Annotated in this window: 44 protein-coding genes, 1 tRNA gene and 3 pseudogenes; 11 read left to right on the top strand and 37 right to left on the bottom strand. The window is 54.0% G+C overall.

From position 1 onward, the window contains the following. Positions 1-84 precede the first annotated feature (84 nt). A complete protein-coding gene (locus tag EKL30_RS18070) occupies positions 85-384 on the top strand; it encodes a LuxR C-terminal-related transcriptional regulator (protein ID WP_126708650.1) in 300 nt (99 codons plus the stop codon). A 66-nt stretch (positions 385-450) separates the two neighbouring features. On the opposite strand, the gene EKL30_RS18065 is transcribed toward EKL30_RS18070, so the two are convergent. The 10 genes and pseudogenes from EKL30_RS18065 to EKL30_RS18020 form a co-directional block, all read right to left on the bottom strand. Next, the gene (locus EKL30_RS18065; RefSeq protein WP_126708645.1) at positions 451-876 is read right to left on the bottom strand and encodes an OsmC family protein; all 426 of its coding nucleotides are present in this window, start codon (positions 874-876) and stop codon (positions 451-453) included. A gap of 81 nt (positions 877-957) precedes the next feature. After that, the gene (gene sufT, locus EKL30_RS18060; RefSeq protein ID WP_126708644.1) at positions 958-1512 is read right to left on the bottom strand and encodes a putative Fe-S cluster assembly protein SufT; all 555 of its coding nucleotides are present in this window, start codon (positions 1510-1512) and stop codon (positions 958-960) included. Between the two features lie 10 nt (positions 1513-1522). Then, a complete protein-coding gene (gene sufU, locus EKL30_RS18055; RefSeq protein ID WP_126708643.1) occupies positions 1523-1978 on the bottom strand; it encodes a Fe-S cluster assembly sulfur transfer protein SufU in 456 nt (151 codons plus the stop codon). Continuing rightward, positions 1971-3233 (bottom strand): cysteine desulfurase, encoded by a 1263-nt coding sequence (locus tag EKL30_RS18050; protein WP_126708642.1) that lies wholly within the window; start codon positions 3231-3233, stop codon positions 1971-1973. Before EKL30_RS18050 ends, sufU begins: the two co-directional genes overlap by 8 nt. Continuing rightward, positions 3230-4537, bottom strand: coding sequence for a Fe-S cluster assembly protein SufD (sufD, locus tag EKL30_RS18045; RefSeq protein WP_126708641.1), 1308 nt, complete (start codon positions 4535-4537; stop codon positions 3230-3232). Before sufD ends, EKL30_RS18050 begins: the two co-directional genes overlap by 4 nt. Next, on the bottom strand, positions 4534-5304 hold the full coding sequence (gene sufC, locus EKL30_RS18040) for a Fe-S cluster assembly ATPase SufC (RefSeq protein ID WP_126708640.1): 771 nt from the start codon (positions 5302-5304) through the stop codon (positions 4534-4536). Before sufC ends, sufD begins: the two co-directional genes overlap by 4 nt. A gap of 12 nt (positions 5305-5316) precedes the next feature. Next, positions 5317-6762, bottom strand: coding sequence for a Fe-S cluster assembly protein SufB (sufB, locus tag EKL30_RS18035; RefSeq protein WP_126708639.1), 1446 nt, complete (start codon positions 6760-6762; stop codon positions 5317-5319). After that, complete coding sequence (locus EKL30_RS18030; RefSeq protein WP_126708638.1) at positions 6759-7256, bottom strand: SUF system Fe-S cluster assembly regulator; 498 nt, start codon at positions 7254-7256, stop codon at positions 6759-6761. The genes sufB and EKL30_RS18030 overlap by 4 nt, the downstream gene beginning before the upstream one ends. A 69-nt stretch (positions 7257-7325) precedes the next feature. Beyond that, positions 7326-9110, bottom strand: coding sequence for an ABC transporter ATP-binding protein/permease (locus EKL30_RS18025; RefSeq protein WP_126708637.1), 1785 nt, complete (start codon positions 9108-9110; stop codon positions 7326-7328). Positions 9111-9279: 169 nt separating this feature from the next. Then, positions 9280-10173: pseudogene (locus EKL30_RS18020) on the bottom strand (LysR family transcriptional regulator). Between the two features lie 91 nt (positions 10174-10264). Between EKL30_RS18020 and EKL30_RS18015 the strand changes: the two are divergent. The 5 genes from EKL30_RS18015 (at position 10265) to EKL30_RS17995 (ending at position 14738) form a co-directional block, all read left to right on the top strand. Further along, entirely contained in the window at positions 10265-11611 is a 1347-nt protein-coding gene (locus EKL30_RS18015; protein WP_126708636.1) for an acyclic terpene utilization AtuA family protein, read from the top strand. A gap of 5 nt (positions 11612-11616) precedes the next feature. After that, positions 11617-11997 carry a hypothetical protein gene (locus EKL30_RS18010; protein ID WP_126708635.1) on the top strand — a complete coding sequence of 127 codons (381 nt, stop codon included), beginning with the start codon at positions 11617-11619 and terminating at the stop codon, positions 11995-11997. 29 nt (positions 11998-12026) lie between these two features. Beyond that, the gene (locus EKL30_RS18005; RefSeq protein WP_126708634.1) at positions 12027-12995 is read left to right on the top strand and encodes a tripartite tricarboxylate transporter substrate binding protein; all 969 of its coding nucleotides are present in this window, start codon (positions 12027-12029) and stop codon (positions 12993-12995) included. Positions 12996-13209: 214 nt separating this feature from the next. Beyond that, entirely contained in the window at positions 13210-13746 is a 537-nt protein-coding gene (locus EKL30_RS18000; RefSeq protein ID WP_126708633.1) for a sigma-70 family RNA polymerase sigma factor, read from the top strand. Continuing rightward, on the top strand, positions 13743-14738 hold the full coding sequence (locus EKL30_RS17995; RefSeq protein WP_126708632.1) for an anti-sigma factor domain-containing protein: 996 nt from the start codon (positions 13743-13745) through the stop codon (positions 14736-14738). The genes EKL30_RS18000 and EKL30_RS17995 overlap by 4 nt, the downstream gene beginning before the upstream one ends. A 173-nt stretch (positions 14739-14911) precedes the next feature. Here the strand turns inward: EKL30_RS17995 and EKL30_RS18890 are convergent, their stop codons facing one another. From EKL30_RS18890 to EKL30_RS17945, 11 genes and pseudogenes are all read right to left on the bottom strand, one after another. Further along, positions 14912-15058, bottom strand: a complete 147-nt coding sequence (locus tag EKL30_RS18890; protein WP_158618441.1) for a hypothetical protein — start codon at positions 15056-15058, stop codon at positions 14912-14914. Positions 15059-15157: 99 nt separating this feature from the next. Continuing rightward, complete coding sequence (locus EKL30_RS17990; RefSeq protein ID WP_126708631.1) at positions 15158-15556, bottom strand: MerR family transcriptional regulator; 399 nt, start codon at positions 15554-15556, stop codon at positions 15158-15160. Between the two features lie 87 nt (positions 15557-15643). Further along, on the bottom strand, positions 15644-15964 hold the full coding sequence (locus tag EKL30_RS17985; RefSeq protein ID WP_126708630.1) for an integration host factor subunit alpha: 321 nt from the start codon (positions 15962-15964) through the stop codon (positions 15644-15646). 13 nt (positions 15965-15977) lie between these two features. Further along, positions 15978-18386, bottom strand: coding sequence for a phenylalanine--tRNA ligase subunit beta (pheT, locus tag EKL30_RS17980; protein ID WP_126708629.1), 2409 nt, complete (start codon positions 18384-18386; stop codon positions 15978-15980). A gap of 116 nt (positions 18387-18502) precedes the next feature. Further along, positions 18503-19525, bottom strand: a complete 1023-nt coding sequence (pheS, locus tag EKL30_RS17975) for a phenylalanine--tRNA ligase subunit alpha (protein WP_126708628.1) — start codon at positions 19523-19525, stop codon at positions 18503-18505. A 70-nt stretch (positions 19526-19595) separates the two neighbouring features. Then, entirely contained in the window at positions 19596-19955 is a 360-nt protein-coding gene (gene rplT, locus EKL30_RS17970; protein WP_073100808.1) for a 50S ribosomal protein L20, read from the bottom strand. Between the two features lie 19 nt (positions 19956-19974). Next, positions 19975-20172, bottom strand: coding sequence for a 50S ribosomal protein L35 (rpmI, locus tag EKL30_RS17965; protein WP_073101588.1), 198 nt, complete (start codon positions 20170-20172; stop codon positions 19975-19977). A 153-nt stretch (positions 20173-20325) separates the two neighbouring features. After that, positions 20326-20463, bottom strand: a pseudogene (locus EKL30_RS17960) (hypothetical protein); the annotation flags it as partial. Between the two features lie 66 nt (positions 20464-20529). Continuing rightward, a complete protein-coding gene (locus EKL30_RS17955; RefSeq protein ID WP_126708626.1) occupies positions 20530-21177 on the bottom strand; it encodes a DUF799 domain-containing protein in 648 nt (215 codons plus the stop codon). 5 nt (positions 21178-21182) lie between these two features. Continuing rightward, positions 21183-21704 carry a DUF4810 domain-containing protein gene (locus tag EKL30_RS17950; protein WP_233583240.1) on the bottom strand — a complete coding sequence of 174 codons (522 nt, stop codon included), beginning with the start codon at positions 21702-21704 and terminating at the stop codon, positions 21183-21185. 9 nt (positions 21705-21713) lie between these two features. Further along, a complete protein-coding gene (locus tag EKL30_RS17945) occupies positions 21714-22391 on the bottom strand; it encodes a CsgG/HfaB family protein (RefSeq protein ID WP_126708625.1) in 678 nt (225 codons plus the stop codon). A gap of 494 nt (positions 22392-22885) precedes the next feature. Here EKL30_RS17945 and EKL30_RS17940 point away from each other — a divergent pair, with 494 nt between their 5' ends. Beyond that, on the top strand, positions 22886-23104 hold the full coding sequence (locus tag EKL30_RS17940; RefSeq protein ID WP_126708624.1) for a DNA-binding protein: 219 nt from the start codon (positions 22886-22888) through the stop codon (positions 23102-23104). 57 nt (positions 23105-23161) lie between these two features. Here the strand turns inward: EKL30_RS17940 and EKL30_RS18885 are convergent, their stop codons facing one another. Both EKL30_RS18885 and EKL30_RS17935 read right to left on the bottom strand, forming a co-directional pair. After that, on the bottom strand, positions 23162-23335 hold the full coding sequence (locus EKL30_RS18885) for a hypothetical protein (protein ID WP_158618440.1): 174 nt from the start codon (positions 23333-23335) through the stop codon (positions 23162-23164). A gap of 223 nt (positions 23336-23558) precedes the next feature. Continuing rightward, positions 23559-25073, bottom strand: a complete 1515-nt coding sequence (locus tag EKL30_RS17935) for a YifB family Mg chelatase-like AAA ATPase (protein ID WP_126708623.1) — start codon at positions 25071-25073, stop codon at positions 23559-23561. A gap of 183 nt (positions 25074-25256) precedes the next feature. Here EKL30_RS17935 and EKL30_RS17930 point away from each other — a divergent pair, with 183 nt between their 5' ends. Then, entirely contained in the window at positions 25257-25856 is a 600-nt protein-coding gene (locus EKL30_RS17930; RefSeq protein ID WP_126708622.1) for a 2-hydroxychromene-2-carboxylate isomerase, read from the top strand. 7 nt (positions 25857-25863) lie between these two features. Here EKL30_RS17930 and EKL30_RS17925 read toward each other — a convergent pair whose 3' ends face one another. Both EKL30_RS17925 and EKL30_RS17920 read right to left on the bottom strand, forming a co-directional pair. Beyond that, a complete protein-coding gene (locus tag EKL30_RS17925) occupies positions 25864-26139 on the bottom strand; it encodes an accessory factor UbiK family protein (RefSeq protein WP_126708621.1) in 276 nt (91 codons plus the stop codon). A gap of 161 nt (positions 26140-26300) precedes the next feature. Continuing rightward, positions 26301-26750: a hypothetical protein gene (locus tag EKL30_RS17920; RefSeq protein WP_126708620.1), complete on the bottom strand. Its 450-nt coding sequence runs from the start codon at positions 26748-26750 to the stop codon at positions 26301-26303. 503 nt (positions 26751-27253) lie between these two features. Here EKL30_RS17920 and EKL30_RS17915 point away from each other — a divergent pair. Further along, positions 27254-27592: a P-II family nitrogen regulator gene (locus EKL30_RS17915; protein WP_126708619.1), complete on the top strand. Its 339-nt coding sequence runs from the start codon at positions 27254-27256 to the stop codon at positions 27590-27592. 89 nt (positions 27593-27681) lie between these two features. Next, a complete protein-coding gene (locus EKL30_RS17910) occupies positions 27682-28908 on the top strand; it encodes an ammonium transporter (protein ID WP_126708618.1) in 1227 nt (408 codons plus the stop codon). On the opposite strand, the gene ptsP is transcribed toward EKL30_RS17910, so the two are convergent. The 6 genes from ptsP to thrS form a co-directional block, all read right to left on the bottom strand. Continuing rightward, positions 28905-30596 carry a phosphoenolpyruvate--protein phosphotransferase gene (ptsP, locus tag EKL30_RS17905; RefSeq protein WP_126708648.1) on the bottom strand — a complete coding sequence of 564 codons (1692 nt, stop codon included), beginning with the start codon at positions 30594-30596 and terminating at the stop codon, positions 28905-28907. The two genes, EKL30_RS17910 and ptsP, sit on opposite strands and share 4 nt — an antisense overlap. A 97-nt stretch (positions 30597-30693) precedes the next feature. Continuing rightward, a complete protein-coding gene (locus tag EKL30_RS17900) occupies positions 30694-30963 on the bottom strand; it encodes an HPr family phosphocarrier protein (protein ID WP_126708617.1) in 270 nt (89 codons plus the stop codon). Between the two features lie 42 nt (positions 30964-31005). Then, positions 31006-31407, bottom strand: a complete 402-nt coding sequence (locus EKL30_RS17895) for a PTS sugar transporter subunit IIA (RefSeq protein WP_126708616.1) — start codon at positions 31405-31407, stop codon at positions 31006-31008. After that, on the bottom strand, positions 31408-32367 hold the full coding sequence (gene gshB / locus EKL30_RS17890; protein WP_126708615.1) for a glutathione synthase: 960 nt from the start codon (positions 32365-32367) through the stop codon (positions 31408-31410). It abuts the gene before it with no gap. A gap of 63 nt (positions 32368-32430) precedes the next feature. Then, the gene (gene infC, locus EKL30_RS17885; protein ID WP_233583243.1) at positions 32431-33012 is read right to left on the bottom strand and encodes a translation initiation factor IF-3; all 582 of its coding nucleotides are present in this window, start codon (positions 33010-33012) and stop codon (positions 32431-32433) included. A gap of 23 nt (positions 33013-33035) precedes the next feature. After that, entirely contained in the window at positions 33036-34958 is a 1923-nt protein-coding gene (gene thrS / locus EKL30_RS17880) for a threonine--tRNA ligase (protein WP_126708614.1), read from the bottom strand. Positions 34959-35319: 361 nt separating this feature from the next. On the opposite strand from thrS, the gene EKL30_RS17875 reads away from it, so the two are divergent. Further along, positions 35320-35396 (top strand) — tRNA-Val (locus EKL30_RS17875). Positions 35397-35530: 134 nt separating this feature from the next. On the opposite strand, the gene EKL30_RS17870 is transcribed toward EKL30_RS17875, so the two are convergent. From EKL30_RS17870 to EKL30_RS18880, 6 genes and pseudogenes are all read right to left on the bottom strand, one after another. Then, complete coding sequence (locus EKL30_RS17870) at positions 35531-35833, bottom strand: DUF6388 family protein (RefSeq protein ID WP_126708613.1); 303 nt, start codon at positions 35831-35833, stop codon at positions 35531-35533. 147 nt (positions 35834-35980) lie between these two features. Next, positions 35981-36649 (bottom strand): phosphoribosylanthranilate isomerase, encoded by a 669-nt coding sequence (locus tag EKL30_RS17865; protein WP_233583238.1) that lies wholly within the window; start codon positions 36647-36649, stop codon positions 35981-35983. Beyond that, the gene (locus tag EKL30_RS17860; RefSeq protein ID WP_126708612.1) at positions 36650-38338 is read right to left on the bottom strand and encodes a TRAP transporter large permease subunit; all 1689 of its coding nucleotides are present in this window, start codon (positions 38336-38338) and stop codon (positions 36650-36652) included. A gap of 2 nt (positions 38339-38340) precedes the next feature. Beyond that, positions 38341-38970 (bottom strand): TRAP transporter small permease subunit, encoded by a 630-nt coding sequence (locus EKL30_RS17855; RefSeq protein WP_126708611.1) that lies wholly within the window; start codon positions 38968-38970, stop codon positions 38341-38343. A gap of 161 nt (positions 38971-39131) precedes the next feature. Then, positions 39132-39935: a tRNA pseudouridine(38-40) synthase TruA gene (gene truA, locus EKL30_RS17850; RefSeq protein ID WP_126708610.1), complete on the bottom strand. Its 804-nt coding sequence runs from the start codon at positions 39933-39935 to the stop codon at positions 39132-39134. Positions 39936-39941: 6 nt separating this feature from the next. Continuing rightward, a pseudogene (locus EKL30_RS18880) lies at positions 39942-40660 on the bottom strand (hypothetical protein); the annotation flags it as partial.

The raw sequence follows: 40660 nt of genomic DNA, 5'->3' as shown, positions 1-40660 counted from the left end.
CTGCCCACACAACCGGCCAGCCGGATCAGCGAACTGCTGCCGCATAACTGGAAACCCTCTTGTTGAGTTAACAGTGTTAACTCCATCGATCCATCGAGACGGGTTGCCCGAACGCTTACGATGAAAACAGTGGGGCGCTATCTGAATATTTCGGTGGCTACAGCGAAGGCGCATACCGAGACGTTATATCAGCGTCTTGATGTTCACAATCGCAATGCAGCTGTTTATGCAGCGGTATCGCGCGGCGCCACATTAGGCTGGGCGTCAATCAGCGGAGCGCAAAAAGCATGCGAAGATATTCAAAAGCCGCAACCTGATGAGCCAGCAAGCGTAGATTCGCGACCCGCTACGCAGCCGCGGCAAAATACTGGAGCCCGGACTTGATATCGGCATGCCCAGCCTGTTATTTCTGGCAGGCTGGCACGCCGCTTTGACTTGAAGCCCGATGCATTAGGCTTTAAGTGTGGCATCCATGGTAATTTTGGCGTTAAGTAGTTTAGACACCGGACACCCCGCTTTAGCTAAATTGGCTATCTCGTCGAATTTTTCCTGACTAGCCCCGGGAATCTTCGCAACGACGGTCAAATGGCTCGAAGTAATGGCGAAACCGTCACCTACCTTTTCTAAGGTTACGGCGGCCTGCGTATCTATTTCGTCGGGCGTAAGGCCTGCCTCGCCTAACATCAGTGACAAAGCCATTGAAAAGCAGCCAGCGTGAGCAGCACCGATCAATTCTTCCGGGTTCGTTCCAGGGCCGCTTTCAAATCTACCCTTAGAGCCATAGCCGGCATTACTCAGGGCTCCTGTCTCGGTAGAAATGGTGCCCCCGCCTTCCTTGAAACTGCCTCTCCATACCGCCGATGCTTTCTTGATCATGACTGCTCCTTTGAGTAAAAAAACATTCCGCCTTCACGCGGAACCAATTCAACGGACGGGTAAAAGCAGGTCCGGTTAAGGTTAAAGCAAGCCCATTTGCAAACGCGCCGGTTCGCTGATCATTTCGCGGCTCCAGGGGGGATCCCACACCAAATCCACCTTCACTTCCTCGACGCCATGAATAGAGAGCAATTTACTGCGCGCTTCATCAGCGATCATGGTACCCATTCCACAGCCCGGCGCTGTAAGAGTCATTTGAACTTCGATGTTAAATCGATCGTCGCCCGCCGGAACAACCTTGCAGCTGTACACGAGCCCAAGATTAACGATATCGATGGGAATTTCCGGGTCATAGCACGTCGCCAGCAAACTCCATGCGGCATCTTCAATCGACTGCGCTGTGGCAGGCCCTTCGGGTACATGGGTTGTTTCCTCGATCGGATCAAAACCCAGCGCATCGCCGTCTGCCCCTTCAATTCGATATAAATTGCCCTCGACCACGACGGTGTAACTGCCGCCCAACTGTTGAGTGATCGTTGCCGAACAACCTTCTTCGATAGTTACGGGAGAACCATAGGGCACAGTGACTGCCGGGCAATCCCGGTTTACGATGACTTCTTGCCGTGCATAACTCATGTTGCGCCTCTTACTCGGTACGAGCGGTATCCCTTGCCTGGATAATCGCATTATGCAAAGTGTGCCAGGCCAGCGTGGCACACTTTACGCGGGCCGGAAACTCGCGGACCCCTGACAGCACTTCAAGCTTGCCAAAGTCACGCCCTTCCGGATGCGATTCGGTCAACATCACATGCATATCATGAAATAGCGACTCGACCTCGCTAATCGGTTTGCCTTTGACCGCCTCTGTCATGAGCGATGCGGAGGCTTTCGAAATGGCGCAGCCGTGGCCCACAAAACTTGCTTCTTCGACGATTCCATTGTGGATACGCGCGTAGATAGTCAGTTGATCGCCACACAAGGGGTTGTGTCCGTCGGCAGTGTGATTGGCGTCGGTCATGGCATGGAAATTTCGAGGATGCCGATTGTGATCGAAGATCACTTCCTGGTAAAGCTCACGTAAATCGCCGTACTGTTCAGTCATGCGTGTGCCCCGTTCCAAACATTTTTTGTGCCTTCTTCAAGCCGACGATAAGAGCCGCAATGTCTTCCTCGGTGTTATACAGCGCAAGCGAAGCACGCGCGGTACCCGGAATTCCAAAACGGGTCATCAATGGCATAGCGCAGTGGTGACCGGCCCGAACCGCAACGCCTTCCATATCGAGGATGGTGCCCAAGTCATGCGGGTGTATGCCGTCGACCAAAAATGACAGGATGCCGGCTTTATTTGGAGCCGTACCTACCATTTGAATGCCCGGCAATAATGTTAATTGCGCCGTGGCTGAATCAAGCAAATTCTGTTCATATGCGGCGATAGCCGTCAGGCCGATATCCTGCACGTACTTTATGGCCGCATCCAGCCCTACGACTCCAGCAATATTCGGAGTGCCGGCCTCAAAGCGCTGCGGCGCATCAGCGAAGGTGCTTCCATCAAAGCTTACGGTGTGGATCATGTCGCCACCGCCCTGCCAAGGGGGCATGTCCTTCAAGATATCGTGACGTGCGTACAAGGCGCCAATACCCGTCGGTCCATACAGCTTGTGACCTGAAAAGGCATAAAAATCACAACCAAGCTTCTGGACATCCACGATCTGGTGCGCCACTGCCTGAGCGCCGTCGACTAACACCAACGCACCGACTTCGTGCGCAAGATTCACCATCTGGACAATAGGATTGATCGTCCCGAGAGCGTTCGAAACATGGGTAACACCCACCAGCTTGGTGCGTGCGTTAAGCAGGGCACGGTAGGCATTCAAATCGAGTTCGCCGCTGTCGGTAACGGGTACCACCTTTATCACGGCACCAGTTTGCTGAGCCAGTAGTTGCCAAGGCACGATGTTGGAATGATGCTCCATGCCTGTCAGGAGGATTTCATCGCCCTCTTTCAGCACCGACCGACCCCAGCTGAAAGCCACCAGGTTAATGGCCTCAGTCGTGCCGCGTGTGAACACGATTTCGTCAAGGCGTGCAGCATTCAGCAAACTACGCACGCGTTCACGGCCTTGTTCATACAGGTCAGTCGCATGCTGAGACAGCCAATGTACGCCCCGATGAATATTCGCGTTCGAGAGCTCGTAGTAAGCGCGCTCAGCGTCGATGACCGCTGCCGGTTTCTGCGTAGTGGCCCCGTTATCCAGGTAGACAAGCCGCCTTCCATGCACCTGCCTTGATAGAATCGGAAAATCGGCTGTCCGATCGAGGATTCTGGCATTCCGGGGAGCTAGCAATGGTGCGTTCATGCAAGCTCTCCCAAACTAGTCCCACCCGGCAAGAGCGCCCGAATGGCGTGTGCGACACGCTGACGAAGCGATGGCAGCTCAATGCGCTCAAGTGCCTGAGCGGCGAATGCGTAGGTCAGAATATTACGCGCATGGACTTCGTCCAGGCCGCGGGCCCGCAAATAGAACAAGCTGTTTTCATCGATCTGGCCCACTGTCGCACCGTGTGCACACTTGACGTCGTCTGCGTAAATCTCCAGCTCGGGCCGTGCATCAGCTTTCGCCATACGCGACAGTAGCAAGCTGTCTGAACGCTGGACGGCATCGGTGCCATCGGCGCCGGGCGAAACAAGAATGCGGCCGCCGAATACGCCGCGCGCCATATCGGTAAGGATGCCGCGATAATACTCCCGGCTCACGCCATGCGGCTGCGCATGGCCAATTACCGTGTGGTGGTCAACATGTCGACGCCCGTCAACGTAATACAGGCCATTCAGCAAGGTCTCGCACCGTTGCCCATTGAACGTGGTGGCGATTTCATGGCGAGCCAGCCGGGCCCCAAACGACATCGAATGAGAGTTGAACACCGAGCTTTTGCCTTGCTCAACGTCGAGAGCACCCAGATGGAAAGCTTGTTCGCTTTCCTGCTGCAGCTTTACGTGCGTAATACGAGCGTCCGCTGCCAACTTTGCACGCGTAACAGTATTCGTCAGCGTCGCGCTGCTGCCCTGGCCTACATAATGTTCCACAATAGTGGCTTGGGAACCGGTGTCGGCACTGATTAGATTGCGAGAAAAACTTGCAGCTTGCGCACTGGCAGTGATAAATAGCAGATGCACTGGTTGTTCCAGTACGACGCCACGGGCCAGACGGATAACAGCCCCATCAGAAGCCAACGCAAGATTCAACGCAGCCGTGCTCGACCCGAGACTCTCCGTGCCAAAGCCGTCTTGCACTTCATCGGGGGAATCTACCAAAGCCTGAAGCAAAGTACCGATCTGCGCGCCCGCGGGCAATACGCCTATGTCAGAGAGCTCGGGTTTATATTTGCCATCTACAAACACCAGCCAATGGCCGGGTTCTCCCTTGCGGACCTCCTGGGCCAACGCCGCTGCATCAACCTCATTGGCTGGCAAGAACGCTTGTTGCTCAAGCGTAGCGAGCGAGGTGTGGCGCCAGCTTTCGATTTTCGGAGTGGGCCAGCCTTCTGCCGCGAAACGATCAATGGCTCGTCTACGCATGGCGGCGAGCCAGGGCACGTCTGCGCCGGCTAAACCGGGCTCGCGAGCCGCAAAATCGGCCACCCAGGTTTGTGCCGTGCTCATGCCGCAGCTCCTTTCTGGGTTGGCGGCAATTCACTAATCCAGCTGTATCCCCGCTCTTCCAGCTCGAGCGCCAGCTCCCGGCCACCCGAACGGACAATTTTTCCACCCGACAGAACATGCACGAAATCAGGGACAATGTAGTCGAGCAAACGCTGATAGTGGGTAATGACGACAAGCGCGCGATCAGGGGAACGAAGGCGATTAACGCCATCGGCAACGACTTTCAGTGCGTCGATATCGAGACCTGAATCGGTTTCATCAAGTATGGCCAGCTTGGGTTCAAGCAAGGTCATCTGCAAAATTTCATTGCGTTTTTTCTCTCCACCCGAGAAGCCCTCATTCACCGAGCGATACAAGAACTCTTCCTTCATGCCCACTGCCTTCATCTCGGCCTTGACGCGCTTAAGGAAATCCATTGCATCGAGCTCAGGCAAGCCTTGGTGGCGACGCACAGCATTGACTGCGGCTTTCAGAAAATACGCGTTCGAGACTCCGGGAATCTCAATCGGATACTGAAATGCCAAAAACAAGCCGGAACGAGCGCGCTCTTCGATGGGCATTGCCAGCAAATCCTGGCCCATGTATTCAACACTACCGCTTTCTACTGTGTAGCTTTCGCGTCCCGCCAATACTTGGGAGAGCGTGCTTTTCCCGGAGCCGTTAGGCCCCATAATGGCGTGAACTTCACCTGCATTCACCGTCAGATCAAGGCCGCGCAAAATAGCCTTGTTTTCAACCGACGCGTGTAAATCTTTGATATTCAGCATTACTACTTCTCCTTAACCTACGCTGCCTTCCAGACTTACGCCGAGCAGGTTCTGAGCCTCGACTGCAAATTCCATTGGCAATTCCTTGAAAACTTCCTTACAGAATCCATTCACTATCATGGAAACCGCATCCTCGGCCGAAAGGCCGCGCTGCATGGCATAAAACAATTGATCTTCGCCAATCCGTGAGGCCGTTGCTTCGTGCTCGACGCTGGCAGTCGGATTCTGGACTTCAATAGTGGGGAAAGTGTGAGCCGCACAACGCTTGCCGATCAGCAAGGAATCGCACTGCGTAAAATTGCGTGCGTTCTCTGCCTTGGGAGTCATGCGCACCAAACCGCGGAAGGTATTACTGCCATGGCCGGCCGATATACCCTTCGAAATGATGGTGCTGCGCGTATTACGGCCCATGTGTATCATCTTGGAACCCGTGTCGGCCTGTTGTCTGTGGTTGCTGAGCGCCACCGAATAAAATTCGCCCGTGGAATCGTCTCCGCGCAAGATGACACTAGGATACTTCCACGTGATGGCCGAGCCGGTTTCAACTTGAGTCCATGAAATCCGCGACCGCGCTCCGCGACAGTCGCCGCGCTTCGTAACGAAATTGTAGATGCCGCCCTTGCCGTCTTTATCGCCTGGATACCAGTTCTGTACAGTGGAATATTTAATGCGCGCATCGTCCAGCGCGACGAGCTCGACGACAGCGGCATGCAATTGGTTTTCGTCGCGCATTGGCGCCGTACAGCCCTCTAGATAGCTGACCGAAGCGCCCTCGTCGGCAATGATAAGGGTGCGTTCAAATTGGCCAGTATCCTGAGCGTTAATTCGGAAATAGGTCGACAGCTCCATGGGGCACCGGACGCCTTTTGGAATGTACACGAAGGACCCATCTGAAAATACGGCCGAATTTAGTGCAGCATAATAGTTATCGGCCGTTGGAACCACCGTTCCAAGATATTTGCGTACAAGCTCGGGATGCTCTCGGACTGCCTCGGAGAACGAACAGAAAATGACTCCAACTTCGGCGAGCTGTTTGCGAAAAGTGGTGGCAACTGACACGGAATCGAAAACGGCATCGACCGCCACACCCGCAAGGCGCGCACGCTCATGCAGGGGCACACCCAGTTTTTCATACGTACGCAACAGCTCGGGATCGACTTCATCAAGACTCTTAGGGCCATCTTTTTTCTTGGGCGCCGAATAGTAGCTAATGTCTTGAAAATCAATACGGGGAAAGCTGACCTGCGCCCACTCGGGCAAGGTCATCGTCAGCCAATGGCGGTATGCCGAAAGACGCCACTCGAGCATGAATTCTGGCTCGCCTTTTTTGGCCGACAGCAGACGTATGGTGTCCTCGGACAAGCCTTTAGGTATGGTGTCGGACTCTATGTCGGTGACAAATCCTGCCGAGTACTCGCGGTCCAGAAAAGAGTCAAGGTGGTCGGTTACGGTATTCATTCTGGAAAGCTCCATGTCGTTGACTGTACCGCTCGGGTGCGTACCTTTGATTCTGCCAAAGGCCGGGCAAGCAGCGGAAATTCGATTGGGGTTGGACTTAGCATATCGGCAACGCTGACGTCTTCAAGCGTACGGCGGATAGCCGAATTGATTCGTTGCCAGTTACTGCGGATGTGGCAGCCAGCCTCGACGCTGCATGACCCCGGCACCGAGGCGCATTCGGTCAGGCCAAATGGCTGTTCTTCCAAAGCGTCTATAATGTTGGCAATGCTGATTGCATGAGCGGGCCGCCCTAGCGCATATCCGCCTCGTGAGCCCCTACTGCTTATGACTAATCCGTGTTGGCCGAGCAACTTAAGCACTTTGCTTACCGTGGGCTGCCCTAGCCCAAGCGTTATAGCAAGATCAGCAGCACTGAACACGCGGTCGGGTGACCCCGCCATGTGGGTAAGCACCAACGTACCGTAATCGATGATTTTGCTGATACGCAGCATCCGTCGGATCTCCTGATTTGCTCGCTAAAGCATATAGTACTGTTTTGGTACTATATTTGTCAATTCAGGCTAATCTTCGTCCTGGGCAGCCTGTTGCAAGGCCCACATTTGGGTGTATCGCCCTCCTTGCAACAGTAAGTCCCGATGAGAGCCTTGCTCAAGCACCTTACCGTGATCCAAAACGATAATTTCGTCAGCCTCCACAATGGTGGAGAGCCGGTGCGCAATAATTAGCGTTGTGCGGTTTTTTGCGATTTGCCTAAGCTCTTCTTGAATGGCACGCTCGGTGCGAGTGTCCAAGGCGCTGGTCGCTTCGTCCAGAATCAAGATCGGCGGGTTTTTCAGTAGCGTGCGGGCGATGGCTACACGTTGTTTTTCTCCGCCCGAAAGCTTTAAGCCCCGCTCGCCCACTTGAGTTTGATACCCTTCCGGCAGACCCAATACAAACTCGTGGATGCTTGCAGCTTTGGCTGCCTGATAGATTTCTTCTTGTGTCGCACCGGGATTGCCGTAAGCGATGTTGTACAGAATACTATCGTTAAAAAGCACCGTATCCTGAGGAACAATGCCAATGTGCTGGCGCAAGCTTGCCTGGGTAAGGTCACGGATGTCGACACCATTGATCGTGACTTCTCCGCCGCTGACATCATAAAAACGAAATAACAAACGCGATAACGTCGACTTCCCAGCTCCTGATGAACCCACGACGGCAAGCGTCCGGCCGGCTGGTATCGTGAAATTTACATCGTACAAAATTTGGCGATTGGCTTCATAGCCGAAATCGACATGCCTAAACTGTATCGAAGCTTGCGACGTTTGAAGCGGCATGGCGCCTTTGCGATCAGCCACTTCCTGGCCCTGCTCCATCAAGCCGAACATGCGCTCCATATCCGCAAGTGCGTGCTTGATTTCGCGGTAGACAAACCCCAGAAAATTCAGCGGCGCATACAACTGCGTCAGGTAAGCCGACACGAGCACAACATCACCAACCGACATGGTTTTATTAACGACGCCATCGGCCGAGAGCCATAACAACAAGGTAATGCCTATGGTGATAATGACCCCCTGCCCCATATTCAGGAAGTTCAGCGATATCTGATTCTTAACCGCTGAATCGACCCATTTGCCCAAGTTGTTGTCGTATCGGTTCAGCTCGTATTTTTCATTACCGAAGTACTTTACGGTCTCGTAATTAATCAGTGCGTCGATAGCCTTACTATTCGCTTTGCTATCCAGATCGTTCATACTGCGGCGATAAACCATGCGTTTTTCTGTCACGAATAGCGTAAACAGAACATAGACCGCGATAGTTCCCAATGTAACTACCGCAAACGTCCAATCGTAGCGCCACAGCAAGATGGCGGTCACCATGCCGATTTCCAGCAGCGTAGGCAATATATTGAACACCATGAAGTTAAGCAGGAAGCCTATTCCCTTCGTGCCGCGTTCGATATCCCGGCTCAGGCCGCCCGTTTGACGTTGCATATGGAATCGCAAAGACAAGGCGAACAAGTGCTCAAAAAGCTGTGCAGCAATTCGACGAATCGACCCTTGAGTTACCCGTGCGAACAAGGCATCCCGCAGTTCTCCAAATACGCTGGAGGCGAGCCTCGCGAATCCATAGCCTAACAAAGCTGCCACCGGCAACACCATTAGAGTGGCCGGCAGGCTTAGCTTGTCTACGATGTCTTTCAGGAACAGCGGGAGGATAACGCTGGCTATCTTGGCTGCAATCAAACAAGACAGAGCGGCCAGCACGCGACCCTTGAATTGCCAGACATAAGGCAAAAGCGACTTCAGAGTCTGCATATCGTTTCGATTAGCAGGCGCGGGGCCGCGGTGGGTAAACTTCATGTAGCGGGTTCCTTAAGCGACGTGATCGGCCGATCAAACAGCCCGGGAATACGGTCGATGCTCCCGCGAGGCGGATCAAGCCTTCCCTGCGTTGCGAATCAACAAAGGGGCACAGTGTAGCAAGCAAAGACCGTCGGTGTGCTCCACACCACACGCTCGCTTTTATGGGCTAATCCAACTGCTTGCGCTGCTGCAACAGCACTTCATAGAACGCCAGCGCCGCACTGGAAAGACTTTTTTCCTCGCGACGAATCAAATATAAGGCACGTTTCACCTGGCTCTTGGGCGACAAGGGAATGATGATTAGCTCGGGATGCTGAAAATGAAAAAGAGTCATAGCTGGAACAAGGGTGATTCCCAGACCGGCCACCACCAAGCCCGTCACGGTCGCCAAGTGGTCTACTTCTAGAAAGTGCCCTAGAGCAGCCGCGGCCGCCTTATGTGCCAAGCTTTGATGGATGCTGCTGCCTTTGCCCAGCTGTATGATCGGACAATCTGACAGCTCACGCAAATGGACTGCGGGCCGGGACGCCAAAGGGTGATCTCGCCGACATACCATATAGAACTAGTCTTCGCACAACGGTTCAGCGATCAGGCCAGTCATATCACGGCCTTTGGCAGCCACCGCAATATCGGCCGTTCCGCGTCGCACCAGGTCCAGACAAGGCTCGAGCAAGGCATCATGCAGCTGAAGCTCAATACCCGGAAATTGGGCATGGAATTGGGCATATATGCCTGGAAGCCATCCTGCGGCCAACGAGGGCAGCGCTGCGATGGATACCCGACCCCTCCGTTTGGCAACGTGATCCTGCAAGTCGCCCATAACAGCATCGAGGTCATTCAGAAGCCGTAATGCCGACGCATTGAACAGTTTCCCTTCTGGCGTGAGTTCAACACGCCGCGTCGTCCTGTCGAACAACCGCACACCAGCGGAATCTTCAAGCGATTTGATGAGAGCACTGAACGCTGGCTGGGTTTGATGGCAGCGTTCGGCAGCTCTGGTGAAGTGACGCTCATCGGCCAAGGCTACAAACGCACGCAATTGGCGGGACGAAAGATTCATAAAAAAATTACATCAATAGATAATAAATTTCTATTTTACTTGTTAATTCCCCGGATCTATAGTGGCCCGACACTCCACACCAGGCGCAAACATGGGCATACCATCATTGAAAATAGGCTGCGCATCGGGCTTTTCCGGCGATCGTACTGACGGGGTCCTGCCCGTTGTAAACACGTTAGTTCAAACCGGTGGCCAAGCACTTATCTTCGAAACGCTAGCCGAACGAACGCTGGCATTATCCCAGCTTGCCAAAAACCAAAATCCAGAACTGGGGTACGAACCGCTGTTGGTCGAGCTGCTACGGCCTGCTCTGGGCCAGTGCCTGCAACATGGCATAAAAATCATAAGTAATTTCGGTGCCGCAAATCCTCCTGCTGCCGCTAAACGGATCCTCTTGCTTGCGAAAGAATTGGGCCTTCGGGCGCCGCGCGTCGCTGTGCTATCAGGCGACCAGTTAACGCAGCCGGAGCAGCTTGACTTTCTGCGTCAACGGATAGGCCCAGACTTCGAAGCGCTGGACATTGTCAGCATAAACGCTTATCAAGGTGCGGCCGAAATCGCAGAGGCGTTGCTTGCCGGAGCCGAAATCGTCGTGGCCGGTAGAGTGGCTGACCCGTCGCTGGTGGCTGGGCCTGCGCTCGCCCATTTTGGCTGGCAACCCAACGACTGGCATCGCCTAGGCTGCGCCACCATTGCCGGTCACTTGCTCGAATGTGGCACGCAGGTCACGGGCGGCTACTTCGCCGTTCCCGGATTCAAAGAGGTGCCTGGAATGGAAAACCTGGGTTTCCCCATCGCTGAAATCGAAGAGTCCGGAATTTTTACTATCGGCAAGGCCGCCAATACTGGTGGCATGGTGACAGAGCGGACGGTCAAGGAACAATTGCTCTACGAAGTCCACAACCCTGAAGCCTACCTGACACCGGATGTCACGGCCGACATTAGCCGGGTGTCACTTACCCCTATTGCCCGGGACCGTATTCGCGTAGACCATATCACAGGGCACGTCCGACCCGATGAACTCAAGGTCAATATCTGCTATCACGGCGGCTGGCTTGCAGAAGCCGAGATTTCTTATGCGGGAGTTCAAGCAGAAGCAAGAGCCAGACTGGCGGCCGACACGGTTCAGAAACGGATAGGAAACCAGCTAAACCTGCGCGTCGACTTGATCGGTTCGTGTAGCATTTTCGCAGATGATGGTGGATATTTACTGCGCCAGAGCCGCCCGAATCAAAGTCGCGACGTGCGACTACGTATCGCCGCGGCGCATCGTCACAAACCAACCGCCGAACTTGTATTGCGCGAAGTGACTGCCTTATACACCTGTGGGCCGGCCGGCGGAGGCGGTGTCAGAACATCGATACGACCGCGGCTCAATAGTATTTCAGATCTAATCCCGCGCGCTTTAGCCCCTGCCAGCTGGTCTTTTATGGAATAAATGCGATGCCCAACCGTTATATCGATGTTCCCTTATATCGGCTAGCCCATAGCCGGACCGGAGACAAAGGCAATATTTCGAATATCAGCGTGATCGCCTTTGAACCGGAATATTTCCGCATGCTTGCCAAGCAGCTGACTGAAGCGGCGGTGCAGGACTGGTTCGCCTTCCGACAACCCAAATCTGTACATAGATACCTAATCGAATCCATTTTTTCCATGAATTTCGTTCTTGATGGAATTCTGGATGGCGGCGTGAACGATGCACTGAATCTGGACGCGCACGGCAAGGCCCTATCGTTCTACCTGCTTGATTTTCCAATACGCGTCAGCAAAGAGCTGAGCGAAAAGCTGCCCGACTTGCACGACGAAGTAAACATTATTTAGAACTTGACCGAACACAAAGGAGACACACCATGCCTGACAACACAATTAGAAGAACCATCCTGGCGACCGCCATTGCACTATCCATGCCATTGGCGCACGCTCAGGAGTATCCCAGTCGCGCCATTACCTTCGTGGTGCCGTTTGGGCCCGGAAGCGCGACCGATCAATTAGCCCGTGCAATAGGTCAAGGGGTGACAGAGCAAACCGGCCAAGTTGTAGTCATCGAGAATAAGCCGGGCGCAAGCGCCATGATAGGCGCGAGCGATGTGGCTCGCGCGACGCCTGACGGCTATCGTGTATTGATTACGACCAACACCTCGCAATCGGCAAACCCTCATCTCTATACTAAGCTGAGTTATGACCCGGTCAAAGATTTCGAACCCGTCACCTTACTGGGTAGTGGTGGGCAAATCATGGTCGTAAACCCTTCGTCCTCCGTCAAAACCGTGAGCGACTTCATTAAGCTGGCGAAAGACAGCCCCGGTAAACTTACCTTTGGCAGTGGCAGCTCAAGCAGCCGCGTGGCGGGCGAATTATTCCAGCAAATGGCGGGCGTCCAGCTATTACACATTCCGTACAAAAGTAATCCGCTGGTCATTACCGATTTGCTCGGCGGCCAGATCGACATGATGATGGCTGATATGGCTACCGGATTGCCGCAAGTCAAAGCCGGCAAGCTACGGGCGTTGGGGGTTACGACCAGCAAACCGTCGCCCTTGTCGCCAGATGTCCCCACGATTGCGGCGGCCGGGGTCCCCGGCTATGAAATGGGATACTGGTTCGCCGCCTATGTTCCCGCAGGAACCCCTACTCCCACGGTTTCGAAACTTCACGACGTGCTGGTTGCTGCGACAACGCGCAACGCGGCAACGCAGTTCTACGCTCAGACAGGAACGCAAGCGGTAACGTCCACACCGGCCGAGCTCGCCGAGTTTCAGAAAGCAGAAACCGAAAAATGGGGCGCAATCATCAAGAAAGCCGGCATTCAGCCCTCGTAACGTTTCAGAAAACGTTGATAGACGACAGAGCCCAACCAAGAGGCTCCCGCAAAAAACCATGCCGGCGCAATTTATTGTTACGCCACGTCAAGCCATCCGCTCCGGTACCGGTCAAAACTCCTAATACAATCAGGGATAATGTGAACACGAATCGCAAGATCTTGCGAGGACGATTTACATTACCCCAAGTTGCCCTGGATAAACCGGAGACTGTATGGCTGTTTCACCCTTTGATTACGAAGCTGCGCTATTTGCGTGTGCCCATGGTGATCAAATTGCATTTCAAGACCTGTATTTGCACGAGTCTCCTCACATGTTGGCTTTGTGCTTGAAGATGCTTACGCAGCGTTCCACAGCCGAAGACCTTATGCGCGATACCTTTGTGACGATCTGGAAGAACGCTTCAAGCTACGACCCGGAATTAGGATCAGCGCGTGCCTGGATCTACAGCATCATGCGCTATAGAGTGTTGAATCACCTAAGACGATCGGGGTGCATGCAATCGTCGGAAACACAATGGAGCCTTGATGACACACGAGGCGTCGATGTTGCCGCGTCGAGCGCTTCCGGCAACCGCCTGGTAGAAATCATGTCGGAACTTGATGAACGTCAACGGCGTCCTATTCTCATGGCGTTCTACAACGGCTATACCTACGAGCAAATCGCAACACGCCTTCATACCCCGGCCGTACTAATCAAGGCGCAGGTCAAAGCGGGTTTGCAGCAAATCCAGGAGCATCAAGAAGCATGAGCAGTTTGCCGATCTCCGACCGCGATATCCTGATTGCAGAATACACCCTTGGCCTCTTGAATGACGAGGAAACCTCTAAAGCACAACGCATTCTTGGTGACGACCCCCATGCGGCGCTAACAGCTCTGCAATGGGAACACAATTTCCTGGCCCTTGTCGATCTATTGCCACCTGTCGTCCCGAAGCCGGAATCACTGGCCCGACTTAAGACAACATTGGGCCATCGTTCAAGCCCTCCCCTGGTATCGCCAGCCTTACCTACGCCTCAGAGCAGCAACAGCCCCGCCGAGCCGCCGGCTTCTCAACCCGCGCTTCAAGCAAAAAAAACGCAGGAAGAGTCGCTTACCGTGGCTGCGGCGCTGCGGAGGCCGGAAAATACGGTGAAACCATCCGGCCCCGAACCTGCTCCCCCAACGCAATCGCTAAAAACAGGCGACCCTACCGTCAAACCGCCCATCGTGAAAAGTCCCAACGCTCAGGCTCAATACGATAAAGGAAATATCTGGTTGTGGCGCGGGGCAAGCCTTGTTCTTGCGCTAATCGCCATCACGCTCGCCTTAATCCCGGCTAAACCCGTAGAGCCTGCAATTACGGTAGTACAAGTCGCGCCAACCAGGGCTGCTATCTTGCAAGCACCGGGACAAAGCTCGACGCCGGGCTGGGTAGTGACGATAGACCCACAAGGCAACGTCCTGATGGCGCCTCAAGTGCGCAGCGACATTCCGGCCAACTCCTCGGTTCAACTCTGGACAAGCAGCAGAAATTTACCGCAACCGCGCTCGTTGGGATTGATTGATCCTAATCAGCCCGTGACGGTTCCCGCGAGCCTGATGGGCGAAATAAGCGCTGATCAATTATTTGAAATGACACAAGAACCAGCGGGTGGATCACCTACCGCGAGCCCTTCCGGTCCAATCCTATTCATCGGTCGCATCGTCACCTTCGGCAAACCTCTGGCTACTCCAAACCCAAACACGACCACAGTGCCTTGACGCATTCCGCACATAGGTCAGGCCGGTAGCGTTAAATTCTCAATTAACGGGGGAGCTCCAACAGAGGGCTCCTTGCAGTCTGCTAAGTGAATCCAAAGGCGCGGTTCGCATGCGCTCCTGCGCAAGAATCCCGCTACCGTTATACCAAGGCGATGGCGAAAAACGTCAGAGATTCACCTTTTGCTTACCCCCATGGAATCCGCCAGCAGTTGAAGATGCAAGCGGTCCGACAGACGCAGCGACAGCTGATGCTTCACGGCCCTGATCAGTATTTGATCGCGGGATTCGTGGAGGCCAGCATTGTCGGCAAGAGCGGACATAAAGCATCGAATGATAAGCCAGGTCCGCGGGCAACTGCAGCGGACTGCGAATCATTACACCTTAATTACATCACTAAGAATTGTCCAACTATTTATGGATTATCCGTGGTGTGCACTTTTTGAAACCGCGTCGGCCAGCATTTCTTTTATAGCGTTCAAGTCATTACGCAGGCTTTGCAGTTCGGTACCGGACAGTCGTACAGCAGCATCCTGGTCATGAGGAACTTCGTGTGTGTCGCCCAGACGGTTGCGTGCCCCGCTGATGGTGAAACCTTGCTCGTAGAGAAGGTCACGAATCCGTCGAATCAGCAAGACCTCATGGTGCTGGTAATAACGGCGATTTCCCCGACGCTTTACTGGCTTGAGTTGCGTGAATTCTTGTTCCCAGTATCGCAGCACATGGGGTTTCACAAGACATAAATCGCTAACTTCGCCTATCGTGAAATAACGTTTGGCGGGAATCGGAGGCAATGTTACAGGATTTTCGCTAGAGCTCATGGGCGGATTGTAGGCCGATTATTAGACAAGACGTTGGAGAAAGGGGAAGGAAAATTACTAAAGCAATGCCGCGACGAATGGCAGGATTTACTTTTGCGCAGTAACGGCCTTCCCGCCTTGCTCGACGACGCCCTTAAGTTTCTGGCTGGCATGGAAAGTAACGACCCTGCGCGCCGCTATTGGGATAACCTCGCCGGTCTTCGGATTACGTCCTGGGCGTGGGGGTTTGTCGCGAACCTGGAAATTACCAAACCCAGACAACTTGACCTCGACACCACGCGCCAGCGATTCGCGGATTTCCTCGAAGAACGTGTCGACAATATCCTTGGCTTCACGTTTGTTCAGCCCGACACGGTCGAATAGAAGCTCGGCCAGCTCGGCCTTGGTGAGAGTACGTTCCGTATTCATTGTTTGTTACTCCTTACGCGCGCGCACGCACGCCATGCTCGCTAATCAGGGCCTGCAGCAGGCAGTTGATGCACTGTTCCACCGTACTATCGTCAAGCGACGATTCGCTGCCCTGCAGCCAGAATCGGAAGGCCATGCTTTTTTCCGACGTTTCGGCGGATTTATCTCGCCAAATGTCGAACAGCCTAATATCCTTGACGACGTCAAGAGTAGCATTAGATCGGACCGTCTGGGTAAGCGTATTCAACAAATCCTGATACGATTTATCGGCATCAGCCCACACCGCGAGATCACGAATTACCATAGGCTGGCGTGACAACTCGACGGGCGCAGGCATTGCGCCAGTCGATATCGCAGCAACGTCGATTTCAAATACGACAGGCGCGTGAGTCAAGTCGCTTTGCTGAGCCCAACGCGGGTGAAGTTCGCCGATCCAGCCAATCGCTTTGCCGTCAAGTTCAATACGCGCCGATCGGCCGGGGTGCAAGGCTGGATATGGCGCCGACACGCACGTCAATTTTGCCGCCAGTGAACCCAGCAGCGACTCCAGGTCTTTCTTCACATCGTAGAAGTCGACCTGACGGGTCGCAAGGCCCCACTGCTCGTCGTCAGCGGGACCCCATGCGGCACCCGCTAGATGTTGCGGCTGATGTATCCCTTTCACGGTCAAATCACCATCGACAACTTGCGCGTCGCGCATGAACACGCGACCTAATTCGAATACACGCACCCGGGCTTGCTTACGGTTAGCGTTATGAACGATATTGGCCAGCAATCCGCCGATAAGGCTGGATCTCATCACAGCGAGTTGGCTGGCAATCGGATTCAACAACCTAATGGGGTCGGAATTGCCCGCGTAATCGCGTTCCCATGCCTCTTCCACAAATGCAAAATTAATGACTTCTTGGTAATCCAGGCTCGCCATGCGGGCTCTCAGCGAGTGAGGTCCACGGACGATTTCCGGCGTAGTATGAATTTGAGCGCGGGCGATAGGCGGCAAGTCCGGAATTCGTTCAAAACCGTAGATCCGCGCTACTTCTTCTATCAGGTCTTCTTCAATAAATAAATCGAAACGATACGAAGGAGGAGTGACGACAAAAACGTCATCCTGAACCGTGAACAAAAGCCCCAGGCGGGTAAAGATTTGCTCAATCTCCTCACGCGATACCGGCACGCCCAACACACGATGACAGCGGTCCAGCCGCATCGAAACAGGCGCTCGCAAAGGCAAATTAATTTTCTGATCGTCGACCGGCCCCACTTGACCGCCACAAATATCGATCAGCAGGCGGGTCATAAATTCGAGATGCTCCACCACCGACTCGAAGTCGACACCACGTTCGAAGCGATGGCTGGCTTCTGAACTGAACTTGAAACGCCGGCTGCGGCCCATGATGGCTTCCGGCCACCAGAACGCTGCTTCAAGATAAATGTCCGTCGTATCCAAAGTGACTGCAGTGGCCTCGCCACCCATGATGCCGGCCAGACTTTCAACGACGGATCCAGCGGCAACAACGCCCACGTCTGAATCCAATTCAACGGTCTGGCCGTTCAACAATTCAAGCGTCTCGCCCGGCCTGCCCCAGCGTACCGTGAGGCCACCTTGAATACGTTCAAGATCGAAAACATGGGTTGGGCGACCCAGTTCAAGCATGACATAGTTCGAAATATCAACCAGAGCGGAAATGGACCTTTGGCCCGATCGCTCAAGGCGAGTTTTCATCCACGCTGGTGTTTCGGCTTTGGCGTTGACACCGCGTATTACGCGTCCGGCAAAGCGCCCACATAAATCGGGCGCTTCTACCGTAACCGAAAGACGATCGCTAAGGGTTGCGGCCACCGGTTCAAACGTCGGCAAGGTAAGCGGCGCACCGGTTAGCGCGGCAACTTCGCGGGCAACGCCAAGAATGGAAAGACAGTCGGCACGGTTCGGCGTCAGTTTCAGGGTAAAGAGGGTGTCATCAAGATCAAGGAAGTCACGCAACGATGCGCCAGCTTGTGCTTCCGAGTCGAGAATTAGTAAACCACCATGATCTTGCGACAAGCCAAGCTCGCGGGCCGAACACAACATGCCTGCGGATTGAACCCCGCGCATTTCTGCAGTGCCAATCTTCATGCCGCCTGGTAATTCAGCGCCGACGCGAGCCAGAGGCACCTTAATTCCTGCTGCGGCATTGGGTGCGCCGCAAACGATCTGGAGCAGTTGCCCCGATCCATCGTCGACCTGACAGACACGCAGCTTGTCGGCATTCGGATGAGGCGCGATTTCTTTGATATGCGCGACGACAATACCGCTGAACGGCGGCGCTGCCGTCGTCGTTTCCTCGACTTCCAGACCGGCCATGGTCAACTGATGCGACAGGGCATCCGTATCTAAGTCGGGGTTGACAAAGGCGCGCAGCCAGGACTCGGGGAATTGCATAGGATACTCGTTGGATTCGTTAAATTACGGCAAGGACTTTAATGCGAGACTTAGGGGTAGACACTACCATACAGATCAACGCGGAAATTGGATTTGACCGCTTTGGCGCCGACACCCTAGCGGTTGAACTGGCGCAGGAAGCGCAGATCACCTTCAAAGAACTGTCGTAAATCATTGACGCCATAACGCAACATGGTCAGGCGCTCCAGCCCTGAACCGAACGCAAATCCGATGTAACGTTCCGGGTCCAGCCCGTAGTTTCGTACAACCTGAGGGTGCACCTGTCCCGAGCCGGAGATCTCGAGCCATCTTCCCTGATTCGGTCCAGAAGTGAACATCATGTCGATTTCGGCAGAAGGTTCGGTAAACGGAAAAAATGAGGGCCGGAACCGAATCGACAAATCGTCGGTTTCGAAAAAAGCCTTCAGAAAATCGGTATAAACACCCTTCAGATCTGCAAAAGAGATGTCCTCGGCGATCCATAAGCCTTCGACCTGATGGAACATCGGCGAATGGGTGGCATCGCTGTCGACGCGATAGGTGCGCCCGGGCGCAATTACCTTAATCGGTGGTGTGTGCGTGCGCGCGTAGCGCACTTGCATGGGGCTAGTATGGGTGCGCAACAGCAAAGGCAAGCCTTGCGCATCTTGCATATCTATATAAAAAGTATCCTGCATGGAGCGCGCAGGATGATTTTCAGGATTATTCAGCGCTGTGAAATTGGTCCAGTCGTTCTCGATTTCAGGGCCGTCGGCAACATCGAATCCTATCGAGCGGAAAATGGCCTCGACACGCTGCCACGTCTGGATAACGGGGTGAATACCGCCGAATGCTCTGCCCCGACCCGGAAGGCTGACGTCAATCGTCTCGGACGCCAGACGTTTGTCGAGTTCGGCCTGCGCCATTGCGGCGCGGCGCGCATTCAGCATGCCTTCAATATGTTGCTTCAGTTGATTGATACGTGCACCTTCAGCTTTCTTCTGCTCAGGCTCAAGCTTGGCAAGCCCTTTAAGCATCGTCGTCAGTGCACCCTGTTTACCTAAAAACCTGGCTTTGGCATTTTCCAGCGCTGCAGCATCTGCTGCCTGGGAAAACTGTTCTTTCGCCTGATCAATCAGGTCATCAACCGGAGGAGTCATATTGTCGCTTTTCCAAATACAAACGGAGCCCACTTGAGCCCCGTTTGCAGCAATACAGAATCGAAATCGATTAGGCAGCCAAAGCAGATTGTGCTTGAGCAACCACAGCCGCAAAGCCGGCTTTATCGTTTACAGCCATATCGGCCAATACTTTACGATCCAGTTCAATCGAGGCTTTTTTCGTGCCTGCGATAAACACGCTGTACGATACGCCCAATTCACGGCAAGCCGCATTGATACGGGTAATCCAGAGAGCACGGAAAGTACGTTTCTTATTGCGACGATCGCGGTAGGCATATTGCCCCGCTTTCATTACCGCCTGTTTGGCGATACGGAATACATTACCGCGGCGACCGCGATAACCTTTAGCTGCTTTAATAACTTTTTTGTGACGAGCACGGGCAGTTACGCCGCGTTTTACGCGTGGCATGGTAGGAGATCTCCGTTAATCAAGCGAAAGGCAACATTGCCTTGACCGAGGCGACATCAGACTTGTGCACCGCGGTAGAGCCGCGCAACTGACGCTTGCTCTTGGTTGTTTTCTTGGTGAGGATGTGGCGCTTAAACGCCTGGCCCCGCTTGATAGACCCGCTACCACGAACCTTAAAGCGCTTCGCAGCGCCTTTCTTGGTTTTCATCTTAGGCATGATGTAACTCTGTTGTTTATGAACGCAGGTGATTGCCATACCAAACTGACAATTCTTGCATGACCGCGCGCCCACTTGTTGGGGTATTTTTTGATTCTTTTCCAAGACCAGCCGGAAAAGCCATTGATTATACGATGTTATATAAGAATGTGTCTAGCCGCAGCGCCAACTTTGGCAAGGCTGCCGATATTGTAGGGCCTCCGCCACATGAAGGCTTCCTATGACGTCGTGCTCGCCCAGGTCGGCCAGGGTGCGCGCCACAAGCAACACCCGATCAGATCCCCACCTCGACTGTCCTGATTGTTGACGATACCTGAGTCACTTCTCGCTAAGTGATTAAAGCAAGCAGCAACCAGGCTAGTTCAATTCGTACTTTTCGGATCGAGGACCATACAACAGTCCACCGGGTTGCCCGGCGGTCAGCAGGAATTGATTAGTTGCCCCTGCCACGCGATAGCTTCGATCAGAAAGCGTGTTGACAATTTGGCTCACCACGGCTTGAACCAACATGCCGATTAACCCGCCGCTGCTGCCACTGGTTTCTGCCACGGCCTTCTTGCCCTCCCATAGCTTATTTCCGGATCGCAAATCGACCAGGACGGCTTCGACCTCCACGACGACGGAGCTCGAAAAAACGACGTAGGAGGAGCCGTATCTCTTTACGTCGATATAGAGCGCCGCATCGGCGCCAAAAATTTCGCGCAGCTTGGACGGAGCCAAAGCATGAATATCACCCGCCGTATAGAGACCGTTTTGTTTGAAGGTTTCATCTACCACCGCTACAGGCAACACATAGTAGCCGGACTCAGCCAGCGGGAACGTTGACTGGGCCAATACGGCGGCAGACGCGCCGGCTTCGACTGAACTATTTAACGGCGGCAATACTAGAATCGATGCGGGTTTGCTTTCCCTGAATGCCGAGTAATCTACATTCTGGTTCTGGGCGGCGCAGCCCGCGAGCATTGCAACAACCATCACCGCGGCCATTCGAATTATCGTTTTCATGCTTGTTATGTGCCCTTCTTTGCTTCTTCAATAGCCCGCGACTTGATCGCTGTGGAGGAACTAGGTCCTGCCGTAGCGGCATCCGGTACCGACAAGGACTTTTGCCCCTTCGAGGCCGAGGACTCGGCATTGCGCAACAAAAAGTCCATAAATGGCGTGGCTTCCGGAAACGCCAGCTTCTCGCTGTGTAGTTGCTCCACGGCCTTGTCGGCTTTGCCTTGCTTTAGATAAAGCATGCCAAGATGGGCACGAAAACCGGGCGGCAACGCCTGGTCGGCGGATCTGGCTATCTCAACATTCTGCTCCAGAAGCGCAGCCTGGGCCGCATAATCCGAGTCGGCGTCTTTAAGATAGTCGTAGACCCCCGCTTGGTACGATTGCCAGTTGTACATCAGCTTTTGTGGCTGTACGCAGGCGGCCAGGCCGCCAGTCAAGATGACGGCTACGGATAGTCGAAATACCGTTTGCTTCGGTCTGCTAAGCATTGCGCGAGCGGCACCGTACTCAGCCATAAATGCCTTGAACATGATGTGGCCTTAAAGGTTAGCCGGCTGCCAGGAGCCTTGGTGAATGCCTTCGACTAAGCGATTGACCGCCTCGCGAATCGCTAAATCAAGCACTTTGCCGTTCAGCGTGGAGTCGTAGCCAGAAGTACCACCGAAACCGATGACTTCCCGGTTGGACAAGGTATATTCGCCGGCACCGGAGGTGGAATAGACGACCTCGGAGGTCGTGGCATCGACCACATTAATGTCGACTTTAGCGTAGGCCAATTGTTCTTTGCCCCGCCCTAGGATGCCGAATAACTGGTGATCGCCTGTTACCTTACGACCGAACGCTGTCACGTCGCCCGTAATGACGTAGCGTGCGCCCTTGATCGTGGCTGCCTTTTTATTGAAGCCCGCCTCTTGGGCGATTTCCGTGAGGTTTTCTCGGTCCATCACCTGGAAGCGACCCGTGCGCTGAAGATGGCTCACAAGAATCGTTTTCGCTTGGCCTCCAAGGCGATCGACGCCATCGGAAAAAATACCGCGCAGAAAGTCGCTTCGATTATCGAATTTTCCTACCGAAACCGGGCTACGCACCCCCTGATACGCCGTTCCCGCAGAGGCCACGGCTGGTACGGCCACCGCCTGTGAACGCTCTACCGCGCAACCCGCGACGAGCGCGGATAGCACTAAAACAGAACCCGTTGTTACGAACCTCTTAAACATAACTTCCCTTTATGTACGCTATTAAGCGACAGTCGCGTGCTGGAGCCAACCTACTGCCATTAAGATGCATTTTACACAAAAGGTTACTTTAGTAATAATATGTCATTAGAACGCCCCATCCTCGCATCTATATAAAGATGACGCCTTCTTGGTCATGGGACACGTCTCGATGTGGGGACGCCGGATTGCGCACAGGGGTCGCTGCACCTACTCAACAGCGCAGCTACATTCATCCCACTTACCTGGGCATCCCAAATACAAGTAGCGAAGTCCATGGAAAAGCCCGACCTCTTTCAACAAGGGATCGGGCTCGTTGGTCGCCTGCCTCGAACCCAATGCCAGCTCATGTAGCGCGAGGGTCTTCCGGCGAGGTCCTGTGCGATAAGCGTGAGTCAAGGCGATCTCGATGCTTAGTTGTCATAGGCGTCAACCACTTGGCATTGATCGCGCTCGGGGCTATAAAGGATCCTTACAGTCCGTTCCTGGAGGTTCCCATGGCCACCGATCTCGTTGTTCGAAATGTTGAAGCCGAAGTCGTTCGGGCGTTAAACGAATCGGCGGCTTTACACGGACGCAGTGTCGAAGCCGAGCACCATGAAATATTGCGCGCCGCACTGATCACACCAGTCCGCCGGCCAATAAAAGCTGTGGTAACGAACACGCCCGATGTTGGCGCCGATCAAGATGTCAGTTTTCGAAACTCCGGTCGCTGATGTCTTTGCTCGACACACTCGCCCGCTGCAGCCGTTCAGCACGCCTCAAGGCGTTGTCTATGCCTGGGGCGCCTTTCCCCCCGCCCCATCAACCAATGCCTCCAATGCGCGACACCGCTCTCTGAGTTCTACTACCTCAAGGCGCAGTTCGTCGTGCATGCGTTGGTGTCTCATCGATGCATAGAAATACCCTATGCACATACCGATAAAGACGATCACGATATACCCCATTACTTCACTCCTTGTTAAGGCCTATCTCTGGCTGCATGAGCCTACGGCGTGGGAATCTTAAGGGTTTATAGATTCCGAGGCTGTGAAGCTGGTGGGCCGGGGCGATGTAGAAAGAATCATACAAGTGCTGGAAAAACCAGAAGGCTGGCTATCCACGGAAGCACGCGATACGGTACCGGGTTGTTGAAACAGGCCGTTGCACAAAGCATCGACAGCCGCAGCGTCAACTCTGCCAAGGCTGCCGATATTGTATAGCCTCCGCCAAATGAAGGCTTCCTATGACGTCGTGCTCGCCCAAGTCGGCCAGGGTGCGCGCCACACGCAGCACCCGATGGATAACCCGGGCGGACCAATTCCAACGCTGTATGCCTTCCTGCAGAAGTTTTTTAGCAGAAGACTGCATAACGCAATATTGTTCGATGTGGGCCACATCGAGATGCGCATTGACCCGCGATTGACGGAGCTCTTGCCGTTCACGGCAACGCACCACCCTTTCGCGCACGCTATCGGACGACTCACCCGGCGCCGCGTCCAGCCAATTCGCATCGGTCGCTGGCAATGTAATCTGCAGATCAACACGGTCTAGCAAAGGGCCAGAAAGCTTGCTGCGATACTTCTGAATGCGTTCCACGCCACACGTACACTGCATTTTCTTGTGGCCCAGCCAGCCGCAGGGACAAGGGTTCATCGCGGCGACCAGCTGGAATCTGGCCGGGAAAGTAAGCGTACGCGACGATCGAGCTATCGATACGCAACCGGTTTCCAGAGGCTCTCGCAATGATTCCAGCACCCGCCGTTCGAACTCTGGAAGTTCGTCAAGAAACAGGACGCCTCTATGAGCCAGACTGATTTCCCCGGGACGAGGCGACGCCCCTCCTCCGACCAAAGCAGGCGCTGAGGCCGAATGGTGCGGAGCGCGAAAGGGCGGCAGGTCGCTGAAACCATGGTTCCGGCCCGAGATGCTGGCCAAAGCGGCGACTTCGAGCGCATGTTCGTGACTTAAGCGCGGCAACAAGCCCGGAAGACGATGAGCCAACATACTTTTTCCCGTGCCTGGCGGACCTGCCATAAGCAGACTATGGCCCCCGGCAGCGGCTATTTCCAGAGCGCGCCGCGCGGATGCCTGGCCCCGTACATCTGACAGACATGCAATCCCGGCATCAATCGGTGCCGACAGCAACGATTGCGGGACCATGAGTGGGGTTCGTCCGGCAAAATGTTCGACAACATCTACCAAGGTGCTAGCCGCCAAAACAGTCAAGCCGGGAACGCGCTTCGCCACTGCAGCGCCGTCGGGTGGCAAGATAAGCGTGCTGCTGGGTTCGCTACGTGCCACCGCCAGGGCGATGGCGAGGGGCGCACCAACTGAGACAATGGCTCCGGTGAGGGATAGTTCTCCGGCAAAGACGTAGCGCTGCAAGTCGGGTATTTCGGCTCCGGGGTCGGCCTGGACCTGACCAGACGCCAGCAATACACCCAGCGCAATTGGCAAATCGAACCGGCCCGACTCTTTTGGCAAGTCGGCCGGCGCAAGATTCGCCGTAATGCGCCCTGCAGGAAATTCGAACCCACTGCTGATAATCGCTGAGCGGACGCGTTCCCGGCTTTCGCGCACCCCAGTGTCAGGTAAACCGACCACGTGGAATGCGGGCAAACCGGGTCCCACATGGACCTCAACGCGTACAGAAAAGGCCTCGAGGCCGCAAAGGGCCCTGCTTGCCAAGATTGCTAAAGACATTCCATACCTCGCCAAATCCCTGAAAGCAGGGGTAATCGATGATGAAGTATGTGGGCATAGCATAGCTGACGCTACGCTACGGCCATCGATAGGCCATGAGGATTAATACGCATGACCCCAAAACAAAGGATCGGCAATAATGGGTGATATCCAGCCCACTTACGCAACGAGACCTCAGTCACTATGAAGACCATCCGTTATTATCTTTCCCCGAAATCCCCCTGGACTTACCTTGGGCACGAAAGGCTATTGGCCATAGCTGACCGACACGGGGCGGCGGTGGAGCCCCGGCCGATAGGGCTCGGCGAAAGCATTTTCCCGATTTCGGGTGGTCTGCCCTTAAATCAGCGACCACCGCAGCGGCAGGCCTATCGGATTATTGAACTGAAACGCTGGTCGGACTATCTCGGAATTCCTCTTAATATCCACCCACAATTCTTTCCTGTCGACGATCAGCAAGCGGCAAAACTGATAGCCAATGCGATAAAGGTGGCTGGACACGACGCGGCATTGCGGCTAACAGGCGCATTACTACGGGCAGTATGGGCCGAAGAACGGGACATTGCCGACTCCGAGACCCTTATTCAAATAGCCGAAGAGTGCCAGTTGGATGGGGCTGCCTTATACGCCGGACGAGAAGCTGGCACCGACCTTTACGAGCGCTACACAAAGGCGGCTATTGAGCTGCAGGTGTTCGGTGCACCCTGGTACGAATATCAGGGCGAGTCATTCTGGGGACAAGACAGACTCGATTTTCTGGATCGGGCGTTGGCCGCAGAATAACTTCACGTCAAACCACCCCGCTACTCGTTCCTGATTGCAGCGGTGTGTCCGGGCGTCCTTCTAAAGTCTGGACCTTGGACTCCAGAGCCGCAATACGAGCCATAGCCCTTTGCAGGAGTTCGACTTGCACCTCGAATTCGTCTCGGGTAACAAGATCAAGCCTGGCAAAGGTTTGGGCCATCATGGCTTTGACGTTGCGTTCGATATCGGCAGCGGGCGTCTTGGCTATCAGCTCGGACATGTTTTTTTGAAAGTCTTCGATCCAATCGCTTCGGTTGATCATGGCAATCTCCATAGGACAATGAGATAGTGTAATAAAAAACGCTTCCAGAATGCACTACACCCCTAACGTTGGAAATTTTTCCCAACCTTTGGGGCGTAGTTCATCAGAGCTTTTTATTAGGCGTCTCTCAGGCGCCCTCCATCCATATAGAAAGTCCTGATCTATTTTGCTTCTGTGCCTGAGCTTGCTACGGAATCCTGTATTGCCCTGTCAGCTTTGGCCGCGCCTTCCTTTATGGCGTCCCCCATTTGACCAGCCTTTTCGGCCGTTGCGTTTTTCAAATCAACTGCTTTTTCGCCAACGGTATTGGCAGCGTGCTTCGCCGACTCTTTGATGGTCTCTCCGGTGACTGTCGGCGATTGCGTTGCTGGCGCACCAGAAGAAGATGAAGGCGAAGATGACGGAGCCGGCGTGGGCGACGGTGTGGTCTCGGGCGCTGGAGCCGGGGATGGGGTCGGAGCGGGCATGGGCGCTGGGGTTGGTGCGGAACGTTCAGGTGCTGCACTGCCACCCGCCGGCGCAGAGGTATCTTCACCTTTCGAGCATGCGGCAAGCAGACCCATCGAGGCGACCATTGCAATGACGGCAAGATGTGTACGAGTCTTTTCCATAATATCCTCACTAATCCTAAGTCGCGGTACGTCTTACTGATCCGCTGCGACTAACGGTTCAGTAGCGAGCTTGTTACAACTGGCTTAGAAACAATTCTAGCCACAGAAAGAACGTGCACCGTAAAGCTAGTGTAAATACTGATTTCAAAGGATTGATTTATTCGCCTCAAATTTTCGAGAAATACCTTTAATCATCGGCATTTGGGAAGAACGGGCGTCCCTTCCCCTGCAACACATAACGATACAAATCCCGCGACAGCCGAAGCTTTCGTTACAGTTTTGTGCAAAAGCAACATCAAAGACGCACTGTTTCGGTGCACCGACCATGCACTGGAGCACCAATACAGCGAGCGGTGCTGCCTTCTAAAGCAATAGAAAGTGAAGCGTGCGCGAGTATCTTGCCTCAGGATTAGCGAATTTCCCGTTCCGAGCGTGCAAGCCGCCCTGATAAATATGGCACGACTTTTGCGTAAAGCTCATTGTCAATCTCACGAGGAATCGCAATGAAGCTCATTACCGCCATCATCAAACCCTTCAAACTGGATGAAGTACGGGAAGCACTTTCAGACATCGGCATACAAGGCATGACGGTCACCGAGGTCAAGGGCTTCGGTCGTCAGAAGGGGCATACAGAACTATATCGGGGCGCCGAATACACCGTAGACTTTCTTCCGAAGCTACGTCTTGAAATGGCAGTCTCCGATCATATGGTTGAGCAGGCCATCGAGAATCTTTGCTCCGCCGCCCACACCGGCAAAATCGGAGACGGCAAGATCTTCGTCACCCCTATTGAGCAAGTAATTCGGATTCGAACAGGCGAATACGGCGAGAGCGCGCTGTAAGTCGTCCGTGCCCAGATTTTTTCAAATAACCATCCAGCGCTTGTTCGACTATAGCGGCAAGGCCGGCGCTTGATACTCAGGAGTAGAAAATGGATAAAGCCGATTTAGCATGGGTAAGCATTTCAACCGTGCTGGTATTGCTGATGGTGGTACCCGGGCTTGCGCTTTTTTATGGCGGCCTAGTACGCGCCAAAAACGTATTGTCAGTATTGATCCAGGTAGTGTCGACATTCTCGTTGGCTATCGTGATCTGGTTTGTTTATGGCTATTCACTTGCTTTCACCAAAGGAAATGCCGTAATCGGCGGATTCACGCGTGTCCTATTCAGTGGAATGCTTGATTTGTCCAACGCTAAATATGAACTGGCTGGCACAATTCCAGAACTAAGCTTCGCCGCGTTCCAGGCGACCTTTGCCGGCATTACCTGCGCACTGATCGTGGGTGGATTCGCTGAGAGAGCGAAATACTCTGCTGTCATGCTTTTTACTGCCATCTGGCTTACCTTCGCCTACATCCCTATCGCCCACATGGTATGGTCGCCGGGCGGTTGGCTCTTTGTGCGCGGTGCACTGGACTTCGCTGGCGGCACGGTAGTTCATATCAATGCAGGGATCGCTGGTCTGGTAGGCGCCTACTTTATCGGCAAACGTGTGGGCTATGGACGCGAAGCCATGCAGCCCCACAATTTGCCCATGGCAATGATAGGCGCAGCATTGTTGTGGGTCGGCTGGTTTGGTTTCAATGCCGGATCCGCTTTGGGTGCCAACGAAACCGCAGCGCTCGCCTTTTTCAACACTATGGTTGCTACCGCTGGCGCAATACTGGCTTGGCTTTTAATCGAATGGAAGTACAAGGGGAAGCCGTCCCTTTTGGGCTCCATCTCGGGCGCAGTTGCTGGTCTCGTCGGCATTACGCCAGCAGCGGGTTTAGTAGGCCCCGGAGGGGCGTTACTTATTGGCTTGATTGCGGGCGCAGCATGCGTTTGGGGCGTGAATGGCTTGAAACGAATGCTGCGCGCAGATGATAGCCTTGATGTCTTTGGTATCCATGGCATAGGCGGTATTGTGGGCGCCTTGCTAACAGGCATCTTCAACGCCAAGCCGCTGGGGGGACCAGGCCTGGATACCGTGGGTGCGATTCCGCATCAATTATGGGTGCAGTTCGAAGGCGTGATGATTACGCTAGTGTGGTCTGCGGTCGTTGCATGGGTTGCCTACTTCGTGGCTGACAAAGTATGCGGCTTGCGTGTAAGTCCTGATGTCGAGCGCGAAGGACTGGATATCAATTCACACGGCGAAACCGCGTATCACTACTAATTGGATAACGACGCTAAATCGATTCGCTCTGCTCGGTTTAGCGCCGATGCCACCTTGACCCGTAGTGCGTTAGAGTGGGCCTGCCGAACCTCTTTCTTTACATCCAACAATTGCTGCGGATGCATGGAAAATTCGGTCAGACCCAGACCCAATAGCATCCGCGTCACTCGGGAATCTCCGGCAATCTCGCCACACACGGCAACCGGCTTCCCTGCCCGTTCAGCAGCATTGATGGTATGCGCAATCAACCGCAAGACGGCCGGATGCATGGGATCGTATAGGTCGGCGACCTCGCTATCACCCCGATCGATAGCCAACGTGTACTGAATTAGATCATTAGTACCTATCGACAGAAAATCAAGGGTCTCGACAAAAGGCTCAATAGCGATGGCGATGGCGGGAATTTCCACCATGGCTCCCAGGGAAATATTCCGGGCATAAGGAATTCCAGCTACCTCTAGTTCGGAGCATGCACGTTCTATTGCGAGCCGGGTTGCATGAACTTCATGCATGTGAGAGATCATGGGAATCAAAATCCGCACATGCCCGTGCAATGAAGCACGCAATAACGCGCGTAGCTGCGTTACAAATATTTCGGGATTAGCGAGGCAATATCGGATCGCGCGCAGGCCCAAGGCCGGATTGGTCGCCACCGTAATGTCGCCGTCGAGCGTTTTATCAGCGCCCAGGTCAAGCGTGCGTATCGTTACCGGGCGCCCCTCCATGGCTTTGACGACCGAAGAGTAGGCCTCGTACTGCTCTTCCTCGGTAGGCAGATCGCGCCGACCCATAAACAAGAATTCGCTTCGAAACAGCCCAATGCCATCCGCACCAGCTTGCATCGCAGCCAGAGCCTCTTCGGGAAGCTCGATATTGGCCTCGAGCCGAATATGGATACCATCCAATGTGACCGCGGGCGCGTCTCTTAACAGCGCAAGCTGTGCGCGTTCCTCAGCGTAAAGGGTCTGTCGGTCGCGATACTCTTGAAGGACTTGCTCGGACGGGTTAACCAGCACCACACCGGTGAAACCATCGACGATCAGTACGTCGCCATCGCGAACCAGCATGCGAATATGTCCCAAGCCAACAATCGCTGGCACATTCATGCTTCGCGCGACAATAGCGGTGTGGGAAGTTGGCCCGCCCAAATCGGTCAGAAACGCGGCAAAACGGGCACCTCGCAGGCGCAGCATATCCGCGGGTGAAATATCGCGCGCCACAACGATGAGGGGATCATTGGAGTCGCCAGCGTCGAGATCAGGCAGCAAGGCCGTAGAACCAGACAGTACGCGCAATACTCGTTCGATGACCTGTCGTATATCGGCGCCCCGTTCGCGCAAATACTCGTCTTCCATCATAGAAAACTGCTCTACCAGCAGCTGACCTTGAGTCGTTAGTGCCCATTCGGCGTTGTAATGGCGCTCGAGGATGAGGTCGCAGCTTTGCTCAGACAACATAGGGTCGTCAAGAAGCAAACTATGAACGGTGAGCAATGGACCGAGTTCCCGCGGTGCGTCGTCGGGCAGCGTGCTGGCCATTACCTTCAATTCGTCGCGCGCAGTAATCAACGCGTTCTTCAGCCGTTTGCATTCGCCGGCCACCTCTTCGGGGGCAATGCGGTAGTGGGCGACCTCCAGGGCCGCGGCACTCATGATCGCCGCCTTGCCTATGGCGTAGCCTTTGACCACTCCTTGCCCCTGCATGGAGACCATGGAGCAAAACACCGGCAATTCGGAAGATAGGTGGAAAGTCATTCGGCGCTTGGGTTCTGGTACGGCGACCTGGCTATTCTTGCTCGCCGAATTTGTTATAAAACAATGACTGGATATCCTGCAAGGCCTGCTCGGCATCGTCACCGTTCGCGTCCACCTTGACGGTGACTCCGAGACCGGCAGCTAGCATCATCACACCCATTATGCTTTTGGCATTAACTCGCTGTGCACCGCGAGCAATAAAAATTTCGCTGCTGAATTTGCTGGCCAGCTGGGTAAGCTTTGCTGCCGCTCGTGCGTGTAAACCCAACTTATTACTGATGACGATATCAATGGATGGCATAAGACTCTTTTTGTTTAATAAGCAAGAACGTCGGGCGCCGCGTCAGCCCGTTTGGTCGGCATTGACAATACCCCTAAGGGCGCCAAGTCGCACGCTTTCGCTTAAGCGGTCAGGGTTCTCTTGCTGATCGGTAAGCGCCTTCAAGACCATGCACAGATTCGTGCCGGTAATCAAGTGCGCTGTCACACCTTGTTCAGTCGCCAGTTTAAGGGCTTGCTTGGCAATATTGAAGGGAGTTGCACCAAATATGTCGCAAAGGATAAGGGCAGCTTCGTCGACATCGTGAGCCAACTGCTGTGCAAGCTCAGATATCAGCTTTTTAGGCTCGGCATCGGGTGCAATGTCGAATACGGTAAGCTCAACTTTCTGCCCAAGGATATGTTCGGCACATGCCGCAAAGGCCGATCCGAGAGGCTGATGCATAACCAATACAATGTGTGCCATTCAAGAATCCACTGCCTGCTCGAGAGCCATGGCAAAATGCTGCGCAACGTCGAATCCCGTTTGCTCGGTTATCTCTACAAAACACGTGGGACTCGTGACATTGACTTCAGTGACATAGTCGCCAATGACATCAAGCCCGACAAGCAACAAACCCCGAGCCGCGAGCCGTGGCCCGACAATCCGTGCAAGCTCAAGGTCGCGCGGCGATAAAGCTTGCGCTACCCCACGGCCTCCGGCGGCTAAATTGCCCCTGGTTTCCCCCGCCAAGGGGATACGTGCCAGTGCGTAAGGTACCGGTTTTCCTGCAATCAACAGAATTCGTTTGTCGCCTTCCAGAATCTCAGGAATATACCGTTGTGCCATGATCGTGCGCTTGCCGTTGTCGGTAAGCATCTCGAGGATGGCGCCCACATTGTGTTCGGCTTCCAGAAGGCGGAACACACCGCTTCCGCCCATACCGTCCAACGGTTTGGCAACGACGTCAAGGTATTTTTGGTGGAAGGCACGTAGTCGCTTAATGTCGGACGTAACCAGGGTGGGCGACGTCAAATCAGCAAATTCGGTAATGGCGAGCTTTTCAGGATGATTCCGAATCGCTGAGCCCGAGTTAAATACCCTCGCGCCTTGCGCCTCGGCATACTCGAGCAAATGCGTCGCATAGACGTACTCCATATCGAACGGAGGATCCTTACGCATTAAGACGGCATCGAACTCGGCTAACTCGATATCTGATGCCGCACTGCGTTCGGTCCACCATGCCGTACCTTTAAGGTCAGCATTTTCGACCATCGCAATACCTGTCGCAGAGGCTTTGACCGTTCCTTCGTCGATGTACAAGTCACCCTGATGGGCCACGCTTAACATGTGGCCTCGGGCGACAAGAGCACGCATCATCGCTACTGAAGAATCTTTGTAGGCCCTTAGGGACGTCAAGGGATCAATAACAAACAAAACGTGCATAAGACACCTGCGTTCACCCCTCCGCTGGATGGCTCCGTCGGAGGGGGATTAAAAGTTTCGGGTTCAGGAAGCGGCGTCGCCGGGCTTGCCGGGTGTCGCTTTTTTCCGGGGCGCCAAAACCATTACCATTTGGCGACCTTCAAGCTTGGGCATCGCTTCGACCAGGCAAAGCTCGGTCAGATCGTCGCGCACTCGTTCGAGCACCCGCATACCAAGTTCTTGGTGAGCCATCTCGCGGCCACGGAAACGCAAGGTGACTTTGGCCTTATCGCCTTCTTCGATAAAGCGGCGCAAATTGCGCAGCTTGACCTGATAATCGCCTTCGTCAGTTCCCGGGCGGAACTTGACTTCCTTTACCTGAATGATCTTTTGCTTGGACCGGGCTTCTTGTTGACGCTTTTGTTCTTGATATTTGAACTTGCCATAGTCCATCAATCGGCAGACCGGCGGCTCCGCATTAGGTGCAATCTCGACCAAGTCTACTTCGTGTTGTTCTGACAGAAGGAGGGCATCGGCGGTTTTAACAACCCCTAGCTGCTCGCCTTCTACTCCGATAAGACGCACCTCAGGGACGCGGATTTCACCATTGATGCGATGTGGTTTTTCGGTTGCGATGTCTAAGACTCCTAGAATTAATAAAAAAATCAAGCCTGCAGGCTTACCCGGTATTACGCCCGAGTGTTGATTTCATTTTCGAGGCGGGTTGAAAACGCTTCCAGGGACATTACCCCCAAATCGACGCCACCCCGACCTCGTACCGCCACATTACCGGTTTCGCGTTCTTTTTCGCCTACTACCAGAATGTACGGGATTTTCTGCATACTGTGTTCTCGGATTTTACGGGTGATTTTTTCAGCACGCAAATCGGAACTAGCCCTAAACCCTTGTTTTTTCAAGCTTAGAACGATTTCTGCAGCATATTCCGCCGACGGCTCGGAAATGCAACAAACCACGGCATGCTCGGGCGACAGCCACGCTGGCATGGCCCCTGCATGGTTTTCAATCAGCATGCCGATAAACCGCTCGAACGAACCCAGTATGGCTCGGTGCAGCATAACCGGTGTCTTGCGTTGATCGGCTGGATCCACATATTCGGCGCCCAGGCGTTGCGGCATCGAGAAATCCACTTGGATTGTGCCACATTGCCAGTGCCGGCCAATAGCGTCTTTCAGCGTATATTCAATCTTCGGTCCATAGAAGGCCCCCTCACCGGGAGAAACTTCATACGCGCATTGCGTATGGTTCAGACTATCCATCAGGGCCTGCTCCGCCTTGTCCCATACTTCGTCGGAACCGATACGCTTCTCGGGCCGCGTTGCAACCTTATAAAGAATTTCGGTAAAGCCAAAATCGGAATACACCTTCTGAAGCAAGGCAGTAAAGGCTACGCACTCGGCTTGCAGTTGATCTTCGGTACAGAAAATATGCCCATCATCCTGAGTGAAGCCGCGCACCCGCATCATGCCGTGCAGGGACCCCGAGGGTTCGTTGCGATGGCATTGGCCAAACTCGCCATACCGGATTGGCAATTCCCGGTAGGAATGCAGTCCTGAATTGAATATCTGGACGTGGCCCGGGCAGTTCATGGGTTTAAGCCCATAAGTGCGATTTTCAGACTCCGTCGTGAACATGTTTTCGGCGTAATTATCCCAATGCCCGGTTTTTTTCCATAGCGATAAGTCCAGGATCTGAGGGGCCTTTACTTCCTGGTACCCGTTATCCCGATAAACCGCACGCATGTATTGCTCTACTTGCTGCCACAGCGTCCAGCCTTTGGGGTGCCAGAAAATCAAACCTGGCGCCTCTTCCTGAAAATGAAAGAAATCAAGTTCACGTCCCAGCTTCCGATGGTCGCGGCGCTCAGCCTCTTCCAGCATGGTCAGATAGTTAGCCTGCTCTTCCTTGGAGGCCCACGCCGTACCGTAGATGCGCTGAAGCATTTCGTTTTTACTATCGCCACGCCAATAAGCTCCAGCAACCTTCATCAGTTTAAATACTTTCAGGCGCCCCGTAGAGGGCACGTGCGGGCCCCGGCACAAATCGATGAAGTCGCCTTCACGATACAGGCTGATAGGCTCGTTCGAAGGGATTGACGCAATGATTTCGGCCTTGTAATGCTCGCCTATTCCCTTGAAATAGGCGACGGCGTCGTCACGCATCCACTCTTCGCGAGTAACGATCTCGTCTTTCTTCACAATTTCGGCCATTTTCTTTTCGATGGCTTCCAAGTCCTCTGGGGTAAACGGACGCTTGTAGGAAAAATCGTAATAAAAGCCGTTTTCGATGACAGGGCCGATGGTGACTTGGGCATCCGGAAAGAGGGATTTGACCGCATAGGCCAGCAAGTGTGCGGTGGAATGTCGAATCAGATCCAGTCCGTCAGCGTCTTTGGCGGTAATGATGGCCAGTTCGGAATTTTCTTCGAGGACAAAATTGGTATCAACCAGACGTGGCTCGGCTCCGTTCACCGTGATACGCCCAGCCAGCGCGGCACGCCCCAACCCGGTACCTATCGAGTGGGCAACATCGCTGACAGAGACGGGGCCTGGAAACTCGCGGCGCGAGCCATCAGGTAAGGTAATTTGAACCATAAATTGTCCTGAAAATGCAAAAACGCGGCACCAGCCGCGTTTTGGGAGTTTTTGATTTGCTTTTAGGCTGAAAACAATACGCGGCGACAGCTATGTACAAAAGGTCGTAGTTCGCGTAGTGCTCAAGTTCATATAAACCAGAAAATTAGTTGGGTAATCGTTGCTTTAGTGTAACACCCCAGCGTCATATTGACTTGTATAGAATGCAAAGGGCGCGATATGACGCCCGCTCGGAGAGGTGTGTGTTGCTAAAAAGGGAAACCGTTACCAGGTTTTCGGCCATCTGCCGACGCAAAAAAACGCCCCCCGACACCCCCCTTTGACAAGCAGTAAACTTCTGAGTTAGAATTTCGTTCTTCCTAGGCGGTTAGCTCAGTTGGTTAGAGCGCTACGTTGACATCGTAGAGGTCGCTGGTTCGAACCCAGTACTGCCTACCAAACATTATTCAGGTGAACTTTTACGGGGTCATCTGAAAGCAGAAAAGCCCGCAAGCCGAAAGGTTTGCGGGCTTTTCTGCTTAGGGCCCAATAGCAGCGCCACATGCAAATGGCAGCTAGATCCTGTGGCGGCACTACATGCCGATCATGCTCTTTATTTGGCTATTCTGGGCGGCGATCATATGATCGAACTCCTCTTTAGAATCCGTTCCCAGCTCGAGCAACATCATCATACTGTCCTTGCCGATCGCCTTTGCCGCAGCAGCAATAATGCGGTATCTGGCGACTTCCCTTCGATTGCTGATGTCGGATCCCGATTTATCTGCGTCCCGCTCGATGATGGCTTCAAGCTCTTGCAACTTCGAAGGGTTTTGCTCGAAGAATCGTTGCTTGCCAAGCTCTATCACTTCTTTGATCCGGTTAGCGTCTACGCTCATTTTTTGCTCCTGTGGACTTCGTCGGCGCCAATGTTACTCCAACTCGGTGGAGATGCAGTGCCGGACGCACTGCGCCTTCAAGCACAATTGCTGAACCCCTTCGGCATATTCACTATGGAATCGGCTGCATGCGCTTTAGGCTATGGCCTACGCGCTGCGCACTGCGGTAATAAAGTCTCTTATTTTTTCGGCTGACTTGATCCCTGGGGACGTCTCAACCCCGCTGCTGATATCGACCGCGTAGGGCCTAATCAAGTTGATGCTGCTCGCGACTGAAGCAGAGGAGAGTCCGCCGGCAAGAATCAACGAGCGTCTGTCTTGCGCGTCTTGAACCGACCGCAGCAGCGAGGCATCGATTGCGACGCCGCTGCCGCCGTATCCGGGACTATAGCTATCGAACAGCCAGGCACTTGCAGACCGATAACGCTGGCAGGTTTGCAGTAGCCCCGCGGGCGTATCTAAGCCGGGAGCCCCCGCGCGAAAGGCACGGAAATATCGATGATTGAAGCTTTCACAATACTCCGGCGTCTCGTCGCCATGGAATTGCAGTAAGTCAGGCTGGACCTGACTGATGACCTCCCTCACTTCTGAGTCAGTGGCGTTTACAAACAAAGCGACTACGCTGACGAAGGCCGGGACCTCTGTGCGTAGTAAGCGAGCATGCTCCACCGTGAGCCCACGGGAGCTCTTAGGATACATAACCAGCCCGATGGCGTCCGCGCCTGCCTGGACGGCTGCATGCACATCCTCAGCGCGGGTCAGACCGCAAATTTTGACTCGAGTTCGAAACTGACCATACATTGTGAAGCTTTCCATTTATTGAAACGCGGCTCCCGGCTCGGCCGCACCACTATCGGTGGCGCCACCATCGTAAGAGTCTGAACCGTATATATTATCAGCGCCAAAATTGATCGTTGCGGGATCCACGACGGGAGCATCATTCTTATAGTGAGTGACCATACCGGGAAAGAGCATTACGGCCGCTACCATCACTACCTGTATGCAAATAAACGGTACTGATCCCCAATATATTTGGCCGGTCGTAACTTTGGGAATCAGCTTGCCCGTGACTCGGTCATGATAGTCGTCTTTGGGCGCCACGGATCGCAAGTAAAACAGGGCGAAGCCAAATGGCGGATGCATGAAAGAGGTTTGCATATTGACGGCCAGCAGCACGCCAAACCAGATCAGATCAATTCCCATTTTATCCGCTACCGGACCCAATAACGGAATGATAATGAAGGCGAGTTCAAAGAAATCCAGGAAGAACGCCAGAAAGAAGGTTAACAGGCTGACTACGATAAGAAAGCCCCATTGTCCACCTGGAAGCCCACTAAGCAGGTGCTCGACCCAGATATCTCCGTTTATGCCCCGAAAGCTGAGGCTAAATACGGTAGAGCCGACCAGGATGAAAACGACAAAACACGAAAGCTTGGTCGTCGTGTCCATCGCCTGCTTAAGCAAGGGAAAAGAAAAGCGCCCGCGCGTAACGGCCATCACCAACGCGCCGACAGCCCCCATGGCACCACCTTCGGTAGGTGTCGCCACGCCAATGAATATCGTACCCAGCACCAGGAAGATCAGGAATAAAGGCGGAATCATGACGAACGTGACTCGTTCGGCGATTTCGGACAGCAGACCAAGCCTTAGCGCTTTGTTAATCAACGCGATTATCAGCGCTGTGATGCCCCAGCCCATCAAGATGATAACGATCCGCTCGTCGACCGGAATCTGGGTATGTTCACTGAAATAATACTCTGCCCCAAAATACGAGACTGTCGACGCAATGATCGTAAGCACGGCGAGCGAACGTAGACCCCGGCTTCCGTCGGGCTTGACATAGATACGGGCATCTTCGGGCAAGGCCGGCACTTTGGCAGGGCTTATTAACGAGATAACGACGATATAAACAATATAAGCCAGTGCCAGCAGTAGCCCAGGGATCATGGCTCCGCGGTACATATCGCCAATGGAACGGCCAAGTTGGTCAGCCAGGATGATAAGTACAAGCGATGGCGGGATAATCTGCGATAAGGTGCCCGACGCCGCGATTACGCCAGCAGCAAGTCGTCGATCGTAGCCATAGCGCAGCATAATGGGCAGCGAAATCAAACCCATCGAAATAACCGAGGCCGATACCACGCCGGTAGTTGCCGCCAGCATAGCTCCGACCAGCACCACTGCAATCGCCAAACCTCCGCGAATAGGACCAAACAGTTGCCCAACGGTTTCGAGCAAATCTTCCGCCATTCCTGAACGTTCGAGAATCAGGCCCATCAGCGTAAAAAAGGGGACCGCTAACAACGTATCGTTCGCAACAATACCGAAGACGCGCTGCGGTAAGGCCTGGAACAAAGCCGGCTGCATAAGCCCGAGGTCGATGGCTACTAGTCCATACAAAATACCATTGGCTGCCAGCGAAAATGCAACAGGAAACCCGAGCAACAAAAATACGATCAAGTTAATAAACATGATCGGGGCCAGATTATCGACGAAGAACTCCATGATTAAAGGCCCTTGCTTGTTGTTATAGTCTGACCAGAATCGCGAGCGTCTTGCTCGGCCAACCGGCGAATTTCATCAGCCAGTTCTTCTTCGGCGGTTTTCCCCGCTACCCTTGCGGTAGGATCGGGGCACGCGCCCCTAAGGAAGCCTATGCACTTAATAAGATGAGAAACGCCCGCCAGAATAAGCAAGGCGAAGCCGACGGGAATAAGAAGTTTGGCCGGCCACCGTATCAAGCCACCGGTGTTTGAAGAGAGCTCATGCAGAACCCAAGACTCGTAGAAATACGGCAACGACAACCAAAAAACCAAACCGAAAGCGGGAAACAAAAAGAACAGCACGCCGAAGATCTCAATCCATATCTGCGTGCGTTTGGAGAACCGCTGCGACAGCACGTCGACCCTTACGTGCTCATTGCGCAAAAATGTATAGCCTGCTGCCAGCAAAAAAATCGCACCGAATAAATACCACTGCAGCTCCAGCCAAGCGTTGGAACTATAGTTGAATACCTTGCGTATGACGGCATTGCTTGCACTAACCAGCACAACAACCAAGGTCAACCAGATAACGGCCTGTCCGACTTTGAGATTTACGGCGTCGATTAATTTCGATAAAACCAGAAAAAATTTCATGAATCCCACGCAAAGGGTGACGATGAGCAAACTATTCGTGGCAGGTAGGCCGGATAAACAAAGCCGACGAGTATAGAGCGCTAGTATCAGATCAAAACGGCGTGAATTCTAGTTGATTTCACCGTACTTGACCCTTGGTGTAAGCCCTCGTATCAGGCTGATTATGAAGAAAATCCAAGGTGCGAAAAAATGGCAGCTTCGGAAGATATTTCTGGCAACTGGAACTCTTCTGGATAATCGACGCGCCCGAGATACAAGCCGTCCGGCGCGAATGTGGGGGCCGCCATGCGCCGATCCCGCTGGCTTAACAATTGGTCTATCCATGTAGGCTCTTGCCTGTTTTGGCCTATGTACAGCAACGCCCCCATCAGATTGCGAATCATATGGTGGAGGAAAGCGTTAGCCTTGAACCTGAACAGAAAAAAGTCACCGTACCGGTCTACCTGAAGCGCATGTAGAGTACGGACTGGGCTGGCGGCCTGGCATTGCGATGATCGGAAGCAACTGAAATCATGTTCTCCGACCAAACGTTCGGCGGCATCACGCATGCGATCAAGATCCAGGGCGTGATATACCCAGCCTGCTCGCCCCTGCATCATGGGCGAGCGCACCCGTGTATTTCTCACCAGGTACAAGTAGGTACGCGACTTGGCTGAAAACCGCGCATGAAAACGGTCCGGCACTGACTGAGCCCATTGCACGGCAATGCTGTCGGGCAACAAAGCGTTCAGCCCACGTACCCATGATTCCACGCGTCGTTCCGCAGTGGTATCGATATGAACGACTTGCCCCAGGGCATGAACCCCGGTATCGGTACGTCCTGCGCAAATAGTCGCGACGGGTTGTGCTAGAAACTGGCTTAGCGCGGACTCCAGGGTGTCTTGAACGGTCCGGCCGTTAGGCTGTGTTTGCCAGCCCTGCCAGAACGATCCGTCGTAAGCGACTCCCAGCGCCATGCGTGGCATAACAGCTTATCGCTTGTGCGTTTTCAGATCATCAGTTGGCGGCTGCGCCAGATCGAGATTGATCCGTTCCAGCTTTTCTTTGACCATTGCTTCCGTTATTGGACTTGCATGATCATCATCGTCATGGGCGGCATTAGCCCTGCGCAATATCCATGCGATGATTAATACGATCAATGCCAGCAAGCCGGTAATGACGCCCAGCATATGCTCTTGTATCCATGACACGGTTTGGTCTGCCTTATTCGAATTCGTTTGTGTTTGCTCGCCTACCCGGTCGGAGCCAGGTGAGGCAGAATCTTTAGATATTTTGTCCGCCGGATCCGAGCCCGATGGAGAAGGGCTGGCCGACGACGTAACGCCACTGGAGGGCGACTGTCCTGGCTGCTTGCCTGAAGAAGCAGCCGCAGCGCCGGCTCCCGGGGCGAGATTGAGATTCTCGACGCCTGCAGGGTCGCTTTTTGCGCTATTAGAGACATTGGCCTGGGTACTGCCCGCCGCGCCGGACCCGGAATCCCCAGCAGTCCTTGAATCTGCCGTGCCCGATGTCGTCCCTGAAGCCGAGCCCGCCGTGCCTGGGCCAGCTGCATTTGCGCCTGCTGGACCTGCGCCTGCTGTGCCTGCTGTGCCTGCTGTGCCTGCTGTGCCTGCTGTGCCTGCTGTGCCTGCTGTGCCTGCTGTGCCTGCTGTGCCTGCTGTGCCTGCTGTGCCTGCTGTGCCTGCTGTGC

The organism is Candidimonas sp. SYP-B2681 (assembly GCF_003971065.1).
Lineage (GTDB): Bacteria > Pseudomonadota > Gammaproteobacteria > Burkholderiales > Burkholderiaceae_B > Pollutimonas.
Note: the sequence above shows the minus strand (reverse complement) of the source record. Positions and strands in the feature narration are given on the sequence as shown.

Excerpts from the sequence above, each read along its gene's own strand:
- EKL30_RS18065 (WP_126708645.1), bottom strand. The coding sequence starts at position 876 with ATGATCAAGAAAGCATCGGCGGTATGGAGAGGCAGTTTCAAGGAAGGC.
- sufT (WP_126708644.1), bottom strand. The coding sequence starts at position 1,512 with ATGAGTTATGCACGGCAAGAAGTCATCGTAAACCGGGATTGCCCGGCA.
- sufU (WP_126708643.1), bottom strand. The coding sequence starts at position 1,978 with ATGACTGAACAGTACGGCGATTTACGTGAGCTTTACCAGGAAGTGATC.
- EKL30_RS18050 (WP_126708642.1), bottom strand. The coding sequence starts at position 3,233 with ATGAACGCACCATTGCTAGCTCCCCGGAATGCCAGAATCCTCGATCGG.
- sufD (WP_126708641.1), bottom strand. The coding sequence starts at position 4,537 with ATGAGCACGGCACAAACCTGGGTGGCCGATTTTGCGGCTCGCGAGCCC.
- sufC (WP_126708640.1), bottom strand. The coding sequence starts at position 5,304 with ATGCTGAATATCAAAGATTTACACGCGTCGGTTGAAAACAAGGCTATT.
- sufB (WP_126708639.1), bottom strand. The coding sequence starts at position 6,762 with ATGAATACCGTAACCGACCACCTTGACTCTTTTCTGGACCGCGAGTAC.
- EKL30_RS18030 (WP_126708638.1), bottom strand. The coding sequence starts at position 7,256 with ATGCTGCGTATCAGCAAAATCATCGATTACGGTACGTTGGTGCTTACC.
- EKL30_RS18025 (WP_126708637.1), bottom strand. The coding sequence starts at position 9,110 with ATGAAGTTTACCCACCGCGGCCCCGCGCCTGCTAATCGAAACGATATG.
- EKL30_RS18015 (WP_126708636.1), top strand. The coding sequence starts at position 10,265 with ATGGGCATACCATCATTGAAAATAGGCTGCGCATCGGGCTTTTCCGGC.
- EKL30_RS18010 (WP_126708635.1), top strand. The coding sequence starts at position 11,617 with ATGCCCAACCGTTATATCGATGTTCCCTTATATCGGCTAGCCCATAGC.
- EKL30_RS18005 (WP_126708634.1), top strand. The coding sequence starts at position 12,027 with ATGCCTGACAACACAATTAGAAGAACCATCCTGGCGACCGCCATTGCA.
- EKL30_RS18000 (WP_126708633.1), top strand. The coding sequence starts at position 13,210 with ATGGCTGTTTCACCCTTTGATTACGAAGCTGCGCTATTTGCGTGTGCC.
- EKL30_RS17995 (WP_126708632.1), top strand. The coding sequence starts at position 13,743 with ATGAGCAGTTTGCCGATCTCCGACCGCGATATCCTGATTGCAGAATAC.
- EKL30_RS18890 (WP_158618441.1), bottom strand. The coding sequence starts at position 15,058 with ATGTCCGCTCTTGCCGACAATGCTGGCCTCCACGAATCCCGCGATCAA.
- EKL30_RS17990 (WP_126708631.1), bottom strand. The coding sequence starts at position 15,556 with ATGAGCTCTAGCGAAAATCCTGTAACATTGCCTCCGATTCCCGCCAAA.
- EKL30_RS17985 (WP_126708630.1), bottom strand. The coding sequence starts at position 15,964 with ATGAATACGGAACGTACTCTCACCAAGGCCGAGCTGGCCGAGCTTCTA.
- pheT (WP_126708629.1), bottom strand. The coding sequence starts at position 18,386 with ATGCAATTCCCCGAGTCCTGGCTGCGCGCCTTTGTCAACCCCGACTTA.
- pheS (WP_126708628.1), bottom strand. The coding sequence starts at position 19,525 with ATGACTCCTCCGGTTGATGACCTGATTGATCAGGCGAAAGAACAGTTT.
- rplT (WP_073100808.1), bottom strand. The coding sequence starts at position 19,955 with ATGCCACGCGTAAAACGCGGCGTAACTGCCCGTGCTCGTCACAAAAAA.
- rpmI (WP_073101588.1), bottom strand. The coding sequence starts at position 20,172 with ATGCCTAAGATGAAAACCAAGAAAGGCGCTGCGAAGCGCTTTAAGGTT.
- EKL30_RS17955 (WP_126708626.1), bottom strand. The coding sequence starts at position 21,177 with ATGAAAACGATAATTCGAATGGCCGCGGTGATGGTTGTTGCAATGCTC.
- EKL30_RS17950 (WP_233583240.1), bottom strand. The coding sequence starts at position 21,704 with ATGTTCAAGGCATTTATGGCTGAGTACGGTGCCGCTCGCGCAATGCTT.
- EKL30_RS17945 (WP_126708625.1), bottom strand. The coding sequence starts at position 22,391 with ATGTTTAAGAGGTTCGTAACAACGGGTTCTGTTTTAGTGCTATCCGCG.
- EKL30_RS17940 (WP_126708624.1), top strand. The coding sequence starts at position 22,886 with ATGGCCACCGATCTCGTTGTTCGAAATGTTGAAGCCGAAGTCGTTCGG.
- EKL30_RS18885 (WP_158618440.1), bottom strand. The coding sequence starts at position 23,335 with ATGGGGTATATCGTGATCGTCTTTATCGGTATGTGCATAGGGTATTTC.
- EKL30_RS17935 (WP_126708623.1), bottom strand. The coding sequence starts at position 25,073 with ATGTCTTTAGCAATCTTGGCAAGCAGGGCCCTTTGCGGCCTCGAGGCC.
- EKL30_RS17930 (WP_126708622.1), top strand. The coding sequence starts at position 25,257 with ATGAAGACCATCCGTTATTATCTTTCCCCGAAATCCCCCTGGACTTAC.
- EKL30_RS17925 (WP_126708621.1), bottom strand. The coding sequence starts at position 26,139 with ATGATCAACCGAAGCGATTGGATCGAAGACTTTCAAAAAAACATGTCC.
- EKL30_RS17920 (WP_126708620.1), bottom strand. The coding sequence starts at position 26,750 with ATGGAAAAGACTCGTACACATCTTGCCGTCATTGCAATGGTCGCCTCG.
- EKL30_RS17915 (WP_126708619.1), top strand. The coding sequence starts at position 27,254 with ATGAAGCTCATTACCGCCATCATCAAACCCTTCAAACTGGATGAAGTA.
- EKL30_RS17910 (WP_126708618.1), top strand. The coding sequence starts at position 27,682 with ATGGATAAAGCCGATTTAGCATGGGTAAGCATTTCAACCGTGCTGGTA.
- EKL30_RS17900 (WP_126708617.1), bottom strand. The coding sequence starts at position 30,963 with ATGCCATCCATTGATATCGTCATCAGTAATAAGTTGGGTTTACACGCA.
- EKL30_RS17895 (WP_126708616.1), bottom strand. The coding sequence starts at position 31,407 with ATGGCACACATTGTATTGGTTATGCATCAGCCTCTCGGATCGGCCTTT.
- gshB (WP_126708615.1), bottom strand. The coding sequence starts at position 32,367 with ATGCACGTTTTGTTTGTTATTGATCCCTTGACGTCCCTAAGGGCCTAC.
- thrS (WP_126708614.1), bottom strand. The coding sequence starts at position 34,958 with ATGGTTCAAATTACCTTACCTGATGGCTCGCGCCGCGAGTTTCCAGGC.
- EKL30_RS17870 (WP_126708613.1), bottom strand. The coding sequence starts at position 35,833 with ATGAGCGTAGACGCTAACCGGATCAAAGAAGTGATAGAGCTTGGCAAG.
- EKL30_RS17865 (WP_233583238.1), bottom strand. The coding sequence starts at position 36,649 with ATGGAAAGCTTCACAATGTATGGTCAGTTTCGAACTCGAGTCAAAATT.
- EKL30_RS17860 (WP_126708612.1), bottom strand. The coding sequence starts at position 38,338 with ATGGAGTTCTTCGTCGATAATCTGGCCCCGATCATGTTTATTAACTTG.
- EKL30_RS17855 (WP_126708611.1), bottom strand. The coding sequence starts at position 38,970 with ATGAAATTTTTTCTGGTTTTATCGAAATTAATCGACGCCGTAAATCTC.
- truA (WP_126708610.1), bottom strand. The coding sequence starts at position 39,935 with ATGCCACGCATGGCGCTGGGAGTCGCTTACGACGGATCGTTCTGGCAG.